Source organism: Burkholderia sp. ABCPW 11 (assembly GCF_001523445.1).
Lineage (GTDB): Bacteria > Pseudomonadota > Gammaproteobacteria > Burkholderiales > Burkholderiaceae > Burkholderia.
Map to the genome: position 1 here is coordinate 115,344 of NZ_LOVM01000027.1, position 57,671 is coordinate 173,014.

Genomic DNA, 57,671 nt, shown 5'->3' on the forward strand with positions numbered 1-57,671 from the left:
GCCTTGCCACAGACGCCGCAGCACCCGCAGGTATTCGGACGTGCGCTGGTAGCGCGCGTCGTGATCGAGAAAATCGCCGAGCGCGCGCTGCTCGTAGGCGCTCGAGCCGTTCACCGCGAACAGGCGCAGGCGCGCGCCGCTCATGTGCTGCAGGGTCGCGGCCTTGCGCGCGATCTGTTCGGGCTGCTCGAGCCCGGGCCGGAACGTGACGATCAACGCGATGCGCTGCGTCGCGCGCGCGAGCTGCGCGCTGACGAGCCAGGGATCCTCGAAGCCCGCGGCCATCGGCAGCAGTAGGCTGTCGAAGCCCGCAGCCTCGGCCGCGCGGGCGACGCCGCGCAGGTATTCGGGCGTCGCCGGCCGATAGTCCTGCATGAAGGTCGGCGGGCGCGGCAGCCCGCTGTTGGCCAGATGCGGCCCGTCGCCGTTGGTCGGCAGGAACCATGCGAAATCCACGCTCATGCATCCCCTCGTCGGCGGTTCGCCCGCTGCGCGGCGCGTGCGGGGCGCGCGGCGTCGAACCGGATCATGCGCCGGAGCGCGACGCCGGCCGGCGGCGGCGCGAGCCCGCGTGCGCGATACGCGTGTTCGACGGCCGCCGCGAGCGGCGGCGCGCTCGCGGGCACCAGCAGGCCGTCGCACCACGGCGCGGCGAACGCGATCTCGTGCCGCTCCGCGACCGACCAGTAGACGGGCGGCCGCTGCGCGGCGAGATCCGGCAGGCGCGCATGCTCAGCGCGGTAGTAGGTGCCGCGATACTGCAACGGCGACTCGGTCGCCCACAGCGCGCGCAGGATCGACAGGAATTCGGCGCTGCGCGCGAGCCGCTGGTCGCGGTTCAGGTGCATCGCGCGGTCGGTCGCGTCGACGTCCCGCGCATCGGCTTCGAGTGCCAGACATGCACGGCCGCGGCTCAGCGACTGCAGGCTCTGTGCGAGATGCGCGGCGGCGATGGGCAGCATCGCGCCCGCCTGCAGCGTCACCATCACGCGCAGCGCCGGCAGCGCGTCGACGAGCGCGGCGGCCGCCATCCACGGATCGGGGCCGGTGCGCTGCACGGGCAGCAGGATCGCATCGCAGCCGGCCGACACGCCGGCCTCGGCGATTGCGATCCAGTCGGCGACCAGGTCGCGCCGCGTGGTGTTGCAGCCGGTGTCGCTACCGATGTCGTAGCCGGTATCGAGCCGCAGCAGCAGACGCGGCGCGCTCATGCAGCGGCCTGCGCCGGCTGCCAGCCGAGCGCCGGCGCAATCGTTTCCGCGAGCGTGCGCAGCCGGGCCAGCGCATCGTCGAGCGATGAGCTTTCCGATTGCACGACCGGCAGGAAATAGTCGGCGAACGGGAACAGTGCCGGGTCGCCGCGCAAGCTTTCGATCACGTCGTCCGGATGCCCGTAATGGACGTTCAGCAGCCGCACGATCTGCTCGGGCTCGGTCACGTCGGGACGGCCGCTCGCCGCGAGCCACGGGATATGCCGCACGACGTCGGGGGCCAGCGCGGCGAGCGCAGTGCGACGGTCCCGCGCGGGAAACACTGCGCGCACCACGCCGATGCGCGGCCGCGCTGCGTCGGCGTTCGCGCGTTCGCGCCATGCGTCGAGATACGCGTGCGCGAGCGGCAACTGCACGGTGCGCGGATCGTGCACGGCGGTGCCGAGCAGCAGGCCGTTGCCGTGCCGCGCGGCGAACCGCGCGCCGTCGGGCGATGCGTGCGAATGCCACAGGCGTTCGCGCACGCCCGGCGCCGCGGGCTGCAGCACGAGCGGCGGCGCATCATCGGCGGCGCCGCGCGTGACCGGCTGGCCGGCGAGCGCATCCTGCAGGCGTTCGAGCGCGGCCGCGAAGCGCGCCTGGCGCGTGTCGACGTCGAAGCCGAACGCGGCGAACGCGTCGAGGTTCGCGCCGCCGCTGCCGAGCCCGAGTTGCAGCCGGCCGCCCGCCAGCGCATCGAGTACCGCCGCATCCTCGGCGAGCCGCAGCGGATCCTCGAGCGACAGCGTGACGATGCCGGTGCCGAGTTCGATCCGGCGCGTGCGTTGCGCGACGGCGGCCAGCAGCACGAGCGGCGACGGCAGCCGGCCGTACTCCGCGCGGAAATGATGCTGTGCGACGAAGCAGCCGTCGAAGCCGAGCTGTTCCGCCGCGACGAACAGCGTCTCGAGATCCGCGTACACGCGGCGCGCGTCGCCGGCGCCGTGCACGTGCGTGAGAAAGCCGAGCTTGAACGGCCGGCGCGCGGCCGGTGCGGGGGAGGACGAATGGGTCATGTCGGGATCGGATCGGAGGTGAGCGAAGCGGCTTCAGGCCCGGCGGCGGCCGGCGTCCAGCCAAGCGCCGGTGCGATCGCTGTTGCGACGGCTTCGAGCCGTCGCAGCGCGTCGCGGTGCGAGGTGCTCGCGGTCTGCACCTGCACGACGAGTTCGGTCGTGCCGGGCAGCGCGGGATCGGCATGCAAGGCCGCCACGATGTCGGCGGGCGTGCCGCGCAGCACGCCGAAGCGGTCCAGCAACGCGGGGACGTCGGCCGGCGCGGGCGCCGATACGCCGCCGGCCCGCGCGAGCCGTTCGGCGTAACGCAGGATGTCGGGGCCGAGCGTGGTTTCGACGCTCGCCGCATCGTCGCCGGGCACGACTGCTCGTACGAGTGCGACGCGCGGGACGTGCGGATGCGTCCACGCGCGGCGATAGCGCGCCACGAGTGCCGCTTCGCCGTCCTGATCCGGGCGCGTGCGCGCGACGATCAGCCCGTGACCGTTGCGTGCGACCGCTTCGGCATCGCCGGTCGCTTGCCAGACACGTGCGGCCAACGTGGGCGCGGGCGGTTGCAGCGTCGCCCCGGCCGGGGTGACCGGCGCACCGTCCAGCGCGCGCCGCAACGACGCGAGCGCCTCGGCTTGCAGCGCAGCGCGCGCAGCGAAATCGCGGCCGAACGCGGCGAACACGTCCGGCTCGAAGCCGGCGCCGACGCCGAGCTGCAGCCGGCCGTCGGCCAACGCGTCGAGCACGGCCGCATCCTCGGCGACTCGCAGCACCGACTCGAGCGGCAGCACGATCACGCCGGTGCCGAGCGCGATGCGCCGCGTGCGGCGCGCGGCCGCCGCCAGCAGCACGAGCGGCGACGGCAGGCGACCGGTTTCGCTGCCGAAATGGTGCTGCGCGACCCACGCGCTGTCGAAGCCGAGCGCTTCCGCCGCGTCGATCAGTGCGAGCGTGTCGTGCAGCACGTGCGGCGACGGGTCGGGCGCGTACACGCGCGTGAGCACGCCGAGACGAAACGGGCGCATCATGCGGCACCTCCGCCGACGGGCGCGACCGTATCGCCGCGCAGCGACGACGGGCGACGGAAGAACGGCGGCCGCGGCAGCCCGAGCTGATCGCGCAGCGTGGGGCCTTCGTACTCGGTGCGGAACAGCCCGCGGCGCTGCAGTTCGGGCACGACGAGGTCGACGAAATCGTCGAGGCCGCCGGGCACCCATGCGAACGCGACGTTGAACCCGTCGGCGCCGTACGACTGGAACCATTCCTCGAAGCGATCGGCGATGGTCTTCGGCGTGCCGGTCACGACGCCCGCGCTGGCAAAGCGCTCGTAGAGCTGGCGGATCGTCAGGTTCTCGCGGCGCGCGAGATCGACGATCAGTTGCTGGCGGCTCTTGCTGCGATTGCTCGGCGGCAGCACGGGCAGCGGGCCGTCGAGCGGATAGCCGGACAAGTCGAAATCGCCCGCGTTGTCGGCGAGCAGCCGCAGCCCGAGCACCGGGTCGATCAGGTCCTGCAGCGCGCGCAGCTTGTCGCGCGCGTCGGCCTCGGTCGCGCCGATGATCGGCATCACGCCGGGCAGGATCTTCAGGTGTTCGGGGCGGCGGCCGTATTGCGCGAGGCGGCCCTTGACGTCCGCATAGAACGCCTGCGCGTCGTCGAGCCGGTGCTGCGCGGTGAAGATCACTTCCGCGCAGCGCGCCGCGAGCTCGCGGCCCGCGTCCGACGAGCCGGCCTGCACGAGCACCGGATGCCCCTGCGGCGCGCGCGCGACGTTCAGCGGGCCGCGCACGCTGAAATGCGGCCCGTGATGATCGAGCACGTGCAGCTTGCGATGATCGAAATGCAGGCCGGCCGCCTTGTCCTCGATGAATGCGTCGTCTTCCCAGCTGTCCCAGAGCCCGGCCACGACGCGCTGGAACTCGTCGGCGCGCGCGTAGCGATCGGCGTGCGCGAGGTGCGGCGCCGCGCCGAAATTCGCCGCTTCGTCGGGCACCACCGACGTCACGAGATTCCACCCGGCGCGACCGCCGCTCAGGTGATCGAGCGACGCGAACTTGCGGGCGATGTGGTACGGCGCGTTGTAGGTCGTCGTCGCGGTCGCGATCAGCCCGATGCGGTGCGTGACGGCCGCGAGCGCGGCGAGCAGCGTGAGCGGCTCGAACGTATCGGCGCGCGCGCTGCGGCGTAGCGAATCGATGTGGCTGCCCTGCGTGGCGACCACGTCCGCGACGAACAGCGCATCGAGCTTGCCGCGCTCGGCCGTCTGCGCCATCCGGCGGAAATGCGCGAAGTCGCGGTTGCCGTTCGGTTGCGCGAGCGGATGACGCCAGCCGACCACGTGGCTGCCGCCGCCGTTCAGCATCGCATTGAGTTTCAGTGTATCGGTGCGGCGCGTCATTCGGCTGGACTCCTCAATACGTGTAGGTCACGCGCACGCCGACGGTGCGCGGCTCGCCGGCCGCGGCGACGTTGGTGCCGGGCAGGAAGAAGTTCTTCGTCAGGTCGTACTGGCGGTTGAACAGGTTGCGCGCCCACAGCGCGACGTCCCAGTGCCGGTCGGGCGACGTGACGGTCAGGCTCGCGTTGACGAGCCAGTAGCTGTCGACCGTGTAGTTCGGGCCGAGCAGCAGCAATTGCGAATACGCGTCGCGGTAGCTGTAGTTGGTCTCCGCGCGCAGCCGGTAGCCGCCGGCGAGCCAGCTGTACGCAACTTGTCCGCCGTAGCTCAGGCGCGGGAAGCTGAGCGCACTACCGTTGTAGTCGGTGAACACGTTGTGGCCGCTGGCCGCCGACGCCTGCGTGTTGTACGTGACGAACGGCGACGTGTACTTGCCGCTCTTGTAGCCGACGTACTGCGAGATTTCCAGCCCGCGCACCGGCTGCCATTTCAGGTCGGTCTCGAAGCCGTCGATGCGCGATTTCGGCGCGTTGACGAACGTGCCGATCAGCGATTGCGAGTTCGGGTCGAAGGTGGCCGACAGTACTTGCTGATCGCGATAGTCGTAATGGAACGCCGACGCGTTCCAGCGCAGCGTGCGCGTGAGGTCGGCCTTGAAGCCCACTTCGTACGCGGTCAGCGATTCCGGCTTGAACGGCGCGAGCGCGTTCGAATTGCCGGTGTTGTGCGCGGTGAAGCCGCCCGACTTGTAGCCGCGGCTGACGGTCGCATAAAGCATCGTCGCCGGTGCGAGATCGAATTCGAGGCCGACCTTGCCCGACGTGCCGTTCGACGTCAGCGACTGGTTCGCGTCGCCGCCCTGGAAGCCCGCGAACGGCACGAACGACGGCGTCAGCATGCCGGACGCGAAGCCGCGCAGTTCGCGTTTCTCGTGTTCCTGGCGCACGCCGACGATGCCGCGCAGGCGCCTGGTGATGTCGTAGGTCGCCTGGCCGTAGACGCCGAGCGTATCGACCGACTGACGGTAGCGCGTGAGCGCGATGAAGCCGAGCCGGTCGCTGAAGTCGGAATAGAACTTCTCGTCGAGATCGTCGTGCGAGTAGAACAGGCCGGTGACCCAGCGCAATCGCGTGTCGCCGCGCGACGACGCGCGCAGCTCCTGCGTGACTTCGTTGACGGTGTCGTCGAAGTATTCGTCGGAATCGTGGTATCGCGTCGCGTCCCAGTCCGAATACTCGCGGCGGTGCAGGTAGTTGTACGCGGTGATGCTCTTCAGCTCGACCGGGCCGAGGTTCCACGTCGCGGTCAGGTCGACGCCGCCATTCACGTTGTCGCGCCCCGGCTTCGCGTCGGTCGACAGGCCCGTCACGCGCGAAAACGCGGGACTCACGCCCCAGCCCGTCTTCGTGTGATCGGTATCGGCAGGGATCACCTCGCCGGTCTTGGCCGACGTGTACGGCGTAAACAGGTAGAGCCCCGTGTTGTCGGACTTGTCGAAGCCGCCGTGCGCGCCGAAGTGCAGCTTGAAATCGCGGGCGACGTCCCAGTCGAGCTGCGCGCGCGCGGCGGCGCTGTCGTGGTTGCCCAGCGTCTGGTTGGTCGCGCGATTGTTCTGCCATGCGCCGAAATCCTGCGTCGTGAACGCGAACCGGCCGCGCACGCGGTCGCTCAGCGGCCCGGACACGTAGCCTTCGGTCGTCAGCAGGTTGTGCGTGCCGTATTCGACGCTCGTGCCGGCTTCGAAATCGCGGGTCGGCTGGTTCGTGATGAAGTTCACCGTGCCGCCCGTCGTGTTGCGGCCGTACAGCGTGCCCTGCGGGCCGCGCAGCACCTCGACGCGCGCGATGTCGAACAGTTGCCCCTGGGTCTGGATCGGCAGCGCGTACGCGACGTCGTCGACGTTGATGCCGACCGTCGACGCGTTGTTCGACGTGTAGTCGTTGAAGCCGACGCCGCGAATCCGGAACTGCGGCTGGCCGCCGCCGAACGCGGGCTCGACTTCGACGCTCGCGGTCGCGTGCTGCAGGTCGTTGACGGTCTCGACGTTCAGCGTCTTCAGGTCGCTGCCCGACAGGACCGACATCGACGTGCCGACCCGCTGCGCCGATTGCTGCCGCCGCTGCGCGGTGACGATCACGTCCTTCAGCTGGGCCTCCGCGACCGGCGCGCTGCCGTTCGCATGCGCCGCGCCGGAGGCCGCCGCCGGGTTGCCCGATGCAGCCGATGCACCCGGTGTGATCGGTGTTGCCGCGGCCGCCGACGCGGCGATCGGCGCCGCGGTCGCGGCCGGCTGCTGCTGCGCATGCAGCGCCGGCGCGGCGGCCAGCAGTGCCGATGCGCCGAGTGAAGCGCTCAACATCGTGTATTTCATCCGTCTATCCCCAAATCGAAGCGTTGTTATGCGTGTGGTCCGGCGCGGCGCGCATCGGATCGGCGGCGGCGCGGCTCGGCAGTGCGTGAGCGGGGCTTTGCAACTGGCGTGCCAATGGGCGCTCGGGCGCGCCCCATAACGGCCTGGCGCCGAAAGCACAGGCCGGATGCCGCCGCATGCGCACCTGCGTTCCAGTCGTTTTGCTGGATTTCCAGCAGCGCCGCCGCGCCGCGCGCGGCGTGCTGCATTTGCGGCATCTCGCTGGAAATCCAGCGCGCCGCACGCGGTGCGATGACCGCACAGGCCGACAGGCCGGTATTGGCATGGTGCTTGCTGTCGACGGAAGCCATGCACCCGTCCACGAGGATCTTCATGAACGCTTTCACGTCCGCCGACACGCCGGCCCGCGCGTCGTCCCCGCTGTCCTCCCGCCCGCCCGCGAGCCGCATCGCCGACGACGCGCATGCGCTCGAAACCGCGCGCCGGCTCGCCGACGAACTGTCGCGCGACGCGGCGCTGCGCGACCGCGAGCGGCGCCTGCCGTTCGCGGAGCTCGACCTGTTCTCGGGCAGCGGGCTGTGGGGCATCACGGTGCCGCGCGCGTTCGGCGGCGCGGACGTGTCGCTCGCGACGCTCGGCGAAGTCGTGCGGACCATCGCGCAGGCGGACCCGTCGATCGGCCAGTTGCCGAAGAATCATTTCCACGCGCTCGACGTGATCAGGCTGACGGGCGACGATGCGCAGCGCCGCAAGTTCTTCGGCCTCGTGCTCGACGGCGCGCGGATCGGCCATGCGGCGTCCGAGCGCGGCACGAAGAACGCGCTCGAGATCGGCACGCGGCTGTCCCGGCGCGGCGGGCGGCTCGTGCTCGACGGCCAGAAGTTCTATTCGACGGGCGCGCTGTTCGCCGACTGGATCGCGGTGCTCGCGCTCGACGACGACGGCCGCTACGTGCAGGCGCTGGTCGAGCGCGACCGGCCGGGGCTCGACATCGTCGACGACTGGAGCGGCTTCGGGCAGCGCACGACGGCGAGCGGCACGCTGACGTTGTCGGGCGTGGAGGTCGACGAGCAGGACGTGGTGTCGATCCAGGCCGCGTTCGAGCGCCCGACGCTCGCGGGCCCGGTATCGCAGTACCTGCACGCGAACATCGACGTCGGCATCGCGCGCGCGGCGCTGGCCGACACGCTCGACTTCGTGCGCACGCGCAGCCGGCCGTGGGCCGACAGCGGGATCGCGCGCGCGTCCGACGATCCGTACGTGATCCGCGACGTCGCGGACGTGCAGGTTCGCCTGCTCGCGACCGAAGCGCTGCTCGACCGTGCGGCCGCGGCGCTCGACGCGTTGCCGGCCGAACTCGACGACGCGCAGGTCGCGCATGCGTCGGTGCAGGTCGCGGCCGCGAAGGTGCTGAGCACCGAGCTTGCGATCCTCGCGACAAACAAGCTGTTCGAACTGTCGGGCACGCGCTCGGTGCTGAGCGAATACAACCTCGACCGTCATTGGCGCAATGCGCGCACGCATACGCTGCACGATCCGGTGCGCTGGAAATACCATGCGATCGGCAACTACGTGCTCAACCACGTCAACCCGCCGCGCCACGGCTACCTGTGATGACCGACACGCTCACGACTCCATCGCCGTTCGCGCCGAAGGACCCGGCGCGGCGCCGCTATGCGCTCGCCGCCGCGTGGGCCGCGGCCGGGCTCGGCGGCGCGGCCCGCGTGTTCGCGGCCGACGCCGCGGCCGTGCCGGTGCGCGGCGGCACGCTGTCGCTGTTCGCGCAGCCGGAGCCGCCGTCGCTCGTCAACGCGCTGACGCCGCACGTCGCGTCGCAATACGTCGGCGGCAAGATCTTCCAGGCGCTGCTCGGCTTCGACCCGCAACTGCGCGCGGTGCCGGTGCTCGCGCGCAGCTGGCGCGCGTCGGCCGACGCGCTGACGTACACGTTCGAGCTGCAGCCGGGCGTGCGCTGGCACGACGGGCAGCCGTTCGGCGCGCAGGACGTGGTGGTCACGCTGAAGGAAATCGTACCGCAGGCGCTGCCGCGCACGAAGGTGACGTTCGACAAGTACGTCGCGTCGATCGATGCGAGCGGCCCGCTGCAGGTGACGATCCGCCTGAAGAAGCCGTATGCGGGGCTGATCAACCTGCTCGGCAGCGGGCTGCTGCCGATCCTGCCGGCACACCTGTACCAGGGCAAGGACCCGCGCAGCAATCCCGCAAACCAGCATCCGGTCGGCACCGGGCCGTTCGTGTTCCGCGAATGGAAGCGCGGCGCGTACATCCGTGTCGCGCGCAACCCGGATTACTGGAAGAAGGGGCTGCCGTATCTCGACGGGATCGTGTTCAACGTCGTGCCCGACGCGGCCGCGCGCTCGATCGCGTTCGAACGCGGGCAGATCCATGCGCTGCGCGCGGGCGACGTCGACTACGCGGACATCGCGCGGCTCGCGAAGCTGCCGGGCGTCGAGATCACGACGCAGGGCTGGGAGCTGTTCACCGGGATGGCCTTTCTCGAACTGAACCAGCGCAAGCCGCCGTTCGACAACGTGCTCGTGCGTCAGGCGGTGCTGCATGCGCTCGATAGGCAGTTCATCGTCGACCGGATCTTCTTCGGCTACGGGAAGGTGGCGAACGGGCCGTTCGTGTCGTCGTCGCCGTTCTACGATCCGAACGTGCCGCGCTTCGCATACGACCCGGAGCGGGCGCGCGCGCTGATCCGGCAGTCGGGCGTCGACGTCGGCAAGTTTCCGCTCGTGCTGATCAATGGCGAGAAGGGCGGCGCGTGGGAGCGGGTGGCCGAATACACGCAGCAGGCGCTCGGCCAGGCCGGCTTCCGGCTGCGCGTGCAGACGACCGATGCAGCCGGCTGGTACGCACGCGTCGCGAACTGGGATTTCGACCTGAGCTACAACTTCCTGTTCCAGAACGCGGACCCGGATTTCGGCGTCGCGCCGCTGTACCGGATCGACGGCATCTCGAAGGGCTCGCCGTTCGGCAACGTCGAGGGCTACCGCAATCCGCAGGCCGATGCGCTGTGGGACGCGGCCGCGCTGGACACCGATCCGGCCGCACGCCGCGCGCGCTACGCGCAGCTCCAGACCACGCTCGCGAACGACGCGGCGATCGCGAACATCTTCGAGATGGTGAACCCGACGGTGTATCGGCGCAACGTCCACAACCTGCTGCGCACGGCCACCAGCGTGAACGACAGCCTCGAGGACACGTGGATCGGATGACACGATGAACACGGCGCTGCGCTTGACGTCGACGGTGCTCCGGGGCCTTGCGGTCGTGCTCGGCGTGCTGGTCGTGAACTTCTTCCTGATCCGGCTCGCGCCGGGCGACCCCGCGCTGATGCTCGCCGGCGACGCGGGCTCGGGCGACGCCGCGTACGTCGAACGGTTGCGTGCGCAACTCGGGCTGAGCCGGCCGCTCGTCGAGCAGTTCGTGCTGTATCTGCGCGATCTCGCCCACGTCGACTTCGGCTTCTCGTACCGCAACCAGCTGCCGGTCTTGCAGCTCGTCCTGGACCGCCTGCCCGCGACGCTGCTGCTGATGGCGGCCGCGTTCGCCGTGTCGGTCGTCGCGGGCGTGACGGCGGGTGCGATCGCCGCGTATGGCGAGGCGCGCGGCGGCCCAGGGATGCGCCGTATCGCCCGTGCGATCGGCGCGCTCGCGGTGATCGTCTATGCGACGCCGCTGTTCTGGCTGTCGCTGATGAGCGTGATCGCGTTCTCGGTGGTGCTCGGCTGGCTGCCGTCGTTCGGGATGGAAAGCGTCGGCGCCGGCTATACGGGGTGGCGGCGCGCGCTCGACGTGGCCGCGCATCTGGTGCTGCCGGCCACGACGCTCGGGCTCGTGTACGGCGCGATCTACGTGCAGCTCACGCGCGCCGCGATGCTCGAGGTGATCGAACGCGAATTCGTGCGCACCGCGCGTGCGAAGGGCGCGTCCGAGCCGCGCGTGATGATCCGCCACGTGCTGCGCAACGCGCTGTTGCCGGTCGTCACGCTCGGCGGGCTGCAGCTCGGCCAGCTCGCGGGCGGCGCGCTCGTGACCGAGATCGTGTTCGCATGGCCGGGGCTTGGCGGACTGATGTACGACGCGCTGCTGCAGCGCGACTATCCGGTGCTGCTCGGGCTGCTCGCCGTGGTCGCCGCGCTCGTGGTGCTGTTCAATGCGCTGACCGACCTGCTGTACGGGATCGTCGATCCGCGCATCGACTGGCGGGGGGCGCGATGACGCGCGGCTTCCTGCGCCGTTTCATACGCGCGCGCGGCGCGGCGGCCGGCATGCTGTTTCTGGCCGTCGTCGCGCTCGTCGCGCTGAGCGCGCCGCTGTGGCTGCCGTCGCCGTGGCGCATGGCCGGCGAGCCGTTGCTGCGGCCGCTTCAGGCCGGCCATCCGCTCGGCACCGACATGCTCGGGCGCGACGTGCTGGTGGCGCTGCTGTGGAGTGCGCGCGTGTCGCTGTTCGTCGGGCTCGCGGCGACGGTTGCGACCTTTGCGCTCGGTGCGTCGATCGGCGCGCTCGCGGGCTGGTGCGGCGGCTGGATCGACCGGGCGCTGATGGCGGTCACGACGCTGTTCCAGACCGTGCCGCAGTTCGCGGTCGCGGTCACGATCGCGGCCGTGCTCGGCGCGTCGCTCGAATCGACGATCGTCGCGATCGCCGCCGTGTCGTGGCCGGCCATCGCGCGGCTCGTGCGCGGCGAATTCATCGGGCTCGCGCAACGGGAATTCGTGCTCGCGGCGCGGCTCGCCGGCGAGTCGCCGGCCACGCTCGTACGGCGCCAGATCCTGCCGCACGTCTGGCCGCCGCTCGCGGTGCTGGCCGCGCTGATGGTTGCGACCGCGATCCTCACCGAATCGGCGCTGTCGTTTCTCGGGCTCGGCGATCCGTCGCAGATGAGCTGGGGCTTCATGATCGGCGCGGCGCGCAACGTGGTGCGCGACGCGTGGTGGCTGAGCATCTGGCCGGGGCTCGCGATCGTCGCGACCGCGCTGGCGATCAACCGGGTCGGCGAAGGGTTGCGGCACGCATCGGCGCTTGCGGAGCACGGGCGATGAGCGGCGCGCCGCTGTTGTCGATCGAGCGGCTCACGCTCGCGTTGCCGGCCGGCGCGGAACGCCGCGACGCGGTGCGCGACGTGTCGCTGACGCTCGCGCCCGGCGAGGTGCTGTGCGTGGTCGGCGCGTCCGGGTCGGGCAAGTCGCTGCTCGCGGCCGCGATCGCCGGCCTGCTGCCGCGCGGCGTGCGGCACGCGGGCGGGCGCATCGCATTGCGTGGCCGCGACCTCGCGCAGTGCAGCGACGCCGAATGGCGCGCGATTCGCGGCCGCGACGTGTCGATGGTTTTCCAGGAACCGCTCGCCGCGCTGAATCCGCTGATGACGGTCGGCGCGCAGGTCGACGAGGTGCTGCGCGTCCATCGCGTGCTGAGCGGCCGCGGCGACGGTGCGGCGCGCGCCGCGCGCGTGACGGCGCTGTTGCGCGACGTGGGCCTGCCGGAGCCCGAGCGGCTGCGGCACGCGTATCCCGATGCGCTGTCGGGCGGCCAGCGCCAGCGCGTGCTGATCGCGATGGCGCTCGCGCTCGAACCGGCGCTGCTGATCGCGGACGAACCGACCACCGCGCTCGACGTCACCACGCAGGCGCGCATCCTGGCACTGATCGAGCATGCGGCGCGCACGCGGCGAACCGGCGTGCTGCTGATCACGCACGACTTCGGCGTGGTCGCGCGCGTCGCCGATCGCGTCGTGGTGTTGTGCGACGGCGAACCGGTCGAGAGCGGCCGCGCGGCCGACCTGCTGCGCGCGCCGCGCCATCCCTATACGCGTGCGTTGCTCGATGCGGTGCCGCACGGCCGCGTCGAGCCGCGCACCGTCGTTCGCAGCGGCGTGCCGGTGCTGGACGTGCACGGCTTGCGCAAGCGCCATGCGCCGCGTCGCGCATTGCCGTTCCTGCCGGCGCGAGGGCGACGCGGCGTCGATGCGCTGATCGACGTCGGCTTCACGCTGCATGCCGGCGAGACGCTCGGCATCGTCGGCGAATCGGGTTCGGGGAAATCGACGCTCGCGCGTGCGCTGGTGCGGCTCGCGCGGGTGGATGCGGGGCGCATCGTCCTGCGCGGCGAGCACGATCTCGCGCGCCTGCCGGAACGGGCGTTGCGGTCGCTGCGCCGCGACATCCAGATGGTGTTTCAGGACCCGTACGCATCGCTGAACACGCGTCAGACGATCGCGCAGATCGTCGCGACCGGCCCGCTCGCGCATGGTGTCAGCCGCCGCGACGCGTATCGGCGGGCGGCCGAGCTGCTCGCGCAGGTCGGCTTGCCGCCGGACGCGCTCGACCGGTATCCACACGAATTTTCCGGCGGGCAGCGGCAACGGATCAGCCTTGCACGTGCGCTGGCGCTCGAGCCGTCGATCCTCGTAGCCGACGAAATGGTCTCGGGGCTCGACGTGTCGGTGCAGGCGCAGGTGCTCGACCTGCTCGCGTCGGTGCAGCGAAGCCGCGCGATGGCGATCGTGTTCGTCACGCACGACCTGCGCGTCGCCGCGCAGATCTGCGACCGGATCGCGGTGATGCAGGCGGGGCGGATCGTCGAGCTGGGCGACACCGCGCAAGTCTTCGGCGCTGCGCGCCACCCGTACACGCGCGCGTTGCTCGACGCGATGCCGGTATTGCCGGCGCGCGTGGTCGCGAACGGTGCGGCGGAGCCAGCCACGCGTGCTCATCGCATCAACGAGGAACAATCATGACCTCCGTTTCGAACGTCGCGGCCGATGCTTCGGTCGTCGTGGCCGGCGTGCCGGTCGAGGTGCGCGCCGGGCGCACGCTGAGTGTCGCGCATCGCGCCGCGCCGCACGGCTCGCCGCATGCGGGCACGGTGCTGTTCTTCGCGCACGGCGGCGGCGGCAACAAGAACCAGTGGCGTGCGCAGTGGCGCGCGTTCGCCGATGCGGGCTACGAACTCGTCGCATGGGATTTTCTCGGCCATGGCGACAGCCCGCACCCGCCCGCGCGAAACGGCGCGTACCACGGCGACGCAGCGCTGCTCGACTATCTCGCGCTGTTCGACCGCTACAAGGGCACGCACAACGTGCTGGTCGCGCATTCGCTCGGCACCGGCAGCACGCTCGCGTTGCTCGATCGTCTGGCGACGCTCGGGCGGCTGCACGAAGCGAGCGGCGCGCTGCTGCTCGGCACGCAGCTCGCGCGCCCGGTGACACGGCCATCGGCATTGCCGGGCTGGTTGCTCGAATGGATCAAGCCCGTGTTCGCGCGGCGGTTCCGGCGGCTCGCCTGGCATCCGCAGGCCGATCCGGTGCTCGTCGCGTACGAGTCGCGCGTGGCGCGCCGCAACCGGATGACGACGTTCCAGGCCGTATTGCGCGATGCGCCGTGGCCCGATGCGGCGCGGCTCGCGGCGCTCGACCTGCCGGTCGCCGTGCTGGCCGGCGATGCCGACGGCCTGACGCCGCCGGCCGGCGGGCGTGCGCTGGCCGATGCGTTGCCGAATGCGACGTTCGACGTGCTGGCCGCCTGCGGGCATCAGTTGATGCTCGAGCGGCCCGATGAGGTCGGCGCCGCATTGCGTGCGCTGCTCGAGCGCGCGGTTCAGCCGGCGCCGTCGGCGTGAGCGTCGAGGTGTGCGTTGGCGGATGGATCATGACAAACCGGCCCGCGGTTCGGGCAACGGTGGATGAGGAGGCGTTTGATGTCTGAAGTCGAAGTTTCGTTGGATCGGCAGGACCGGCTCGTCTATGTGTCGGCCCGGGACCCGCTCACGCAGCCGCTGTTCGACGAGCTGGCGTACGAGTACAGCAGCCGTTACGCGGCTTATATCTCCGAGGACGAACTCGCGAAGGAGCTCGTGCGCTACCCGGTCGAAGCTTTCGCGCCGCCTCATGGCGCGTTCCTGCTGCTGTTGCGGGAAGGGCGCGCCATCGCGGGCGGTGCGTTCATGCGCCATCACACGCCGGCCACCGCGGAGTTCAAGCGCATCTGGGTCAGTCGCGCGCATCGCCGTCAGGGGCTGGCGCGGCGCGTGTTGGCGGAACTGGAGGCGCAGGCCGCGCGGCAAGGCTACACGCGCATTCACCTCGGCACCGGGCCGCGCCAACCGGAGGCGGTCGGCCTTTACCGGACCTCCGGCTATACGCTGCTGTCGTCGCACGATTTCGGCGAGGACGCGCCGCCCGGCGTGCTGTTCGAGAAATATCTGCTGCCGGTTCAGCCGGTGCATGCCGGCAACGTGGAATGAATTGATGACGCCGGACGAGCCGCACGCTTCCGTGCACACCGAGCTTGCCGACGCCGTTGCCCCGGCGCGACCGTCCGGGCGGTTCGGCTCACCTGCGCGACGGCTCGATGCGCGCGGGGCTTCGCACGATGCAAGCGCCAGCGCCGACATCGTGCTGGGCATCTGCGTCGCGATGGGCTTCACTACGCTGCTCGATCAGGCGATCTTCACGCTCGCGGTGCCGGCGCTCAGGAGCGGGCTGCGCGCGTCGACAGCCGAAATCCAGCTGATCACGTCGGTCTATTCGATCGCGTTCGGCATCGCGCTCGTCCCCGCCGGCCGGCTCGGCGACGCGTTCGGGCGCCGCCTGCCGTTTCTGGTCGGGCTTGCGATGTTCACCGGTTTCAGCGTACTGGGCGGCTTGGCGGACGATGCACGAACGGTAATCGCCGCACGCGTGCTGCAAGGGCTCGGCGCGGGGATGATCAATACGCAGATATTCGGCTTGATCCAGGACCTGTTCACCGGCACGGCGCAAGCCCGGGCACTCGGACGATACGCGATGGCCGGCGGCCTGTCGGGGCTCGTCGGCCCGATTCTCGGCGGGCTGGTGCTTGCATCGGTTCCGACGGACATCGGCTGGCGGCTGCTGTTCCTCGTCAATGCCCCGTTCGGGATTGCCGTGTTCTGTCTGGCGCTTCGGCATTTGCCGCGCCGCCGGTTGTCGGATCGCCGGTTTTCGATCGACCTGGTCGGGTTGATTCTTCTGTCCGCGATCACGCTCGCGCTCATGCTCGCCACGCTGGTCGGGAGTGCCGCGATGCCGTCGCGGCGCGTGTGCGTCGCGGTCGCGCTGGCCGGGCTGCCGTTGTTTCTCGCGTGGGAAGCCGCGTATCAGCGCCGCGGCGGCACGCCGATCCTGTCGCGCAGCCTGATCGGGTCGCGCGGCTATGTGCTCGGCACGATCGTCGCGATGTGCCAGTTTGCAGCGGGTGTCACGCTCGGGATGGTCAGCGCGTTGTTCTTTCTCGACGGCTTGCATCTCGACCCGCTGCTGTACGCCGCGCTGTCGATTCCTGCCGCGCTCGCATCGACCGCATCGGCGATGTGGAGCTGGCGTTTCGTCCGGCGCTTCGGCCGGGGCGGGACCGTGTTCGCGATAGCGTGCCATGCGCTTGCGGTCGCCGCGCAAGGTTGGGCGGCCGAATACCTCGAGGTTCGCTGGATCGTACTCACGTACCCCGCGATCGTGTTGCTGCAGGGCGTCGCCGGCGGCCTGATTCATGCGCCGAATCAGGCGATGACGCTGGCAGAAATCGGCCAGGATGAAGGACGTGGGCTGGCTGCGGGGTTTCTGCAGTTGTCGCAGCGCCTTGCGTGCTCGATCGGCATGTCGTGGGGAACCGGTGTGTTCCTGGTGCAGGCATCGTCTTCGGCCGGTTTAACGGCATACCGTGCTGCGTTCGTCGAAGTGCTGATGCCGATATTGCTGCTGGTCGCCGGTGCGTTCGTGGCGGCATGCGCGGACTGGACGAGCAGGCGAGCGCAGCGTCCGACGGCGTGACCGGCAGGACGGGCCGCATTCCTTTGATGCATTACGATCTCTACGTTACGTCATCCTGATTATGTGTATCTGTGTGCATAACGATTTCAAAAATGCTTGGTTTGCGCGTGAATGGTTAACGCGCACTATTGGGCCACGCGACGCAGGAAATTAACCGTGTCGAACAAATCGATCCAATCCGGCAAATCAGAGGCAGATGGCTTGAAGCATCTGGCGTATCAGTGACAGACGAAGTAATCGACACCTCCCCGCTCGACCCGCTCGCGCTGCCCATGTTCGACGAATTGTCGGTCGAGTATTCCACGCGCTACCAGGACTTTCGCGCCGTGCCCGCGGAAGTCGTGCGCGATGAGCTCCTGACGTACCCGGCCGAACTGTTTGCACCGCCCGACGGCGCGTTCGTGCTGATCCGCCGAGGCGACGAAGTCGTGGGCGGCGGCGCATTTCAGCGCTACGACGAAACGACCGCCGAGCTCAAGCGCATCTGGGCGCATTCCGGCGTGCGTCGTCAGGGCATTGCACGTCGCGTGGTGGCCGAGCTGGAAGCCCGCGCGTTGCAGCAGGGGTACCGGCGCGTTTATCTGACGACCGGATTTCGTCAGCCGGAGGCGTCGGCGCTCTATGCCGGCACCGGCTATGCACCGCTATACGATCCGGCGATCGCACTGGAAGTGCATTGGCGGCTGCCTTTTGCAAAGGATCTGCTCGAGCCGGGCCGTACCGATCGCTTGCAGGATTTGAAGCCGGACAGGCCGTTGGGCCGGCCGTTCGGCGCATGACGGATGAATACTTCCATGGGATATCGAAAAATGAATCGTCGTCGCGGAATCGGTCTCGCATTGTCCGGCGCGTTTGCCCTCTTGTTCATCGGAGCGGCTGGCATCGCACAGTCGGCGCCATCGTTGAACCTGAGCCCCGATCAGCATGATCGCCCGCGCGTCACGCCGGATGCGGCCGCCATCAAGCTGATTCCGGAGAATTTCCGCTTCGTCGAGAAGGGCGTGCTGACCGTCGGGATCGCGGTGGGCGTTCCGCCGATCAGTGTGTACGCAACGGATGCGAAAACGATCGTCGGGGCCGATCCGGACCTCGCGCAACTGGTGGCGGACGAACTCGGCCTGAAGCTCAAGCTCGTGCCGCTCGCATGGGCGGACTGGCCGCTCGCCGTCGCGTCGGGCAAAGTCGACGCGGTGCTGTCGAACGTGACCGTGACCGAGGCGCGCAAGCAGAAGTTCGACTTCTCGACCTATCGTCGCGACGTGCTGGGTTTCTACGTCGAACAGAACAGCGCGATCAAGCAGATTCGCGAGCCGAAGGATATCGCGGGGTTGCGCGTCATCGGCGACTCGGGCACCAACCAGGAAAAAATCCTGCTGGCGTGGGACAAGGAAAATGTCGCGCACGGATTGAAGCCGATTCACGTGCTGTATTACGACGACCCGTCCGTCCGCACGCTGGCGCTGGCATCGGGACGTGCCGATGCGATTTTCAGCGTCAACGCGGTGTTGGCTTACCAGGTGAGCCAGGGTGTGAAGATCAGGCAGGTGGGCACGGTCAGTGGCGGATGGCCTCACACGGCCGAGGTGGCCGTCACGACCCGCAAGGACGGCGGGCTCGCGGCGCCCATCACCTATGCGATCAACGACCTGATTCAGAACGGCAAGTATCGCCAGGTACTGAGCCGCTGGAATCTCGATAGCGAGGCGATCACGAAGGCCTCGACGAATCCGCCCGGGCTTCCCGATCTCTGATTGGGCTTGAGTGGATGAAGACCGCCAGCCGGAATGGCGTTTGACTAATCATACGCACTACTACTAAAAGGCATCGCGTAGCGAGCCTTCGATCGACAACGAGCGGAGAAATCATGCGGCACACACGGGGCGAAGGGGTTTCGCCGAAGACGCGCAGGACAGTGATATCGATGGCGGTGGCGGCAGGCGTTTTTCATGGCGCGGCTTGGGCGCAGGAAGCGGGAACGGCGGACGCAGCGGCAGCGGCGCCGGCCAGTAGTGCGGTTGCACCGGCATCGTCGGCTTCAGCCGCGCCTGACGGCAAGGTACAGGTGCAGGACCGCGTCGTGATCACGGGTTCGCGCACCGAGACGCGGGCGAGCAAGAGCCTGACGCCGATCGACGTGATCGGCGGCGATCAGTTGCGCGCGACCGGGCAGACCAACCTGCGCGACGCGCTGGTGAAACTGTCGCCGTCGATCACGAAGACCTCGTACTCGGGCGATACCGGCGTGCTGACCGACACGCTGTCGTTGCATGGCCTGACGCCCGACCACGTGCTCGTGCTGGTGAATGGCAAGCGCCGTCATACGACCGCGAACATCACGCTGGACCCGGGCCTGAACCAGGGCTCGACCGGCGTGGATATCGATACGATCCCGGTGGGCCTGATCGACCATATCGAGGTGCTGCGTGACGGTGCATCCGCACAGTATGGTTCCGATGCGATCGCGGGCGTGATCAACATCATCCTGAAGCGCAACACGCACGGCGGCGAACTGGCGACGACCAACGGACAGACGTATTCGGGCGACGGCTTCAAGACCAGCGAATCCGCGACGATCGGCCTGAACATCGCCGACAAGGGCTTTCTCGACCTGAGCGCCGGATTCGACCGGCAGAACCATACGATCCGCACGGGGCCCGACGACTATTTCGGGCGGTTTCCGCAAGGGCAGGGCTATTACAACCCGATTCTCGGCGACCCCTCCAGTTCGCGCGAAACGGTCGGCTTCAACGCCGGCTACTACCTCGGCGACGACGTCGAGCTGTACGGGTTCGGCACCTACGCGCACCGGAACGGCGACGCGTACCAGAACTATCGTCCGCCGTCGGTCCTGCCGCAGGTCTACCCGAACGGGTTCGTGCCGGTCGAAACGATCAACGAGAACGATTACTCGGTGACGGCCGGTGTGAAGGGCAAGAACCTGTTCGGCTGGGCATGGGATCTGAGCACGACCTATGGCGGCGACTACAGCGTGTTCGGGATGCGCAATTCCGCCAACACGGGGTTGTACGCGGCATCGGGATTTACGCCGACCACCTTCCATCTGTCGACGGTCAGCAACACCCAGCTGACGAACAACCTCGATCTGTCGCGGGCATTCAATGTCCCGCTGCTGCCCGCCCCGCTGAACGTCGCGGTGGGCGTCGAGCAGCGTCGCGAAACCTACACGATCCGCAATGGCGAGCAGGCGTCGTGGATCGACGGCGGCTCGGCCGCGTTGCCGGGCCTCGCGCCGGTCAGTGCGAGCGACATCTCGCGCAACGTGATCGGCACGTACGTCGATCTGTCGACCTACCTGACGCCGAAATGGCAGGTGAACCTGGCGGGCCGTTACGAGCACTACAACGACGTCGGCGACACGACCAACGGCAAGGTTTCGACCCGCTACCAGTTCTCACCGGCGATCGCGGTTCGCGGCAGCGTGAGTTCCGGTTTTCGTGCGCCGTCGCTGGCCCAGGAGTCCTACACCAGCGTGACCACGTCGCCCGCGTCCGTGGGCGGCATCCTGGCGACGACATCGCCCGGCGCGCGCCTGATCGGTGCGCAGGCGCTGAAACCCGAGCAGTCGACCAGCTACAACTTCGGATTGGTGCTCAATCCCGTTCGCAACCTGCAGCTGACGATCGATGCGTACCAGATCAATATCCGCAACCGGATCGTCCTCGGCGGCACCGCGTCGGGCGCCGCGGCGATCGCCGCGCTGGAAGGCGCGGGCCTGAGCGTGCCGGGCTCGGTGCCGGCATCGGCGGTCAGCGCGAGTTACTTCACCAACGGCGCGAACACGCGCACACGCGGGATCGACCTCGCAGGCACCTATCACACCGGGTTCGGCCGCTACGGCCAGGTGGACTGGGATTTCGGCGTGAACCTGAATACGACGTCGGTCACGCACGTGGCGGACGGATCGAACGGGAAGCCGTCGCTGAACGGACAACAGATCGCATCGCTGTCCACGACGACACCGAAGAACAAGATCATCATTGGCGGCACCTGGCGTCTCGACAAGTGGGCGGTCACGCTGCATGAAACGCGCTACGGGAAGACCTCGGGCGAGGGGACCTACTTCGTCGGACCGAACGCGTTCTCGACGTCGCAGTTCGTTCACTACGAGGAAGCCGCGCGGTATGTGACCGACCTCGAAGTGCGCTATGACGTGACCAAGCAGTTCCAGATCGCGGCAGGCGCGCAAAACCTGTTCGACGTTCGCCCGAGCAAGCTGCCTTTCGAGACGCAACTGGAAGGTATCCAGTACAGCGGCGGCAGCACGATCGGCGTCAACGGCGGATTTTATTATCTGCGCGCGCGCTATCTGTTCTGATCGAACGACCATATCCATAGCAGAAATGACCGTAACGGGAAGGTGATCCGTTATCCATAATGAATGACCTGTCCGGCATGTTCCGCTGTATCGGCATGCGCCGGACGCCGCTTCGTTCCGGCGGGTCAGCCGTTCTACAAGGTTGAGCTTCATGTCTTATTCCCTCTCGATTCTCGACAAAAGCCCGATTGCAGAAGGGGCGAGCGCGCATGACGCACTGAGTTTCACGATCGCGCTCGCGAAGCGTGCCGAAGCACTCGGCTACAAGCGCTACTGGATTGCGGAACACCACGGCGCGCCGGGTCTCGCGAGTTCGGCGCCTGAAATCGTCGTGTCGCATTTGCTCGCGCATACGTCGCGGATTCGCGTCGGGTCGGGCGGCGTGATGCTTCAGCATTACAGCCCTTACAAGGTGGCCGAATCGTTTCGCGTGCTGGCTTCGATTGCACCCGGCCGCGTCGACCTCGGCGTGGGCAAGGCGCCCGGCGGGCTGCCGCTCTCCACGCGCGCATTGCAGTGGTTTCACGACAAGTCGAAGAAGCCGGATTTCGCCGGCCAACTCGCCGAGCTCGATGCGTTTCTCGGCGACGGCGTCGCGCCGGACCATCCGCTCGCCGGCGCGATCGCACTACCCGCCCCGGCGGAGCCGCCGCAGCGGATCCTGCTGGGCGGCAGTCCGGAAAGCGCCGAACTGGCCGCGCGGCATGGCTGGCAGTTCTGCTATGCAGGCCACTTCAACGGCGACGTGGCCAATATCGAGCGCTCGATCGACGTCTATCGCAATGCGACGGGCCACGTGCCGCTGCTCGCCTTGTTCGCGGTTGCCGCGGAGTCGTCCGAGGATGCGAAACGCCAGGTCGGCGCGCTGAGGATCTTCAAGCTGCGTTTCGGGAACGGGCAGAGCGTCAACCTGCCGAGCGCGGAGGCCGCGGCCGATTTTGCGCGCCAGATCGGTGTGACCGATTTCCGGATCGACGAACTGCATCCGCAGGTGCTGGCCGGCACCGCGCAAGAAGTGCACCGGGAACTGGACGCGCTGCATGAGCGGTTCGGGATCGACGAGTTCGTGATCGACAACCCGGTGACGGACCCGACCAGACGTCTCGCATCGCTCGAAGCGCTGGCACGCGTCGAGCAGCCGGTCGGCGTTTGATGGCGAGCGTTCCTTTTCCCTCTTTCGCATGCTGATCTGACCATGACCCAACGTAACCTGACATTCGGACTGATCCTTCACGGCGCCGGCGGCCACATGAATTCGTGGAAGCATCCGGCCGGCCCGGCCGACGCGAGCGTCAATATCGATTTCGTCACAGGCATCGCGCAGAAGGCCGAAGCCAACGGCGTGGCGTTCGTGTTCGTCGCGGACGGCCTCTACATCAACGAGAAATCGATTCCGCATTTCCTGAACCGCTTCGAGCCGATCTCGATCCTGTCCGCGCTCGCGACGGCGACGTCGAAGATCGGGCTCGCCGGCACGCTGTCCACGTCGTACAGCCACCCGTTCACGGTGGCGCGCCAGTTCGCATCGCTGGACCTGATCAGTGGCGGGCGTGCCGGCTGGAACGTCGTGACGTCGCCGCTCGAAGGGTCCGCGAAGAACTACGGCGGCGAACATCCGGATCATGCGCTGCGTTACGAGATCGCCGACGAATATCTGGAAACGGTGCAAGGCCTGTGGGACAGCTGGGACGACGACGCGTTCGTGCGCGACCGCGCAACCGGCCGCTTCTTCGACCGCGACAAGCTGCACACGCTGAACCACAAGGGTCGCTTTTTCAACGTGGCGGGGCCGCTGAACATCCAGCGCTCGCCGCAAGGGCAGCCGGTGATTTTCCAGGCCGGATCGTCGGATGCCGGCATCGCGCTGGCCGGCAAGTATGCCGATGCGGTGTTTACCCATGCGCCGTCGCTCGACGAGACGCGCGAATTCGCCGAACGCGTGCGCGACAGCGCGGTGGCGCACGGTCGCGCACGAACCGACGTGAAGATCTTCCCGGGCATCGGGCCGATCGTCGGCGCGACGCGTGAAGAAGCTGACGAGAAGTACCGCGCGATTCGCGACCTGCTCACGATCGACGAAGCGTTGGCCTACCTCGGCCGCTTCTTCGAGCATCACGATTTTTCGCAGTATCCGCTCGACGCGCCGTTTCCGGAGTTGGGCGAACTCGGCAGGAACAGTTTCCGTTCCACGACCGATCGCATCAAGGAAGAGGCCAGGAAAAACGGTTCGACGCTCAGGGAAGTGGCGCTTGAAGTGGCAACGCCGAAACCAGGGTTCATCGGTACCGGCGAGGAAGTCGCGGACGAACTGATCCGCTGGTTCGATGCAGGCGCGGCTGACGGCTTCATCCTTGGCTTCCAGGTGCAGACCGAAGGGCTCGACGATTTCGTCCGTTACGTGATTCCTGCACTCGAAGCGCGAGGTCGCTACGACCGTGCGTTACCGGGTGCCACGCTGCGCGACCATCTCGGCTTGCCGCGTCGCGTGAGCCGCTACGCAACCGCAGAGACTGCGTGATGAACGACCTCTCCCGGATTGCCGGCCACGCACCGTTCGTGCCCGATACCGCCGCACCGGCGGGCCCCGACTACGCGGATTACCGCGTCGTTCCCGCTCGCTATCCGGCCAGGGCGGCCGGCACCGTCGCGGCGATCGTGCTGATCGCGGCCGTTCTCTATTCGGTGCTCGGCAACCCGCGCTGGGGCTGGAACGTCTTTGCTCACTGGTTTTTCTCGGAGGCCGTGCTCGCGGGCCTCGGGCAGACGCTGCTGTTGACGGCGCTCGGTGCGGTGCTCGGCTTCGCGCTGGCCATTCCGCTCGCGCTCGCGCGGCTCTCGCGTTCGCCGCTGTTGTCGTCGTGCTCATGGGCGTACATCTGGCTGTTCCGCTCGATTCCGACCATCGTTTTGCTGCTGTTGCTGAACAATCTCGGCTATCTGTACGACACGGTCAGGCTGGGTGTGCCGTTCACGGACATCGTGTTCCTGCGCGGCCCGACCACGGACCTGATCACGCCGTTCATGGCGGCCATTCTCGGGCTCACGCTGACCCAGGCCGCGTTTGCGGCGGAGGCGATCCGCGGCGGCATCCTGTCCGTCGATCACGGGCAACGCGAAGCCGCGGCCGCGCTCGGGCTGCCGCGCGCGCGGCAGACCTGGCGCATCGTGTTGCCTCAGGCGATGCGTGCGATCCTGCCCGCCGCGTTCAATGACGTGATCGGCCTCGCGAAGGGCACGGCGGTCGTCTATATCCTCGCGATGCCGGATCTGTTCTACACGGTGCAGATCATTTACCACCGCAACCTCGAAGTGATCCCGATGCTGATGGTCGCGACCGTCTGGTATCTGGTGATCCTGACCGTGTTGTCGGCGATCCAGGTGCATATCGAGCGGCACTATGCGCGCGGTGCGACGCGCGACGCGGTCGCCGTGCCGGGCCGCTTCGCAGTCCTGCGCAGAGGTCGGCTTGCGCTCGACGCACTGCTGTTCCGTGGCTCGGCGACTGACGCCAGGCCGGCCGCCGCCGCCGCGCCGGACACGGAGACGGCCGGCTGGGCGAAGCAGCGCGTCGGCGCGGCCGTCGGCATTCACCGCGTATCGAAGAGCTTCGGATCGCTGAAGGTGCTCGACAACGTGTCGCTGGCGATCCCGTCCGGGAGCGTGACGGTCGTGCTCGGGCAGTCGGGATCGGGCAAGTCGACGCTGTTGCGCACCATCAACCATCTGGAGCGCGTGGACGAAGGGTTCATCGACATCGACGGCGAACTGGTCGGCTATCGCCGCGACGGGCGCACGCTTTACGAGCTCAAGGAAAAGGACATCCTGCGCCGCCGCGCCGAAGTCGGCATGGTGTTCCAGAGCTTCAACCTGTTCCCGCATTTGACCGTGCTCGAGAACCTCGTCGAGGCGCCGGTCGCGGCCGGCCTGTCGCGTGCGCAGGCGGAAGCGGAAGCACGCACGCTGCTCGCCCGGGTGGGCCTCGCCGGCAAGGCCGACGCGTGGCCGCGCCAGTTGTCCGGCGGGCAGCAGCAGCGCGTCGCGATCGCGCGCGCGCTTGCGCTGAAGCCGAAGGTGTTGCTGTTCGACGAGCCGACTTCCGCGCTCGATCCGGAACTCGTGAACGAAGTGCTCGACGTGATACGTCAGCTTGCCCGTTCCGGGACCACGCTGATCGTCGTCACGCACGAAATCGGTTTTGCGCGGGAAGTGGCGGACACGATCGTTTTCATGGACGGCGGGCGCGTCGTGGAGTCGGGGCCGCCGTCGGCGGTGCTGACGGCCCCCGCGCATCCGCGTACGCGCGAGTTCCTGTCCAAGGTGCTGTCGTAGTGGTGCCGTGGCCATGCACCGGCACCGCGGCAAATGACGAAGGATGAGAAAGGTGAGCAACGTACGCATTGATCATATTGCCTTCCTGACGCCGGGAAATTATCCCGACGAAGACGCGGGCGCGGGCTTCGAGCGGACGCTCGAACTGTTCCGCGTGGGCGAGGCGCTCGGTTACGACAGCGCGTGGGTGCGGCAGCGCCATCTCGAGCGCGCCGTGTCGTCGGCCGCCACGTTTCTCGCGGCGGCGAGCCAGCGCACGACGCGGATCGGGCTCGGTGCGGCGGTGATCCAGATGGGCTACGAGAATCCGTTCCGGCTGGCCGAGGATCTGGCGACCGTCGACGTGCTGTCGCACGGGCGGCTCAACGTCGGACTCAGCGCGGGCGCACCGAATCACGGCGCGCTGCTCGGCGAGCGGCTGTTCGACACCGATCCGGATCTCGTCGACTTCTCGCACGCGCGGGTGGCGCGCCTGCGCCGCAATCTCGCCGGCGACTGGCTCGGCGACGACGACACGTTCGTGGAGTCGGCCGCGGGGCGCGTGCGGCCGCGCGTGGGTCCTTATGCGCCCGGATTGACGGGCCGGCTCTGGTATGGAGGCGGGTCGAGGCGCTCGATCGAGTGGGCCGCCCGAAACGGCTTCAACCTGCTGATCGGCAATCTGACCACGGGCGAGGGGACGGACAGCTACGTTGATGCCCAGCTCCGGCAGCTCGAGCTGTACCGCGCGTACTGGAGCGAAGCCACCGCGCCGCGTATCGCGCTGGGGCGCGTGATCGTGCCGACCGACGGCGCGAATGCACGCGAGCGCGAACGCTATCGCGCGTTTGCCGACGGCCGCCATGCGCGCACGCTCGCGCCGCAGGGCGAGCGGCGCACGCTGTTCGCGCCGGATCTCGTCGGCGCCTCGGACGAGATCGTGGAGCGGTTGCTGGCCGACCCGGTGGTCGGACAGGTGCGGGAGCTGCGCCTCGAATTGCCTTACGACCTGCCGTTCGAGAATTATCGGCAGATCCTCGAGGACTTCATCACGCGTATCGCCCCGGCACTCGGCTGGCAGCCGGTTGGCCGGCGAGAGCCCGCCGCGGCCTGATGCGATCGACATGACATTCCATCGAACGCAGCACGTGATCGAAGTCGACGATGGACCGGATGCCGCCGGGCACGCCGCATCTTCGACCTCGTTGCAACCGGACCGAACATGACAACCGCTTCTCAATCGCAGCTCGCGGCAATCGGCCGCCCGCGCCGCTTCGGCAACAAGCAGACTCATCCGGTACGCCGCTTCGGCGGCATCGCGATTGCCATCGTCCTGCATCTCGTGCTGGTCTGGGCGCTCGTGAATGGGCTCGCCACCCGGGTCGTCCAGATCGTCCAGCAACCGATCGAAACCCGGATCATCGTGCCGGTGAAGCCGCCTCCGCCGCCCCCACCGCCGAAGCCGGTCGAGAAGGTCGTGTCCAAGCCGCGGGTGGCGCCACCGCCGCCGCCGTTCGTGCCGCCACCCGAGGTGCGCGTGCAGGCGCCGCCGCAGCCGACCATCACGCACCAGGACGTGCCGGCGCCGAGCGCGCCCGTGCACGAGGCGCCGCCCGCGCCTGCGCCGGTGCCGGTCGCGAAGCCGGTGAACCGCGAGATCGGCGTGGTCTGCCCGAATTCGGACGAAGTCCGGTCGTCGATCGTCTATCCGACGGAGGCGCAGGACAACAACATCACGGGCGATGTCACGATCGAATTCACGGTGGACCCGGACGGCCGCGTCGCGAACCTGCGGGTCGCGCAGCCGGCCGACCCGGTGCTCAATCGTGCGGCGCTCAACGCGGTCAAGCGGTTTCACTGCATTGCGCAGGGGGAGCCCGTGCGCGTGCGCGTCCCGTTTTCGTTCAACCTGAATTGATGCAGGCCACGGCAAGCCGTTCGTCCGGGCCGTTTTTTCGAATCGACACATGACGCATACGGAGTCCTTATGAACAAGCGCTTTCGCGCCGCGATCGCGGCAAGTCTGATGATCACGGCCGGCATCGGCGGCACGCTGGCTGCACCGCAAGCCGTGCTTGCCCAGCAAGCGGCGGCATCCGCGCCGAGCCAGGCGGCCTCCGGCGGTGCGCCGACCTCTGCGGCGCCGGCTGCCGCAACCGCGGCCGATCATGCGGTGCCGCCGCCCGAGCCCGCGACGTCGGCAACGGTCGAGAATCCGTACGGGCTGGGCGCGCTGTGGGCAAACGGCGACTTCGTCGCCCGCTTCGTGCTCGGGCTGCTGGTGGTCATGTCGCTCGGCAGCTGGTACATCATGATCACCAAGTTCGTCGAACAGGCGCGGGCGAACGGTCGCGCGAAATCGGCCGACGAGCAGGTCTGGAATGCGCCGACGCTGGCCGAGGGCGCGGCCCAGCTCGACGATGCGTCGCCGTTTCGCTTCATCGCCGAGAACGCGATCGAGGCGGGCGAACACCACGACACCGCGCTGCTCGATTCGGTCGACCGCAATACCTGGATCGACCTGAACATCGAGCGTTCGATCACGAGCGTGTCGAATCGATTACAGGACGGCCTCGCGTTTCTCGGCACGGTGGGTTCCACCGCGCCGTTCGTCGGCCTCTTCGGCACCGTATGGGGCATCTATCACGCGCTGACCGCCATCGGCATCGCGGGCCAGGCGTCGATCGACAAGGTTGCCGGCCCGGTGGGCGAGGCGCTGATCATGACCGCGATCGGCCTCGCCGTGGCCGTGCCGGCCGTGCTCGGCTACAACTTCCTCGTGCGCCGCAACAAGTCCGTGATGGAGCGCGTGCGCGATTTCGGCGCGCAACTGCATACCGTATTGCTCGCGGGCGGCCGGCGCGCGGCGGGCGGCATCGCGACGCCCGCCGCGCAGTCGCCGCAGGCGCTGGCGGTTCAGTCGTAAGCGGAGCGCGTCATGGCAATCAGTGTCGGCAGTGACGACAACGACGAGGTCATCTCGGCGATCAACACGACGCCGCTCGTGGACGTGATGCTGGTGTTGCTGATCATCTTCCTGATCACGATCCCGGTGGTGACCCATACGGTCCAGGTGCAGTTGCCGGCGGAGCGCGTCCAGCCGCTGCAGACGCAGCCGAAAAGCATCGAGATCGCGGTGAACCGGCAGGGCGACGTCTTCTGGGGCACCGAGCATGTGGACCTGCCGACGCTGGTGACGCGGCTGAAAGACGTGTCGGCGCAGGCGCCGCAGCCGGACGTGCACGTGCGCGGCGACCAGACCACGCCGTATCAGTACATCGGCAAGGTCGTGACCGCGTGCGAGCGGGCTGGGATCGGCAAGGTCGCCTTCATCACGCAACCGCCCGCACGCGGCGGTTAAGGAGTTCGAACGATGGGTATGAACGCAGGCGCCGGCGCAGGCCGGGACGAGCCCGAAGTGATGGTCGACATCAATACCACGCCGCTGATCGACGTGATGCTGGTGCTGCTGATCATGTTGATCATCACCATTCCGATCCAGATGCATTCGGTGAAGATGAACCTGCCGGTGGGGAATCCGCCGGTGCCGCCGCATCCACCCCAGGTGGTGCAGATCGACATCGGCGCGGACGGCACGGTCAACTGGAACGGCGCGGCCGTGGGCGCCGGCGCCGCGCTGGACGCGAAATTCCGCGCGGTGGCGGCCGAGGCCGACCAGGACGAGATCCGTTTGCGTCCGGACAAGTCCGCCCCTTACAAGGCGGTGGCCGAAGTGCTGGCGTCCGCCCAGCGACAAGGTGCGACGAAGATCGGGCTGATCGGCAGCGAGCAGTTCTCGCAATGAGTCATTCGAACGCGTCGGCGATCGGTCGAGCTTCGGCGCTCGACGACTGATCGCCGTACATCGGGCAGTCGCTGTTTCCGCAATCTCGGCACCGATGAAGCCGGGGGGCAGAGGAAGCGTCTTTACATTTATATCAGTAGAACAAACGAATACCAATCATGAGCGAAACGCAGGCAGTGCGGCAGAACGGGCGTTCCAGGCAAATCCATCTTGGCGCGACGATCCATGGTCCCGGTGGACACTACGCCGGGTGGCGCCATCCCGACGCGGTGATCGACGCGAGCATCAATCCCGATTTCGCGAAGCGCGTGGCCCGCCAGGCCGAGGCCGCGAAGTTCGATTTCGTGTTCGTCGCGGACGGCCTGCATATCAATGCGAAATCGATCCCGCACTTCCTGAATCGTTTCGAGCCGCTCACGCTGCTGTCGGCACTGTCGGCCGTCACCGAGCGGGTGGGGCTGGTGGGAACGCTGTCCACGTCGTACAGCGAGCCGTTCACGGTTGCCCGGCAGTTCGCGAGCCTGGATCACCTGAGCCGCGGGCGCGCGGGCTGGAACGTCGTGACGTCGCCGCTCGAAGGTTCCGCGCGGAATTTTTCGCGCACCGAGCATCCCGAACATGACGAACGTTACCGGATCGCCGACGAATATCTCGAGGTGACGAAGGGGCTCTGGGATTCATGGGAGGAAGACGCGTTCGTGCGCGACCGTGCGAGCGGGGTGTTCTTCGATCCGGCCAAGCTCCATACGCTCAATCACAAGGGCAAGTATTTCTCGGTCGAGGGGCCGCTGAACGTCGGGCGTACGCCGCAGGCTCGGCCCATCCTGTTCCAGGCCGGCGCGTCCGACGCCGGCAAGCAGCTCGCGGCCACGCATGCGGATGCCGTCTTCACTCATCACGATACGCTGACCCAGGCACACGAATTCTATGTGGATCTCAAGCGGCAGGTGATCGAACAGGGGCGTCAGCCCGACGAGCTGAAGATTTTCCAGGGGATCGGCGTAATCGTGGGGCGGACGGCCGAGGACACGGAGCAACAGTACCAGGAGAGCCTGAAGCTGATCACGGTCGGGAGCGCACTCGACCATCTCGGGCGATTTTTCGAACATCACGACTTCGGCCAATATCCGCTTGACGCGCCATTTCCGGAGCTCGGCGACCTCGGCAGCAACAGTTTCCGCAGCGGGACCGACGAGATCAAACGCAACGCGCGCGAGCGCGGGCTGACGCTGCGCCAGGTCGCGCTCGAAGCGGCTGCACCGCGGCCGCGCTTCATCGGTACGCCCGAGCACATCGCGGACGGCTTGCAGGAATGGTTCGAAGCCGACGCCGCGGACGGTTTCATCGTCGGTGGCGGGACGCCTTCGGCATTCACCGATTTCGTCGAACAGGTGGTACCGATTCTCCGACAGCGCGGGCTGTTCCGTGCCGAGTATCAGGGAGAGACCTTGCGCGACCATCTCGGCGTGGGTTATCCGCGCAATCGCTACACGACGGCATAAATTCATCTGGAACACGCCGACGGTCGCGCGGTGACGGCCCGGCGGTTCGTACCGGCACTCGCTGCGCGGGCAGGCACGGTAAGGCGGTGCCGCTCTGGTGCTCGTCTCGACACCTGTCCGGCAAATGCGAGCGATAGTGTGGCCGCGAGCGTATCGGCGGGCCTGTTGGCGCGAATATGGATGGATTGCTCAATCGGGCTGCATCAAAAATGCCCCGGGCTTTAAAGCGACGAATGACAAAAATGAATGATTGTCCGTGACGTGACGGACGAGTCACGTTCGATCGGAAAAACTGCTCTATGCATCGACTTCGGGCATCAAAGCGACGAAGTTCTCCACGATGGAATCGGGCACTGCGTCCCGCCACGTCAGTCCGACATCCCAGCGTGCATCGGCATCGTGGATAGGCAGGCACACGACCTTGTCGCCCGGCGAGTGCAGCGCCGATTCGCGCATGATCGACACCCCATCCCAACGCTCGTGTAGCCACGTTGCTGAACAATGCCGCCGAGCTATCAATTCGCAACGGCGACGAATTTATCGACATTACGCATCTCGAGCATGTCTGCCGAGTCGAGCAGTAACGTCGTTTCATGGCCGATTGCCCCCAGGCCCTTCTACGAGGAGGCCTTTGGTGGCTGGTTAGGCCGTGTCGCGACGCGATATCAGGTGAGCGTTGCGATGCTGTGGCAGATGAGCTCGAGCGAGGCGCTGCCCTCGCTTGGGACTGCTGGATGGATTCTTTTTCCACCGATTTCTCAGCCAGCGCTTCAACGATTCTCAACGCTCGCACGCCTTGATGAAGACAGATTGAGGCACATCCAGACGCCATCGTCCTGGCTCTTCAACTGGAGCTGCGTGCCGTACTGCTTCAGATGCCTCGTGCTGAACGACGCGGACGTTTCAGTGCCTCGCTGGAAACGTGAGTGGCTCGATCCGACAGCCGAATTCTGTAGCGTGCATCACACGGTTTTGGAAACAGTCCCCGCCTCTGTATTTCGGCTGTCGGGTCACTTTGCTGCCGCGCTGCGCGCGATTAGCCGTTATCGCGAGAAACAAGCGTTCAAGGACCGCAGACGGCTGCGGTAGCAGAATTAACGGACACGATTAGCGTTGCAGCGGACGCCATTAGCACAAACTTCGAACTTCAACAGCTGCACCTGTTGCTGTTCGCAGTTTCTGCTAACAGTGACCACAGATACTGCTAATGGGTAGACTCGTGGTAGCGCTGTCAGCAAAGGCTGAGAGCGATGTTCCTTTCGTGTCCGCACGCGTTGCCGGAATGCAACAAAGGGGGGATGTATGTGCGAAGATTTTGCAAATGCACCTTCAAGAGCTTGCAATGTCGGATGCGGCTCACGAGCGGTGCAATGAGGAAAGTCGCTCGTGACGAGAGCATGGCGTGCAGGTAACCGATGATCAACAACTTGGGTGCATGCGCAACAATATGCCTCTCGTCAAAAGGACGGGGGTGCGACTTTAATGCCAGTTTTCCAGGGTGGGGGAGGCTGTCGACATTGAGCCGTGGTGCACGCCCATGTAGCGCTTCAACTCCATCGTTTGGAATTCAGCGCACGTCGACGAAATACCTCGCCAGCGACCTGCCGCTGCTCACTTCCTCAGCTTGACGCTCGCCGCCCCGCATTAGCGGAATCATTGGACACGATTAGCGCTCGAACGGACACCATTAGCAGAATCTACGAACTTCAACAGCAATCGCCAGACGCTGACAACTCGGCGTGCGAGAATCGTTGGGTTAGCGGTCGCGTGTCGCGACTGCCACTATGCACAGGGGGAGCCAGCCGTCATGCGGCCGAATGACTATTACAACCTGATCGTGTCCGGAGAGGACGGCCAATGGGACCGGGGCGAGGGCGCAACGCCGAAGGGGCGTTTCCACTACCGATCGGTAGAGACTGTCGCGGCACGATTCCCGATGAACGATGCGGTCGAAATGAGCCTCAAGTTGTTTCCGGCGGTGTTCGCCTGCGAAGGGAAGGGGGACTCGACGATTCCTGCGATCGTCGGACGTATCACGAAGGTCGAGCACCGAAGCGACAACTACTACCTGCATTTCGAGGCGGATCCGAACGTTCCGCCGATTCCGCAGAAGACGTTGCTCGAGCTTGCCGACGCGTTGGACATCAGTACGCGCGGTTTTGGGGATCTCGGCTGCACCCATTGGTCCGTCAAACACGTCGACCTGTACAGCGTGTTGGAACGTAACCATCTGATCGTTCGCCAGCCCGATGTGTGCGCTGTACGTCCTGCGAGTGGCTTTTCCACCTCTTTGGGCCGGGAGCTCACGCGAGCGGTGGCCGGCGTCGAAGCGGCACGTGTGGCAAGGGCGGCAACTGCATCTCGTCAAATTGGCGCTGATTTGTCGACTGCGTTCGCCGGCGCGGCGCAGGCGGCCGCCCCATCCCGAGTGTTCATCGTGCACGGTCACGATCAAGCGGCGAAATTCGAAGTGCAGGCGCTTCTTGCCAAGCTCGGTCTCGAAGGCATTATTCTCGACGAGCAGGCCGGGCGTGGCGCCACGATCATCGAGAAGTTTGAGCGGGAGGCTGGCACGGCCATGTTCGCCGTGGTGCTGCTCACTCCCGACGACAAGGGCGGTGTGTCAGCAGCAGCCGTGGACGACCTCAAGCCCCGCGCGCGACAGAATGTGATCCTCGAACTCGGCTATTTCGCGGCAAAGCTCGGACGAGGGCGCGTCTGTGCATTGCGTCGCGGGAACGTTGAAATCCCGTCCGATTTCAGTGGCGTGCAGTATCTGGACTACGACGCCGGCGGAGCCTGGAAAACCTCGCTCGCAAAGGAAATGCGCGCGGCGGGCCTGCCAGTTGACTCGAATCGGCTGTAATAGTGAATCTTGCCGGACTGGAAAGCGCGGCGCGACGCGAGGGAATGGCGTGCTCCTTTTTCGTGAAATGAGCGCTGGAGGCGATCTGAGGCGGCCAACGTGCATATTCAACTGACACATCGCAATGCGCGCGGAGGGGCTCGACGGAAGAGTGGCCCTTACCACCGCAGCGATGGGGAGTTGCTATGCCATACCGTCCCGTGGAAGTCGACGGTAAGCGAGTTGTCTAGGACGGGGTAGACGGCCTGCCCGTCACCCCCGAAGATGTGGGCCCGCTGGGAGGCGGCGGAGCGAGGAGTGGAACGCCGCGGAGATTCGATGGCGCGAGTGAGCCGGCGAGTATCCCGTATAATTTTTAGGGTCGTATGGACGACTCAAATGCCAATGAAACCGCAAAGAAAAAGCCCCGCACTCGGCGGGGCTTTTAAGAACTGGGGGCTTGAGCCGCTTAGATTAAGCCATCAGAGATGACCGGCACCAATTGGGTCGCGCCCCACTAGACTGTAGACCAGCACTGCTGCTGACCGAACACATACCTTAGGCGAAATGTTCAACCTTGTCAATGACCCAGAAAGCATCGCCTTGGCGAGGCTCATCGAATTTTTCTCCGATCGAAAGCACTGGTACCGCTCGCTGTGGGGCATCGGCACCACGTTGTCGATGGACGAGCTATTCGAGGCATGCACCGTAATGCGGCACGGCCATTTGAGTGAGGGCTCCGTTAAGCGCATCGCGTCATCGCTACAGAAACGCGTGGGTATGCACCCCGCTTTCACTGCTGACGAGAAGCAGTTCTTGCGCGAGCAGGTTCAACAGGTCCCGCGTGCAGAAGGCGTCGCCCACTTCGCGATACGTGAACTGGCACAGCGCGTGTCGGGTGACTATCTGGCTCGATGGGCTGGCGCGGTCGCGCGGGGCGACTTTCGTGCAGAGCATTTCGCCCGCCATGTGGCTGCCCACCTACTCGATACGGGTTTCTCCGCGCAATATCTCCGCACCGTTATCGCCGACAAGGAGGCTGCCTCGGAAGCGGTAACCTTAGCCGAGCTGTGTGAGGAGTTGCAGGGGATCGTGCGCACAAATGTCCCGCGCGAGTTCGACGTCTTGCTCGCATTCAAAAGTGCGCCGCGGGTGCGTCGGGGACTACCCGACGTCTGGCTGACCGGCGCCGCAATCACCGAGTGGTTGTCGGAAAATGGGTTTGAAACTACCGGTGTACGTGCCGCCGCAGCCATGGTGATTACCGTGCGGGCGCGCGACACAATTGGTGCAGCGCAGGCGGCTCGCAATGAAGCCGATCGCTATTCGGCCCGCGCGATGCTCGCGACGGGCCAAGCGTTGGACTACCTGCCGAACTTGTGGGTCCGGGGCAGTGTCGAGCCAGCGCCGCTGACCGCCAGCGCGCGCGGCGTCGCGGTCCGAGAGTTGTTTCGCGAGGATCGCGTCTTTGCCACGGATGTCAGCCAGGACGTGGACGCCGCCTTGGAATTGCTAGCTCATCTGGAAGGCAGTTCGCCGCCAGCTGCCGTGGCGGGCGGTTGGGGCGCAATCGAGGGCTTGCTCGCGGATCCCAATGATCGCGCCTCGGCGGCCGACAACCTTGCTACGCTGGTTACGTGCTCGTTCCCGCGTGCCGAATTGACGGCACTGTCGCATCGGATTGAGCGGATCATGCCCGGCGACTTTTCCGCGCTCGTAGGGGTCGACGTCAATCGCGAGCGATGTCGCATCTTGGCCACGATGATCCTCGAGGAGCGCATTCCAGTGCTACCGAGCGTAGCGGATCGGGCCGCCGTTGCTCGGATGAAGAAGTTGCTCGCTAATCCGCGTGTGGAACTCCAGACGATCAAGGACATGATCAGTGAGTCATTCCACCGCCTGTATCGTCAGCGTAATTTGATTTTGCATGGTGGGCGCCTGGACAGCGTCGCACTCACCGCGAGCCTACGTACCGTAGCGAAGCTTGCCGGCGCCGGCATGGACCGGATTACTCATGGCCACTACGTCCAACGTCTCCGCCCGCTTGAACTCGTCGCGAAAGCAAACTTGGCCCTAGCAACGGTCAGTCGGGACGTTCCATTGGGATGCGTCGATCTACTCGAAGCGAACTGAGAGCCGCGCAATACAAAGACCCGTCAAAGTGTGGGCAGCTGCTGATGACCCACGGTTGCGACGAATATTGTGGAGATCCAAACAAAAGCCATACGACCGTGCGACGCTCGCGAGGCGCGGGCGTGGCCCGGGGCGCGCTGACGCGCCCCTGACGTGTACGCAGGTTGACCCGACATGACGCTACCCCCGCTTGACTACACCGTACCCGCCAATGTGAAGCACGAGTTGCTCGATTCCGACCAGACCGTGCGGGACCACTACGCGCGCGACCTCGACCCGGAAGTCGATCTGTTGGCCGAGGCACTGGCCACTGCCTTTGACGGCTATCCCGCCATCCTCAATGCCGCTGCGCGGACGCAGGTGCCGCGAACCGAATTGGTCGCCGGCTTTGCGTTCGGCGTGATCGACGACATCGTGGTGTCGACGAAGCTGCTGCTGGCCGGCAAGGGGCCGGCGTCTGGCAACACCATGCGGCAGGCGATCGAGGGCGTGGCGATGGCCGTGCTGTGCTCCACCGACACGCCGTTGGTTCTCAAAAAGGCCGGCAAGTCACCGCCGTGCATCGCGTGCTACTGGAAGAAGCTCGACCAGGGTGACCCCTGCACGCAAGGGCACCATGCGCTCAAGCAACTGGACTGGAACGCCCAGACGCTGCAGGTCAGCGGCGAGGCAATTCAGTCGCTGCGAGCCGCGCAACAGCACTATCACCAGTTCAGCCATTGCGGGCCGGTGACCCTTGGTTTGCGCCACATGCTGAACGGTGCTGCCATGACCTGGTTGGGCGGCCAGTTCGATCCCGCGAAGCTCGATTGGTATCGCACCGAGATGCGCGAGCGCATCGCCCTCGCGCGGGTGTTGCCCGAAATCTTCAGCTATCTACTTAAGCGCGTAGCGCCGACTTGTCGTGTCTAGTCAGGAGCGTGTGATGGATACCCGCATTGTCGAATTGATTACCGCGAACCAGCTAGGCGCGATCGCACTCGATACCTCAGTGTTTGATGCGCAACAGCGCAATCTCGAGGGCGGCTTGCTGCGCCGTGTCGAGCAGTTCCATCGCAGTGACCGCGTCCGGGTGCTGATCCCGGACGTGGTGCGACGTGAATTGCTGGCGCACCTCGCGCGCGACGCGAAGGAAGCGCAGGGTGGACTGGCGCGAGCGGTGCGGAAGGCGGCTAGGGCGCAGTTGCTGTCCCGTGCCGCGCTCGACCGACTTCGGATTATTGAGGACGAGATCGTGGCGCCGACATTTGCTGCCGAGGCAAGGCTGGCCAGCTGGTTGGCGCGCACGGGCGCCGACGTGCTCGACGTCGCTGCACGGGTCGACATTCGGACCCTGTTCGACCGTTACTTCGCGGCACAGGCGCCTTTCGCCGAGGTGGGCGAGAAAAAGCATGAGTTCCCCGATGCTGCCGCGCTGCTGGCGCTTGAGCACTGGGCCGACGAGCACGAAACTGCCGTGCTGGTGGTGTCGACCGATTCCGACTGGCAGCGATTCTGCGCGGCGCATCCGCGGTTGATTTGGACGCCCAATCTGAGCGGCGCCCTTGGTGCGTTTCAGGACGAAAGTGCGCAGTTCGCCGCACGGCGGCTCGCCGAATCACTGGTCGACGGCACGGCCCCGGCGATCACGGAGGCGTTGCTTGCGGCGGGCCGGAATTTCGTGCCCCAGGTCACGTTGCTTGTGGACGCTCACTCGTCGGCATTCGACCTCACGTGGAGCCATCTCGCGCAACTCGACGATATCCGTTGGCACACGACGAATGGTGTGCTCGACGACTTCGAGGCGATCGATCACCGCGACGGCAAGGTGGTGGTGCGGATCGAGGGCACGCTGCTGACGAAGGTCGTGATGACGTTCACGTTTTCCGCTGGCACGGGCACCGGCGACGCGACCATCCCGATCGGCGACCGAACGATGGTGCTCGATATCGAGATACCGTGCGCGATCCTGGTCACGCTCGACGCTGACACATCCCGGCATATCGTGTTCCACGACATTGAATTTTTGCCGACGGCCCATTCGATCCTCTTCGGCGAGATCGAGCCGGACTGGGATGCGTCGCGCGACGTGAGGGGATGGCATGACCCCATGGTGTGACATCGCAGCGGCCGGAGACCCGTGATGTTCGGACGACATCCGCCCGTTCCCTGCTGCATTTGACGCCCGCCCACTTCGCGCTGTACCGCGCGTATTTGGAGGGGATCGAAAAGGCGACCTTGAATGCGGACTACGGCGCGCCGGGAACCGACGTGCGCGTCACGCGCCGCACGCTCGCGACGCTGCGCGACACGCTGACGATCGCCGCGGGGCGCGCGGCACATCGACGCCGCGCATCTTGTGCGGCTGACGCCCGGCGGCTTGCCGCGCGACGCACGCCCGTGCCAACGGATTCGGTATCCTAGAGGCGTTCCAGCGATACGCGGTGCCGGCGAAGGAGATCGCGAAGTGACACACCCGATGACCGCCGTCCAGCAGATGTTCATTGAATGGTGCATCGGCTACATGAAGTTCCGGATCGCCGACGCGATGTCGGTCGGCCTGATGTCCCTCGAGGCCGAGCGCTACGATGCGCTGTGGACCACGCTGCAAAAGGGGCGATACGGCTTCCTCGATGACGACATGATCGAGACCGGCCGGCGCCTGTTTCCGGACGCGCCGAACGCACCGGAGGGTTCCGGGCTCGACGCGGCCTACGAGCACGTGTGTACGGCGCTCGACGACTGGTTGCCGAGCTTCGTCATCCCGCCAGGCCAGGTGTCGTTCCTGCCCGACCCCGAACTGCCGGACGGTGAGCCCGCTACGTGAGCGGCCGCCACGATAGAAGCCACCGTGTGAACCGAGAGGATCTCAACAACGCATCTGACAGCCTTGCAGCTCAAGGAAAGCGGGTGGGGCGGAGGCGCAGCGGCCGGCGTGGCGCTGATCGCGCTGGCGTGCGTCGACCACGGGCTCTCGGTCGTGTGGCCAGCGAGCTAAGGGCTGGTTCACCCGCTGGCGGCGATCGCCGCGGCGAACCTGCCGCTGCTGGCCGTGTACCTGATCATGCGATCCTGAGCGACGGGCGAACCCGGCTGCGGCCGGGTTTTTGTGGCACACGGTAAATGTTGATAACTCCTCTTATCGGCATCGCGTTTAATGCCATAGGATCCCGCAAGCGCGGTTTAACGCTGCGTTAGCGGGGTAGGAAATTAGGGTAAATACCTAGATGAATTGATGCGAGATGGGGTCAGCGACGTCCTATACCCTACGTCGCGCACAGCGCAGGTTTGAACGCCTTACGCGATACCTTGAACTGAATAGGAGTCGCGCATGCGAACAAAAATCCGGCGCTGGGCCATCCGGCTCGTGGTGGTCGTGGTGCTCTGCCTGCTGGCGAGCCCCCCAGCTTATTGAACCGCCACCCGCCCCGCAAAGGGGCGGGTGAACCCACCGGGCGCGAGGGCGGCCCGCTATCGATCGATACGACAATAACCCGACGACCACCATGACCGCCACGCTTTACCAGCTGACCGCCACCGCCGCGCAGATGTGCCTGCCGGTGCCGGCTACCGCGCCAAACGGCTTACTTGACCTGCTCGACCACTGGCAGACCCTGATCGGCGCGACCACCGGCGGTCTGCTCGGCGTGGCCGGCGCATGGATCGTCGCCGTGTCCGCCCGCAGTCGCGAGCGCCGCATCGCGGCCAGTATGGTGCTGCCGGACCTGATGCAGGTGGTCGCGGCCGGCCAGAGCCTGGAAAGGGAGCTCGACGGCATTCCGAAGATCGAAGGCTTTGATCGGGAGCAACAGGCCGACGCGCGCGCGACGATCGGTACCAAGACGCTGGACGCGAGGCGCCCCCGCCTGTTCACGCTGCATACGTCGGCGATCGGCCAGCTGTCGGACATCGATGCGCGCTTATACGCGCACCTGTTCCAGTGCCGGATGATCCACCAGGCGTTCGAGGACGGCATGGAGGCACGCCGGGCCAGGCACCACGCGCTGATGACCCGGAGTTTCGACCCACGCACAAGGAGTGCGATTCCGCCGGAAGGACCGCCCGATCGCCAGCTGTATGCGGACTGGCGCCTGTGCGTCGAGCACGCGACACTGGCCAACTATTTCCTCGATCAGCTGGTGTTTGCCCGCTGGCCGCGCTGGTGCCACCGCGTGCGAATGAAGCTGCGCCCGAACGAACTCGATCAGCGCTCCGCCGCACTGCTGAAATCCGGCACGCTGCCGGCTGCGCTCCCGAGCCCCGACGCGGCGCCGGCGGGCCTCGATTGAGCGCGTTTCACTTTGTCGGCTCACGCCAAGCTTGACACGAAAAAATGTCGTGTTACGATTTCAAGCACGACATTTCTTCGTCCTTGGAGGTGGTCCTGATGTCCGATATCTTTCCGCCCCTTGGCTCCGAGCGGCCGACCGCCGAGATGCTGCGCAAACTGCGCGAGCGCAGCAACCGCACGCAGAGCCAGATGGCTACCTTACTGAATCTGACCGAACGGCAGTATCAACGGTTCGAAGCCGGCGATAGCGACATGCCGCTCGCGACCTGGGAACTGCTGCTGCGCGTGTGGGGCGCACGGCATCCGATCGACTTCATGCAGGTCGTGGATGGCCCGACGCGGGGTTGGGACACGCTGCGCGACGCCGAGCGTGACACGATCCAGCCCGGCGACGTGGTCACGCTGCAGCCGATGGTTGGACCGTTGGTTCGGGCGACCGTGACTCCGGATCTTGGCCGCGAGCGCCACCCCGACCCCGACATCTACGGGGCGCAGATTGCCGAGTTCGTCGGTGCCGACGACGTCGGCGACCGCTATCAGGGTTTCCGGATCGGTGAGCATGTCACCTTCGTGCTCGCGAACGTGATCCATGTCGAGCAGCGCGTGCCGCACGACCGCGACAACGTCGGGCTGCAGCTGCGCATCGATGACGCGCGTGCGGTCGGGCTGCGCAGCGCCGGCGAACTGCAGTTCGAGAAACTTACGAGCCTCAAGGATCCTGTCGTCGGATTCATCTTGCGGGCCGAGAAATGGCTGGTCATCAAGCAGCAACTCGACGCGGCGCAGATCCCCCACGTGTGGCGTCGCCTGGCGCGCTGCAATACCGAAGTACGCGCGCACGGCGCCGACTGGCCTACGCCGTAGTGCGCCTGCGCGCTGATCCGGATACGAAGACTAGATGTCCCACCCGAACTTCACCCTTTGCCTCGTCGCCGCGCGGATTGACCAAACGCGTCGCGGCGGCGCTCGCAACCGCAACGGAGCCCTCTGATGCGCAAGGAATACGAACTGCAGACCGACGTGCTCGCGACGATCGTTGCCGCCGTGCCGGTTACGCCGAAGCATGCCGAGTTGCTGACCGAGTTCGCAACACGCACCGACTATCGCGGCGCACGCTACGCGGTGACACGCGACGAGTTCTCCGAACGGCCGGCGCGCGTGATCGATGCGGAGGGCCGCGAAATCGCGGCCGACTATCACGCGTGGATCGACGCGGAGCTCGACGCCCACGGCGGCTCGGTGCAGGACGTGTTGCTTGCGCACCGGGATGCCGGTTATCAGCTGGTCGAGGTCCAGCCGCTGTTGCACTACTTCGTGTACGACCGCGGCGGCGACCAGGACAATTTCGTGCAGATCGAGGTGTGGGAAGAACAGGAGTTCGTCGAGCGCGAAGTGTTTCCGCGCACCCCGCCGTGGCGCCTGCCGGATACGCGGGACTTGCGCTCGGGGTGGCACGACATGCCCGTCGAACGGTTCGAGCGGCGCACGCTCGGCGCGCCGCGCTATCGCCTGGAGGTCGTGATCGACATGAAGCACTTTTCGGCACTGGCCGAGGCGACCTATAACGAGCGTCGGCAGCGCGACGGCGATCGGCAATTGGTCGAGCGCAACGTCGACACGTGCGAATCGCGCGTGATCAGCGTGCGCGAACTCACGCCCGGCTACGACAATCAACAATGGCGGGGCCGCCGATTCTTCGACGATTGGGCCGCGTCGAGCGCCGGCCGCGCTGGCGAGCGCGTGTGTCAGCGGTGGGTGTTCTCCACCGAGGACTATTTCGACCCGCGCACTGGCCGCGACATGAACTTCGTGCCGCGCTGGACCCATACGCGCAAGATCGCGGCACTGAAGAACACCGCGAAGCTCGACGTGTACAGCCTCGCCGGCAAGCTGACGCAATTCGACGAGCGGATCGGCCACCGGTTCGCCTGGTACTTCTACGGCCTGCACGGCAACCTGATCCTGAGTGGACAGATGGAGCGCATGCTGGAGGCCGCCGAGGCGGGCCTGATCGTATTGCCCGAACACGACTACCAGGTGCTGCGGCGCTGGGGCGACGATCAATACGGATTTTGACGGGAATCCCCGAGGAGTACAGCGATGAAGGAAACAACGACCGTCAATCTGCGGGGTACCTACTTCTGGCCGATCGACGAAGTCCCCGCCAAGCAAATCCAGTGGACCGGTATCGACCTGTCCGACGTACTCGATGGGCCCCTGCCAGGTCTCTGCGCGTATTACGGGCACTCCGCGCGTCACGCGGTCAGCGTCGACCACCAGCGCGTTTTCCAGAACGGGGGGAGCGGCCGAGCGAAGGGCGAACGCCCGACCCGCGCAATCGCGACGCTCGAGCTGGACGTCGCGCTGACCAATCCGGTGCCGGGCAGTACGAACCCGATTGACCGGTGGAAGCGTGTGGACACGCCAGTGCTCGATCTCCGCCAGGACCGCTATCCTCGCGACTTGCTGCCGCTGCTCGAGGCCAAGTATGGAGCGAAGCGCCGCCGCGGGGTATGCGCAGCGCTGAGCGCGGCGCCGACCCGAGCGCGGGAGCTCCTCTTCGACCTCCCGCATCTCGAAGCGGTCGTGATGCCACTTCACTGCAAGGACGATACGCACCGCATAGTAATGTGGGTGGTCGATCCGGCAAAGACCGTTACGCGGATCGCCTCGCCGCTGTCAGGGATCACGTTCTCACTGCCCACGCGGCAAGATTTGTAATGCTCAATCACGGTGAAGGGTTGGTTGAAGTAATGCAGCAGAACACGGCTTACCGCATGCGTCCGGATGCTGTTCGTGTGCTCGATCATTATCTGACGGAGGAGCGCCGACACGCTGACAGCCAAGCGCTGCAGCGAAAGGTGATGATCCTCGGTGGAGTGGCCGCTTTTGCGACCTTGGTGCAAGCCGCTGCGAACGTCAAGCAGGCATGGTTCGAAAAGCCGGTTAGCGAGGCTCCGGCCGTCCATTCACCACGCGACGGCGCGGCCGCCGCGGCGCGATCATCCTCTGTCGCGGCTGCACAAATACGAGGTGCTCAATGAAGGGGCGCAGCCCGCTCGGCGTCTGTAGACGCCGAGCTGGTCGCTTGAATGAGGCGTCGTGCGGCACTGATCTGCGCGACGTTGCGCGACACGCTGCTGATCGCCGCAAGCGAACGCGCGACATCGATTCACATGCGAAAGTGTATTCGCATGTTGCTAGGTGGTTACCAAAATTCGACACCCCGAGCACCAGCTCGCTTGTAAGCCGCCTGGTGGAAATCCTGCAGGTCGAAAGCACGGCGACGCGTGTCCAACGCGCAGATGGCTGCGGCCTCGACTACAAATCGAGCAGGCGCGAATCGATCTACATCGATCGCATTGCGGCGCACCCAGCCGGTTTTTCCCCACGCCTCAATTAACTCCATATTCCCGAGCAGTCGGTCGAACGCATCGACCCGTTCGAGGAAGCAGGCCCGCGTGTTTTCGTCCGAGAACACGTCGGTTGCGACGGTCGCGAGAGCAAGCTCGTAAGGGCCAGGATCCGCACCGTAGAACGAAATCAGCATCCCGCGAATTTTCGAAACCCGGCGAGCATCGACCAACACCTCGCCATCGTAGATTGCGCCGGCCAACTCGAAGGCGGTACAGAACAAGCGTGGTATCAACAAAGGGACGATCACGATGGCCTCCGGTGCTGTAGCGAGTACGGTATAGGCGAACGCGGCTGTTACCGCAAGCAGTCCCGATTTATTGTCCGTTCGCGTAATCCCGACTCGTTCCAGAGGGCGTTGCACCGAGCGTCCAGCATAGTCGATCGTAGTGAAATTTGCGTTATCCTGCTGCGGTGATCGTGTGACCAAACAACTCTTCATGCTGATTCGCAAACAAGGACGGATAGTCAGGTTGGTGCGCATTGAACGTAAGCGGTCGAGTATCGACGTCTACCCGAAAGTGCTCTGAGCAAGGAGTATAGGTGTCCACCTATTCGGAAGGTGGACACTTATGGCTGACAAAGACTCAGAGTTAAGAGTAGTTCGTCACAGCAGCGATGGCCGTCGCCGCTATGACGAGAAAGGCAAACGGGCCCTCGTTGAGGCAGCGCTTCAACCCGGTGTCTCCGTTGCCCGTCTCGCGCAGGAGCATGGGATCAATGCCAACCTGCTGCGCAAGTGGATCACGAAATACCTGATGGAGCGCGAGAAAGGCATCTCGTCAACGTCGCAGAACAATGGCAGCGACGAGCGCGATCTGCCGAGGCCGGATGAAATTGACGGCGTCGCCATCGATCTCCCCGGTTCGCGTAAAGCGGCCGCGGTCACGGTAGTTCCATCCGCGTTCGTTCCGGTTGTGTCAGTACCGCAGGTGCCGGCGCCCACATCTCCATCACCATCGATGACACTCGCGCTACAGGTGCGGCTGGCGAACGGCGTCGAACTCGAACTTGGCAAGGCAATCGCGACCATCGACGAGTTGACAACCCTGGTTCAGATTCTGGGGAGGATGCCGTGTTCCGGTTCGACGACGATCTGAAAGTCTACCTGCATCGCGATCCCGTCGACTTCCGCTATAGCATGAACAGCCTGTCGATCCTCGTCGAGCAGTCGATGCGTCTGAACCCGATGGATGCTTCTCTCTACGTGTTTGGCAATCGACGTCGTGATCGGATCAAGATCCTCGGTTGGGATGGGAACGGGTTCTGGCTGCTGATGAAGCGCCTCGAGGCTGACCGTTTCACCTGGCCCGACAAAAAGACCGAAGTCGTGACGATGACGACCGCCCTTCTGCATGCGCTGCTCGATGGTGATGACATTACCACGATCCAACGGCATCCGAAGCGAGAATATCGTCGCGTCAGTTGAACGTGCGATCGGCATGCCAGTCAAAGCAGCATGCCGCTCCAGGTCACCATCACCGCCGACGAACTTGCTGCGCTGCTCGCGATACGCGAGGCGTACGATTCGCTGCAGCGCGAACATGAAGAGGCTCGCAGTGCGCTGCGTCTGGTGACTGCTGAACGCGATCTCGCCGAAGAACGGCTGCGAGCCTACCGAAACGAATTGTTCGGTGCGAAGAGCGAATCACGGACCTCGGATCAACTCGGTCTGTTCAATGAAGCGGAGGCAATCGGCGCGAACGCGACGCCCGCGCAGGAAGATATCCCGGACACCACGGTTGCTGCACATACGCGCAAGAAGCGTGGCCATCGCAAGCCGCTTGATCCCAACTTGCCGCGCGAGGTCGTGCGGCACGAACTACCCGAAGCTGAGCGCTTCTGCGCCCACGACGGACACGCGCTCGTCGAGTTCGGCGTGGAGATCAGCGAACAGCTCGATGTGATTCCGGAGCAGCTTCGCGTGATTCAGCACCAGCGCGTCAAGTATGCGTGCCCATGTTGCGATCTCGGCATCAAGGTTACACCGGCGCCGGCGCGTATCATCCCTCGCGGACTGTTGAGCGAGTCGGCGCTCGCGTGGATCGCCACTGGCAAGTATCAGTTCGGCATGCCTTTGTATCGCCAGGCTGGCCTACTGCGCCGCTTCGGCGGCGACATCTCGTCGAACACGATCGCCGCCAGCGTGGTCCGCGTCGGCCTCGCGGCGCAGCCCGTGATCAACCTGATGCGCGACGCACTGCTCGAGGCCGAACTGATCTACTGCGACGAGACGACGTTCCAGGTCCTGAAGGAGAAAGGTCGCCGGCCCCAAACGAAGAGTTATCTCTGGCTGCAGATGAGCGGTTCGGGAACGCCAATCCACTGCTTCACCTATACGCCCGGGCGAGGCGCCAAGCTGGCCGACAAGCTGTTCGCCGGCATCCGCAAGGGCGCGGTCCTGATGACGGATGGCTACGAGCCCTATAACGACATCGCACGGCGTTACGAGCTCGAACACCTCGGATGTTGGGTGCACCTGAGGCGCTACTTCGTCAAGGCCGAAGACAGTGTGCCGAAAGCCGCACGCACACCAGATCTACTTGCGACGCGCTTCATCAAGCTGATCGGCAAGCTGTTCGCTGCGGAAGCGCGTACCGAAACGTGGCAGGCCGAGCGTCGACAGCGTTTACGACGACGATACAGTGCCCGCGTACTCGACACTATCCAAGCACTGGCGCTCGAGCAGTCGCCGGGTGTCGTGCCGAAGAGCTTGCTCGGCAAGGGCCTCACCTATCTGCGTGAGCAGTGGCCGAAGTTGATCCGTTACATCGAAAACGGCAACTGGCCGGTTAGCAATAATCCCTGTGAAAACTCGATTCGCCCGTTCTGCGTAGGTCGCCGCTCGTGGTTGTTTGCTGACACCGTGAACGGCGCGACGGCGAGTGCGAACCTCTACTCGTTGATCGAGACGTGTCGCGCGAATCGTATCGATCCCTACCGCTACCTCACTTGGCTGTTCCAGCGTCTGCCGTTGGCGAAAACCGCCGACGACTACGACGCGCTGCTTCCCTGGAAGCTGCCGGCCGACCTCCGCTGACATACGTTCCTACTACACCTCACGTGCTCCGCCATCTCGCTCTGAGGGGCGTCGCTAATGGATCGCATACCATTGAACCGTCGAAAGGGGCCGACACGGGCGGGCGATCGCGCGACTGCCGTCAAGGTGTTCGTCGTGTTGTCGGTGCGTTTCACATCGACGAACCAGTGCCACCGACGTTGCTGAACGCGTTGAGTCGCAACGAACGCCGGACGCTTTCGTGTTGGATGGCTGTCTATCGCGAAGAGCAGGCCCGTGCACGAGCCGTGCCGGTTCTCGCCACGGTCGCCCAGCAATTCGACACAATCGTTGCAGCATTAGATGCTGCTGCCGATACTCTGCCGGTCGCGGACGCCGAGCACCTGTGGGCGCAATTGCAGGCTATCTCTCGCGCGCTGAAGCGGGCAGGGCATGCGCGACCGCGAGCTGCACGTCGGCCGGCTCGACCGGCACCTGGTCAACGAGATTTCTTTTGTGAAACCGACGAACTTGTGCAGCCTGCCCGACAGTAAGTGATCGTCGGCATCGTGACCTTGTCAAGTCTCAATCCGCGGCCGGTGCCTCTGATGGGTATTTCCGCTGCTAGTCGTAGCGCTTGATGAAGCGATCGAACACGGAAGGCGGGTTCAATACCTTGGCCGATTTGTTCTCTAGATCCACGGACCCGTCGTCATCACTGATCGTGACGAACAGCGTGATTTTCTCGCGCTCCGCACCGGTTCCGAACAGTCCTTCCTGATCGAGAAGTCGCAGCGCCTCGATCATGTCGCTCTGGAGATCTTCAAAAAAGACGTGAAACTTCGCTTCCGGAAAGTTCGGTCCAAGTACCGTGTCGGCCAACCTTTTGCATAAGGGATTGAACGAGTCCGACTCGGCTGCTTCATACGCCCATTCGCCGGTCGCCCACGTGAACTCCGGAGCATCTTCGTCGTCACCGATTTCCATCTGTTCGCGGACCCGCTTCAACCCCTCCTCAGTATTGGCGGCCGGCACGACGGTCATCGCGCCACTGTCGGTGTAGAGAGCAAAAGCATAAAAATGTTCGTCGGGATGTGCCGCAAGAAGGGCGCGGTAAGTCACTCGCGCCGCGTCGGCAATCTCCCGCGCGAAATCAGGAAACACGCTCATATTGACCCTCGCTGTATGACCTAGTCGTTGTTACCTAGAAAAACTTCTCGACCGATTCGTTGTAGTTCGGCCCGCATTGCTGCTTGTCCTTCAGCGCGCGGCAGATCCATCGCGCTGATTCTAGCATCGGACTTTTCCCACGCATCGGCTACCGCCTTCGCGTTAACTGCGGAGTGGCCCTCGTTGGGTGCCCACATCAAGGCGTCCTTGTCGTATACCGGATCAATATCCCATTTCTTCGCGACTGCACGGCTTCTCTCAAGCTGCTTCAAGATGGACGGGCGCGTCTTGAAATCCCCCTTGAAGATGATGTGGTGGGCGTGCGGCTTGATCATTCCCTCCGGCGCCTTCGTGCCGGATATCTTCTCGAAGTACCTCCCCCAGCAGTCCTGTAACCCCAGCGGGTCCATGAACTCTATAGGATTGTGCACGTAAGATTGTGTTCGGTATCCGCCTTCGAGTCCGATCGGATCGCTGCTCAGGTATTGTCCAGAGTCGGGGTCATAGTATCGATGGAGGTTGTAGCTCAGGCCAGTCTCGTCGTCTGCCCACTGACCCGGGAATCGATGCGACGAGTCGACAATGGTGCTTATCGGTTCGTTCGCCGCTGCTCGGGGCGGTAACTTTTTTCCCCAGAGCGAATAGGAGCCGGTCCAAACAGCCTTCCCGGTCGAATCAAACACGGCCCTCGGCAGCCCAATCTGATCCGTCACGATCGGGTAAAGGCCGTCGTCGGTCTCTTGCGCGAGGGGCAGATACGTGTTGGGTTCGATGTGCCAGGTGACACATTGGCCGGTGGTGCCGTCTCGCATCTCGACCCATTGCTCTGCGAGCGTGGCGCCGTCCCAAAGGAACCGTGTAGCTTGCCTGTCTCCGACGTGTCGCTTCTCGATGCGTCGGTCGAACGCATCGTAGCCATAGGACCAGACTCCTCGTTCGGGCGTTACGACCTTCACCAGACGATTCAGGCCGTCCCAGGTGTACAGCCACGTCTGGGCTCGGAATCCCGGGCGGGCGACGGTCTTTTCGATTGTCCGCCCCCGCTTGTCATAGCGGTACCTGATGTACCCGACTTGCTCTGGCAGTCCGCCTGGCCGATACATGTGAGCATCCACGGCGTCTTGGTGGCCATGCGCCGCAACGTTCATCGCCGCGTCGTAGCGGAAATGCTCGGACGGGTGAAAGAGGCTCGTCGCGGACACGACCTGCCCACGTGCGTCGTACTTGACCTCGAGCGAATCGGTGTTCGTTTGCAGACGCTCCAGTTGGCCCGCTTGATCGTATTCATAGACTTGGCGGGTCAATTGCTCGATCGCGCGAACAGAATCGGTTTGCAGAGCTTCGAACGCGGCACGCGGCCCGGCAACTTGGCGCTGAAGCCGTCCCACGGGATCGTAGTCCTGCCGCGAGAGGAAGTCGCCGAATTGTCCGCCGGTCATTCGCCCAAGGCCATCTCGATGGATCGCTAGACCGGCAACCTTCGAGCAAGCTCCCAGGGCGTCGTACGCATATGCAGTTTCACGTCGCGGCGTCGTACGCACGAGACGCCTTCCCTCCGCATCGTACATGTGACGTAGGAGTTCGCCGTTCTGGTCTTCGGCAATAAGCCGGCCGCCACAGTCATACGCGAAATTCGTGATATGCGTCGCTTCGCCGTTCACCGAGGTGGCCGATGCGAGATGACCACTTGCGTCGTAGCGGTAGAGGAGCTTGGCGTCGCCGGCGTCGATTTCGACGACTCGGTCGTACAGATCGTAGGCGTAGCGCCATTGACCTCCATCGGGAAGCGTCTTTGCAAGGAGCTTGCCAGTCGCATCGCGCGCGTAGCGCGTCTCGCGCCCACCCCAGTCGATTTCGCCGACGAGACGGCCGGTGGCGTCGTATTGATAGGTGTAAGTTTCGCCGAGCTGATTGACAACGCGTGTCAGGCGGGTCGCATGATCGTATTCGAATTGGATCATGTGGCCTGTCGCGTCGATCGTCGAAGTTAAGAGATCGAAGGGGCCGTAGGTTCTTTTCGTCGTTCGTCCGAGCGGATCGATCCACTCGACGGGCAAGCCCTCGCTGTTATAGCGCACACGCAACACCGAACCGTCTGGACGTGTGAGAGCGGTCAACTGTCCGCGGGGATTGTCGGGCCCGTCGACGTAGCTGAAGCGGGTCGTTGCGCCGTCCGGCATGGTCTCTTCTAGCACGCGGCCAAGCAGATCGACCTTGCGCAGCAACTTTGCGCCAGAGGGCAGCTCAACAGAGCGAGGACGATGGTGCTCGTCGTAACTAAGCTTCGTTTCGCGCTCGCCCTGAACGATTCGCAAGAGCTCGCCCCGGGCGCCATACCGATAGCTCGTTCGCACGCCGTCGGCGTCGGTGCGTGCGATGATGCGGCGCAGATGGTCGTACTCCCACTGAATCTTGCTTCCGTTCGGTTGAATTGCGGAAAGCAAAAGCTGCGAATCGTCGTATTCGAACTGCAACGCGCGGCCACCGTGGTCCTCAACCTCGACCAACAAACCGACGTCGTTATAGCGGAACGTGGTCCGCCTGCCGAGCGCATCGGTCCTGGCAGTGAGATGGCCGAACATCCACTCATTCCGGACACATGCACCGGTTGGATCGGTCTCCGCGATCACCATGCCGTCGTCGTCGTACTCGAACACACGCTGTCCGTCTGCGTCGATCACCCGAGTCAGGCGGCTTTCGTATATGAAACGACCAGTGTGGTAGCCCTCGGCGGTGCCGGTCTCGATCACTCGTCCGTCAGAATCATAGAGATACCGAACATCGGTCTGGTCACTGTCGCGCCAGCGGACCATCCACCCATCGGCGTCGTACTCGTAGTGAAACTGCCCGAACTGATAGCTCGTGACGTCGGCGAGCGTACCGCCGCGATAACGGTACTCGACGAGAGTGCGCGGCGTACTGTCGTTCTCGTGAAGAACTATGCGATCCGGATTCGCATCGCGTGCGTGATAGTGCACGTCAACGGTGTATCCGTCTGTATGTTCGAGGCGAGAAAGTCGATTTGAGCCATCGTAGGAGAGGGTGATTGCGTTGCCGTCGAGATCTTCAATGCGCTCAAGTCGAGACTCACGCCCGTCCATCAATGGCGCAAAAATAAGGAGTACGCGGGAATCTCTGTCCACGATGCGTGGTTCTTCGCGGCTTCCGACGAGTCGATATCGCGGCGCAGTGACATTGATGGAATTGAGCGCCATCTCTGGTGCATCGAATCCGATCGCGAGGCCTGCACCGTTGTGGAAGTACACGAATCGTCCGTCGATGATCGATAGCCGTTGCGACCACGAATCGGACCAGCGTGGGCCCAACATTCCTCTGTCATCCGAACGTGTCCGGTAACGACGAGTCAGCTCGAGCGGGAGCACGCCAGGGATCGATAGGTCGGTTCGAATTTCGAGCAGCTCACCGGACACCGGGTCGACCGGGTCTTTACATAGGGAGCGGGTTGCGTCGTCGATGCCCAGACGCTTTGCGGACACCCGTGCGATCGCGCCCCCGGCGATCCCGCCGATCAGGCCAGCAATGAATTCCTGCGTTGCCGATAGTTCAGGGTTCTTCGGCCCGTATTGCCCAGTTGTCTTGTCGATGAAGATGCTTTTGCGGCCGGAGTTGATCTTGCCGCTGCAATGAGTCTCGTGCCCGATTCGGACGAGCGGCAGACCGTTGACGAATACGGTTTTGCTACCTTGAACCAGCGGCTGCGGACCGGAATGGTGATCGCACTGCACGATGTCCGTTACGCGGGCAACCTTCTTTCCTTCGAAGAAGACGTTGCTCGAGCCAGTCTTGATCTGCCCGCAATCACTTCCCATGCTCTGGCTTGCGGAGGCGAGGGCACTGCCAAGGCTGAGGCCGGCGCCCAGTGCCGCGCCGGCTAAAACCACTCCGAGCACGCCTCCAGTGGCGATCGTTGCAGCCAGTAGGGCGCCAACGGCGACGCCGACGGCGATGCCGGCGACAATGCCCCAGAAGCCGGAGGAGTGGGCAACTGCATCGCCGACACAAGCCGGATGGGGCGCGCCGCGGCCGATCGTCAAACCCAGCGCGTCACCTGCGCCGACAAATCGATCAGCCATCCATCCGGTGAACCCAACCTCATCGAGGCCCCACGCGACACCGGCGGCTATGACCGCGGGGGCGGCGGCCAACGCGCCGGCTCCTAACGCAGCGGCGCCGGTCGCGCCAGCCCCTATCGCGGCGGCGCCGGCGGCGTACCCCGCATAGCCGACGCCGGCGCCAAGCATCGCGTAATTAGCGCCGGCGACATACTTCATCTGCTGCTGCTTAACGAGGTCGCCGTCTTCCAGTTTTTGGAGATTCGCAAGGCGCTCGTCGGCGCTACCGGTCGGTTCCTCGAAGTTCTGGTTCTCGGCCATAGGACATTCCGGTTCAGGCAGGCGCGCGGAGCTGCAGGCTCTGTAAGACGCCCCGAATCTGCTCGCGCTGGGATTCGCTTATCGTCCCGGGGGATGTGAACGTGAGCATTAGGACGATGTGGCCGTACTCCACCATGGTCATTTGTTGGTGGATCGGTGCACCATTGTTCGTCCACTTGAACTCGTGGGTTTGGGCCTGTCGATCCGAAACGGAATTCGGGGACGTTTCGATTGCGTTGTAGTCTGGGACAGTGCGCGCGAGTTTGGAGATTTCGTTCGCCGCGTACTCGTCGAACTCCATGCCCCACGGGAGCGGCTCGCGCGAGATGACGAAACTAACGCCCTCGGTCCCTGTAGCGGCCGAGACGAACACGTTCATTGATTTGTCCAACCACTCCGCAGGGATCGCGAGTTCGCCCTCTTGCATTCGGTACGCCATGGTCCGTCCTATTCTGTCAGCCGTTCTTCGGGTTAATGTGCGTAGTGGGCGCCTGCGCAATGATCATGCTTTCGTTGATCCGAATGATGGAACCGCCCTTGTAGATTTCGATAGAGTCGCCGGTCATGTGGATCTTTGTGCCATCGTCACCGCCGACCTTGATCCAGAGTTCCTTCGTTTCAATCGTATGGACGCCTTGGGGCGTTTGATGAAGCGTGTTGCCCTGTGCCACTACGTCCGTTTGATTGCCGACAGATACGGTGGTCGTGTGGTTACCTTCGGCCACATGAATTGTGCGATCGCCCTTTAAAACCTTCGTCGACTGCGCGTCCTGGACGACCGTGTGCATGTCCTTTTGGGCGTGCATATACAGCAGCTGCGCACCGTTGACGTCGCTCATAAGCAACTCGTTCCCACCTTCGCCTTTGTGGGTTTGGCTCTTGATACCCATTGTTTGGCCGGCCGCGCCGTGGTAAGGATTCCCTTGCTCACCATTGAACACGCGGCCCACGACGACGGGATTATCGGGGTCCCCTTGATTGAACGACACGATCACTTCTTGGCCGATTCTGGGGATTGCTGCCGCACCCCAACCGGCGCCGGCCCATGGCTGCGAGACGCGTATCCACATCGAATCGGATCCGTCCATCTTGCCGCGGCGGTCCCACAAAAAGTGGAGCTTCACGCAGCTGCCGTTCGTGTGAATCTGTTCGCCCTTCGGGCCGACGACGATGGCGGACTGTGTGCCGTTGACGACAGGCTTCGGCGTCGTCCGCTGCGGCCGGAAGGGGATTTTTATGGGCAGTAGAGAGAAGCTGTTGCGATAGGGCAGCTTCGAAGCGTGCTGTGTGTAGTCGTTCACCGCTTCGTGTCGAACGTGAAGGACTGCGTAGTCTTGGTTATTCGCGAGGACGGGGTGTCCTGTCACGCTCACCCGGCCGGCCGTTGTCATCCGCCAGGCGAAGCCGCGGCCAACGAATCGGTGCGCCTGGGCCTCTTCGGCTTCCATCGCGTATCGTGCGTAGCGATTTCCGTCGTCGCTGTGGTCATACAGTGACTGGTGCTCGTATCGCTCTGTCGTTCCGAGGCGCGCGTGATCGAGGTTTTGCGGCCCGGCCTCGACGAGCATCAACGGCGACGACGGCTGCTGGTGGTTGAAGTCCCGATACGTTACCTTTCCGACACCGAACCGGCGCCCTTCGTGGAGCTGGTCAATTCCGTTGAACTCGCTCGATTGGCTATCCGCAAATGGGACCGAGGCGAGCCCTTCGATGGGCTTAAACGCGAGGTTGCTGTCACCGATCGCAAGGATATGCTTGTCCTTCTCGTAGCGATGCGTCCAGATCAACCCTTCCTGCTCCATCAGCCGCGCGCAGAAATTGAAATAGGACTCCTGGTACATCACGACGTACTCGATGGGTTTCTGGGTCGAATGAATCTCGAATGCGAAGTCGGCGAACCCGTGTTCCTGGAAAATCTCGCGCAGGATGTCCTGGGCGGTCTTGTTCTGGAAAATCCGGCAGTCGGTAGAGCGCGTCAGGAACCAGAACCAGGGAACGACCGTCATGTGATATTGGGTGACCCGGCCGGGATTGCCGGCACGGTCGAAGGACGAGACATAGCCGTCAAAGTATCGGAAGTCGTCGCCCCCGCCGGTCGCAACGATCCGGTCAAGGGTAGAAAGGCTGGCTTGGTGATCGAGCTTGAGCTTCACCTGTTGCCCGATCAGCTTGTCGGGCGTCAAGTCGTGTGCGTGGGATAGCAGGTCGAGATGAATCTCAGGCAGCCGGTTCACATACTCATCGACGATCGCTGCGCTGACCAGCAGGACGTCCGGCCCCAGTGGTGTCTCGAGCGTTACGTAGCGGTTGAGTTGCGTGAGCTTCGCGACGCCGCCAGTCGCGGTGTTAATCGCGTCGGCAATCGACGATGGCGTCTTCTCCATCAGCGAGAAACCGGTCTGCGCTAGCTGCATGGCGCGCTGAACGGTGTCGAGATGGCCGGCGACTCCAGCAAGGGGGCCTATATTGCCGGCGACAGTAGATGCGACCGGACCAGCGAGCCCGCCGAGAGCGCTCAGCGAGCCGAACGGGCTGCCGCCCATACCGCCGGGAGGGCCGCCATTTGGCGCAAAACTCATTGTTCTTCCTTCGTCTCAGGTTCCGCCGGCCAGGCCGGACGGCCTGAGGCATCGCTAATTTAGGGGAAAACGAGAGGTTACGGAAGTCTCGCACAAACGTTTTACAGATTCTGACAATTTCACGCCGGACGGGGCAGAATCTGCGCCGGCTGTGTTTCGGCTTCGGCTGGCGGGAGCCACCCGAGGGGACAGAGGCGAGGGAGGAGAATCCAGCGCGCAAGTGGCCTGAAGCGAAGGCGCGGCGCGGCCAGATAGGCCTGGACGGCCGCGCAGGTACCGTACATGCGGAAGCGGTCCGACTGCATGAAATGGTCCGACCCTATGGTGATCCGCAGGTCTTCGTAGGCAGATCAGGTGGGACTACTTTCGAGGCGATCGACCAGAAGGGACGGAGGCGGGCGAGAGTGTCGGCCCGGACTCGTTAGAGCAGAGACATCTGGATTGAATCGCTCTCTAGAACGGCGTGAGCGACATCACTTTTGGGGCGCTCGCGCCGCTCGGATCGTTGTTCATTCTCGGGTAGAGGGTCACCGCCGGCGCTCGGCCCGAACTTGCGTACCCACTCGACACCGAGTACGTCGGAGGAGAAAGCAACGCCCGGCGCGACCCGTACAAGCTGGCTCATCCGACGATCCTCTTAGAGAGAATGAATATCGAAGTGTGAAGCTGCGTATCGTGCGCTGCAGTTCCAAACTTCGACGTCGTCACGGGTAAAGGTAGTCCATCCATCCGTGACGATCATCTCCGCGCACGGAAATACGTCGCGATGTCCGTTTGCTGTTGCTGCGACGATCGTACGCTCACGACACGTCGCCCAGTACTTTCCATCGGACAGAGGTGGGGCATCGTGATCAACTGTCAACTCGGCTCACTGTTCGATCAGAAAACGATCGCGATTCTTGGCTTTCGCAATCCACTGCGGTGCTTTACCGCGGCCGCTCCACGTCGCGCCGCTCTTCGGATCGCGATATTTCGGCGCAATCGGAGCGCGGGGGCTCGCTGCAACGGCGCGCCGTCTACCGAAAATCTGTTCGGGTGTGATGTCGTATTCGGCAACCTGTTCACGGATCGAGGTGATGATAGCGTCGAGTTCGGCAAGTCGAGCCTCTTCCGCTTGCTGTGCCAGTGCGTCTGCCTGCGCTTTAAGTTCGAGATAAGTAGACATATTTGGAGCAGGATTCCGTTGTTGGAAAGTGGTGCGGGAAGCAATGCGCACAGCTTCGACGCATTGTTGCGGCTTGTCAAATCGCCTCTACGGCACAGGCGGAAATACGGCTGGACGGCATCATTGGCCAATGAGCACTGCAAGCGCTTGGAGGCATACCGGGAAGCCAAACAGTACAGTGGGGATCGCAATGAACACGGCAATGACTATCGTGAGCGGATCTGATTTTTTGACCCCGATCGCGCCTGTGATCAGGAAAACGTTAGTCGCGACGACTGTGACGACAACCTTGATAATGAGTGATGTCATTCTTTCAACCCGGATTGGCTTGTCTTAAAAAAGCAGATGACGGTGTCGCGGGCCATCTGCAAAAAATCAGTTAGGAGTACGTTTGACATAATTGTATTCATCGGGAGCGCGTATAGCAGTTCGCGCGATCCCGTGCGTGACCCGGCGGTATCGATGACGGTATCTCTAAAGAGGCCGTCACCGAGATGTGCGGTCTTCGTGAATTTTCAACGAAAACATGCCTCGATTTTCCGGTGTGGTCCCTCCAGTACCGGCAACAGCCAGCCGGATTCTTCGGTATCTTTGACGGTATCGTCGCTACGCGACCGCGTGGAAGCGGCGCCTCCGCAAGGGTTCAGCCCATCGGTTGACAATCGAGTGGGGATGCTACTTCGCAGGATGAGCTACGCGTGCGGTAGGTGAGCTGAGAGTGACAAAAGCCACGCGCCTTTTGCAAGATTACTCACGTAGCCGCCAGTCGCGCCTCACGATTCCGATCAGGCTGGAGTGTCTCAAAAGTGGTACAAGCGGATGTAGCAATGACCTGCGTGGAGGCCGGTCTGGGCATGTCGCTGGGAAGTATGGGTAGGATGATGGGTACGCGGTAATCGGGAAGAGTGGAAGTCAAACCTGGCGGGGCATTACAGGCGATAGTTGTAGTTTGCTGCCTCCGCCACCTTCACTCGCCCGCCCTTACATGCCGTTGAAAACTTTGCAGCGGCCCGAACGCGCCGTCCGGTGCCATATCGCGCGGCGTGCGCACGGCACGGACACCGCTCGCACGCCGCCGATTGGCACGATCCCTGCGTGCTCGTCACGTCGCCGGCGCGCGCTTCGCGTCGGCTGCCGATGCGGCGCCGGTGTCGCGTCGCGCGTAGCCGCCAACGGGGAAACGAGCATGCTGACCGCCCATGAATTTGCCGCGCTGTTCCTTGTGCACCACGCGCCGGAACAGATCCAAATCGACCGCGACGACGTCGTCGCACTCGTCGAGCAACAACTGATCGTGCTGCAGCGCGACGACGCATCGGGCGCACGCCGGCCCGCATTGACGGCCGACGGACTGTCGGTGCTGCGGTGCGTGCAGCGTCACGACGCCGACGAATCCCGTGCGATCGACGTCGGCGATGCGTGACGCACCGGGCGCGCGCGGCGGCACTCACCGCGCGATCGCGACGGACGCATTGACCTGCACGACCGGCGGCTGGCCTTCGAACGGCGGCGCGTGCAGAAAGCGGTCGATCACGCCGGGCTCGAACAGCAGGCAGTAGGTCGAGCCGCCGAACTGGAAGTAGCCGATCTCGTCGCCCTTGTCGACGCGCTGGCCCGGCACGACCTCGATCACGCACGACGACACGTCGCCCATCCCGACGAACACGGCCGCCACGGTGCCGATGCCGGGATCGTCGCTCGCGATCGCGACCACCGCGCGCGCGGCGACGGCCGTCATGTAGCCCTGCGAGTCGTTGAGCCCGGCCGGGTCCGGGCCTTCCGCTTCGGCGACCGAGTAATACGTGCCGTCCACCCGATACGCGTGCGTGACGACGCCGCGCACCGGCGCATGCCAGCGGTGGTAGTTGTACGCACTGAGGTAGGCCTGGTAGACGTCGCCGCCGACGAA

General features: G+C 65.0%; 52 protein-coding genes (2 of these 52 cut by a window edge). 36 read left to right on the plus strand and 16 right to left on the minus strand.

Annotated features, from left to right (window positions below; all coding sequences use genetic code 11):
* The 7 genes in view from WS61_RS10685 to WS61_RS35190 are tightly spaced (at most 26 nt apart) and all read right to left on the minus strand, a layout consistent with a single transcriptional unit that may run on beyond the window.
* On the minus strand, positions 1–462 hold the 5' portion of the coding sequence (locus WS61_RS10685; RefSeq protein WP_059500453.1) for an LLM class flavin-dependent oxidoreductase. 648 nt of this gene lie to the left of the window's left edge; 462 of the gene's 1,110 nt are visible here — the first part of the coding sequence; it begins with the start codon at positions 460–462; its stop codon lies off the left edge, out of view.
* Entirely contained in the window at positions 459–1,211 is a 753-nt protein-coding gene (locus WS61_RS10690; protein WP_059500454.1) for an LLM class flavin-dependent oxidoreductase, read from the minus strand. The genes WS61_RS10685 and WS61_RS10690 overlap by 4 nt, the downstream gene beginning before the upstream one ends.
* A complete protein-coding gene (locus tag WS61_RS10695) occupies positions 1,208–2,266 on the minus strand; it encodes an LLM class flavin-dependent oxidoreductase (protein WP_059500455.1) in 1,059 nt (352 codons plus the stop codon). Before WS61_RS10695 ends, WS61_RS10690 begins: the two co-directional genes overlap by 4 nt.
* Positions 2,263–3,285 (minus strand): LLM class flavin-dependent oxidoreductase, encoded by a 1,023-nt coding sequence (locus WS61_RS10700; RefSeq protein WP_059500456.1) that lies wholly within the window; start codon positions 3,283–3,285, stop codon positions 2,263–2,265. Before WS61_RS10700 ends, WS61_RS10695 begins: the two co-directional genes overlap by 4 nt.
* Positions 3,282–4,655 carry an LLM class flavin-dependent oxidoreductase gene (locus WS61_RS10705; RefSeq protein ID WP_059500457.1) on the minus strand — a complete coding sequence of 458 codons (1,374 nt, stop codon included), beginning with the start codon at positions 4,653–4,655 and terminating at the stop codon, positions 3,282–3,284. The genes WS61_RS10700 and WS61_RS10705 overlap by 4 nt, the downstream gene beginning before the upstream one ends.
* A 13-nt stretch (positions 4,656–4,668) precedes the next feature.
* Positions 4,669–7,026 carry a TonB-dependent receptor gene (locus WS61_RS10710; protein WP_059500458.1) on the minus strand — a complete coding sequence of 786 codons (2,358 nt, stop codon included), beginning with the start codon at positions 7,024–7,026 and terminating at the stop codon, positions 4,669–4,671.
* Between the two features lie 26 nt (positions 7,027–7,052).
* A complete protein-coding gene (locus tag WS61_RS35190; protein WP_124503998.1) occupies positions 7,053–7,400 on the minus strand; it encodes a hypothetical protein in 348 nt (115 codons plus the stop codon).
* On the opposite strand from WS61_RS35190, the gene WS61_RS10715 reads away from it, so the two are divergent.
* The 20 genes from WS61_RS10715 (at position 7,399) to WS61_RS10815 (ending at position 30,794) form a co-directional block, all read left to right on the plus strand.
* Positions 7,399–8,640: an SfnB family sulfur acquisition oxidoreductase gene (locus WS61_RS10715; protein WP_059500516.1), complete on the plus strand. Its 1,242-nt coding sequence runs from the start codon at positions 7,399–7,401 to the stop codon at positions 8,638–8,640. The two genes, WS61_RS35190 and WS61_RS10715, sit on opposite strands and share 2 nt — an antisense overlap.
* Positions 8,640–10,268 (plus strand): ABC transporter substrate-binding protein, encoded by a 1,629-nt coding sequence (locus WS61_RS10720; protein ID WP_257127241.1) that lies wholly within the window; start codon positions 8,640–8,642, stop codon positions 10,266–10,268. The genes WS61_RS10715 and WS61_RS10720 overlap by 1 nt, the downstream gene beginning before the upstream one ends.
* 4 nt (positions 10,269–10,272) lie before the next feature.
* Positions 10,273–11,274 carry an ABC transporter permease gene (locus tag WS61_RS10725; RefSeq protein ID WP_006481085.1) on the plus strand — a complete coding sequence of 334 codons (1,002 nt, stop codon included), beginning with the start codon at positions 10,273–10,275 and terminating at the stop codon, positions 11,272–11,274.
* On the plus strand, positions 11,271–12,101 hold the full coding sequence (locus WS61_RS10730) for an ABC transporter permease (protein ID WP_059500459.1): 831 nt from the start codon (positions 11,271–11,273) through the stop codon (positions 12,099–12,101). The genes WS61_RS10725 and WS61_RS10730 overlap by 4 nt, the downstream gene beginning before the upstream one ends.
* Positions 12,098–13,795, plus strand: coding sequence for an ABC transporter ATP-binding protein (locus tag WS61_RS10735; protein WP_059500460.1), 1,698 nt, complete (start codon positions 12,098–12,100; stop codon positions 13,793–13,795). The genes WS61_RS10730 and WS61_RS10735 overlap by 4 nt, the downstream gene beginning before the upstream one ends.
* The gene (locus tag WS61_RS10740; protein ID WP_059500461.1) at positions 13,792–14,676 is read left to right on the plus strand and encodes an alpha/beta fold hydrolase; all 885 of its coding nucleotides are present in this window, start codon (positions 13,792–13,794) and stop codon (positions 14,674–14,676) included. The genes WS61_RS10735 and WS61_RS10740 overlap by 4 nt, the downstream gene beginning before the upstream one ends.
* 78 nt (positions 14,677–14,754) lie before the next feature.
* A complete protein-coding gene (locus tag WS61_RS10745; protein WP_050766535.1) occupies positions 14,755–15,300 on the plus strand; it encodes a GNAT family N-acetyltransferase in 546 nt (181 codons plus the stop codon).
* Between the two features lie 4 nt (positions 15,301–15,304).
* On the plus strand, positions 15,305–16,843 hold the full coding sequence (locus tag WS61_RS10750) for an MFS transporter (RefSeq protein WP_059500518.1): 1,539 nt from the start codon (positions 15,305–15,307) through the stop codon (positions 16,841–16,843).
* Between the two features lie 221 nt (positions 16,844–17,064).
* Positions 17,065–17,622 (plus strand): GNAT family N-acetyltransferase, encoded by a 558-nt coding sequence (locus WS61_RS10755; protein WP_006481090.1) that lies wholly within the window; start codon positions 17,065–17,067, stop codon positions 17,620–17,622.
* Positions 17,623–17,652: 30 nt separating this feature from the next.
* Entirely contained in the window at positions 17,653–18,594 is a 942-nt protein-coding gene (locus WS61_RS10760; protein WP_059500462.1) for an ABC transporter substrate-binding protein, read from the plus strand.
* Between the two features lie 113 nt (positions 18,595–18,707).
* Positions 18,708–21,179 carry a TonB-dependent siderophore receptor gene (locus tag WS61_RS10765; protein WP_059500463.1) on the plus strand — a complete coding sequence of 824 codons (2,472 nt, stop codon included), beginning with the start codon at positions 18,708–18,710 and terminating at the stop codon, positions 21,177–21,179.
* Positions 21,180–21,330: 151 nt separating this feature from the next.
* Positions 21,331–22,332 carry an LLM class flavin-dependent oxidoreductase gene (locus tag WS61_RS10770; RefSeq protein ID WP_059500519.1) on the plus strand — a complete coding sequence of 334 codons (1,002 nt, stop codon included), beginning with the start codon at positions 21,331–21,333 and terminating at the stop codon, positions 22,330–22,332.
* Positions 22,333–22,374: 42 nt separating this feature from the next.
* Positions 22,375–23,697, plus strand: coding sequence for an LLM class flavin-dependent oxidoreductase (locus WS61_RS10775; RefSeq protein ID WP_059500464.1), 1,323 nt, complete (start codon positions 22,375–22,377; stop codon positions 23,695–23,697).
* Positions 23,697–25,508 carry an amino acid ABC transporter permease/ATP-binding protein gene (locus WS61_RS35940; RefSeq protein WP_095211674.1) on the plus strand — a complete coding sequence of 604 codons (1,812 nt, stop codon included), beginning with the start codon at positions 23,697–23,699 and terminating at the stop codon, positions 25,506–25,508. Before WS61_RS10775 ends, WS61_RS35940 begins: the two co-directional genes overlap by 1 nt.
* A gap of 43 nt (positions 25,509–25,551) precedes the next feature.
* Positions 25,552–26,601: an LLM class flavin-dependent oxidoreductase gene (locus WS61_RS10790; RefSeq protein ID WP_373557115.1), complete on the plus strand. Its 1,050-nt coding sequence runs from the start codon at positions 25,552–25,554 to the stop codon at positions 26,599–26,601.
* 108 nt (positions 26,602–26,709) lie between these two features.
* Complete coding sequence (locus WS61_RS10795) at positions 26,710–27,405, plus strand: energy transducer TonB (RefSeq protein ID WP_006481097.1); 696 nt, start codon at positions 26,710–26,712, stop codon at positions 27,403–27,405.
* A 69-nt stretch (positions 27,406–27,474) separates the two neighbouring features.
* Entirely contained in the window at positions 27,475–28,413 is a 939-nt protein-coding gene (locus tag WS61_RS10800) for a MotA/TolQ/ExbB proton channel family protein (protein WP_059500466.1), read from the plus strand.
* Positions 28,414–28,425: 12 nt separating this feature from the next.
* Positions 28,426–28,848: a biopolymer transporter ExbD gene (locus tag WS61_RS10805; RefSeq protein WP_059500467.1), complete on the plus strand. Its 423-nt coding sequence runs from the start codon at positions 28,426–28,428 to the stop codon at positions 28,846–28,848.
* Positions 28,849–28,860: 12 nt separating this feature from the next.
* A complete protein-coding gene (locus tag WS61_RS10810; protein ID WP_006481100.1) occupies positions 28,861–29,292 on the plus strand; it encodes a biopolymer transporter ExbD in 432 nt (143 codons plus the stop codon).
* A 158-nt stretch (positions 29,293–29,450) separates the two neighbouring features.
* Positions 29,451–30,794, plus strand: a complete 1,344-nt coding sequence (locus tag WS61_RS10815; RefSeq protein WP_059500468.1) for an LLM class flavin-dependent oxidoreductase — start codon at positions 29,451–29,453, stop codon at positions 30,792–30,794.
* Between the two features lie 297 nt (positions 30,795–31,091).
* On the opposite strand, the gene WS61_RS34825 is transcribed toward WS61_RS10815, so the two are convergent.
* Entirely contained in the window at positions 31,092–31,259 is a 168-nt protein-coding gene (locus WS61_RS34825) for a hypothetical protein (RefSeq protein ID WP_157692722.1), read from the minus strand.
* Positions 31,260–31,355: 96 nt separating this feature from the next.
* On the opposite strand from WS61_RS34825, the gene WS61_RS33065 reads away from it, so the two are divergent.
* The 12 genes from WS61_RS33065 to WS61_RS33070 all read left to right on the plus strand — a co-directional run bounded on the left by WS61_RS33065 (position 31,356) and on the right by WS61_RS33070 (position 43,086).
* Positions 31,356–31,883, plus strand: coding sequence for a TniQ family protein (locus WS61_RS33065; RefSeq protein WP_095211675.1), 528 nt, complete (start codon positions 31,356–31,358; stop codon positions 31,881–31,883).
* 718 nt (positions 31,884–32,601) lie between these two features.
* Entirely contained in the window at positions 32,602–33,660 is a 1,059-nt protein-coding gene (locus WS61_RS10820; protein ID WP_059500469.1) for a TIR domain-containing protein, read from the plus strand.
* Between the two features lie 546 nt (positions 33,661–34,206).
* Complete coding sequence (locus WS61_RS10825; RefSeq protein WP_059500470.1) at positions 34,207–35,772, plus strand: hypothetical protein; 1,566 nt, start codon at positions 34,207–34,209, stop codon at positions 35,770–35,772.
* Positions 35,773–35,946: 174 nt separating this feature from the next.
* Positions 35,947–36,684, plus strand: coding sequence for a hypothetical protein (locus WS61_RS10830; RefSeq protein WP_059500471.1), 738 nt, complete (start codon positions 35,947–35,949; stop codon positions 36,682–36,684).
* Positions 36,685–36,697: 13 nt separating this feature from the next.
* A complete protein-coding gene (locus WS61_RS10835) occupies positions 36,698–37,870 on the plus strand; it encodes a PIN domain-containing protein (protein ID WP_059500472.1) in 1,173 nt (390 codons plus the stop codon).
* Positions 37,867–38,175, plus strand: a complete 309-nt coding sequence (locus WS61_RS10840; RefSeq protein ID WP_257127242.1) for a hypothetical protein — start codon at positions 37,867–37,869, stop codon at positions 38,173–38,175. The genes WS61_RS10835 and WS61_RS10840 overlap by 4 nt, the downstream gene beginning before the upstream one ends.
* A 43-nt stretch (positions 38,176–38,218) precedes the next feature.
* Complete coding sequence (locus tag WS61_RS10845) at positions 38,219–38,578, plus strand: hypothetical protein (RefSeq protein WP_257127243.1); 360 nt, start codon at positions 38,219–38,221, stop codon at positions 38,576–38,578.
* Between the two features lie 679 nt (positions 38,579–39,257).
* Positions 39,258–40,040 (plus strand): hypothetical protein, encoded by a 783-nt coding sequence (locus WS61_RS10850; protein ID WP_059500475.1) that lies wholly within the window; start codon positions 39,258–39,260, stop codon positions 40,038–40,040.
* Between the two features lie 98 nt (positions 40,041–40,138).
* Positions 40,139–40,906, plus strand: a complete 768-nt coding sequence (locus tag WS61_RS10855) for a helix-turn-helix transcriptional regulator (protein WP_218921205.1) — start codon at positions 40,139–40,141, stop codon at positions 40,904–40,906.
* Positions 40,907–41,032: 126 nt separating this feature from the next.
* On the plus strand, positions 41,033–42,118 hold the full coding sequence (locus WS61_RS10860) for a hypothetical protein (protein WP_059500477.1): 1,086 nt from the start codon (positions 41,033–41,035) through the stop codon (positions 42,116–42,118).
* Positions 42,119–42,142: 24 nt separating this feature from the next.
* Complete coding sequence (locus WS61_RS10865) at positions 42,143–42,763, plus strand: hypothetical protein (RefSeq protein ID WP_059500478.1); 621 nt, start codon at positions 42,143–42,145, stop codon at positions 42,761–42,763.
* The gene (locus tag WS61_RS33070; RefSeq protein WP_257127244.1) at positions 42,763–43,086 is read left to right on the plus strand and encodes a hypothetical protein; all 324 of its coding nucleotides are present in this window, start codon (positions 42,763–42,765) and stop codon (positions 43,084–43,086) included. The genes WS61_RS10865 and WS61_RS33070 overlap by 1 nt, the downstream gene beginning before the upstream one ends.
* Positions 43,087–43,250: 164 nt before the next feature.
* On the opposite strand, the gene WS61_RS10870 is transcribed toward WS61_RS33070, so the two are convergent.
* Positions 43,251–43,940 carry a hypothetical protein gene (locus tag WS61_RS10870; protein ID WP_257127245.1) on the minus strand — a complete coding sequence of 230 codons (690 nt, stop codon included), beginning with the start codon at positions 43,938–43,940 and terminating at the stop codon, positions 43,251–43,253.
* An 88-nt stretch (positions 43,941–44,028) separates the two neighbouring features.
* Between WS61_RS10870 and WS61_RS33075 the strand changes: the two genes are divergently transcribed.
* Genes WS61_RS33075 through WS61_RS10880 form a run of 3 tightly spaced genes read left to right on the plus strand, consistent with a single transcriptional unit; the run spans position 44,029 to position 46,496 of the window.
* Positions 44,029–44,556, plus strand: a complete 528-nt coding sequence (locus WS61_RS33075; RefSeq protein ID WP_095211676.1) for a transposase — start codon at positions 44,029–44,031, stop codon at positions 44,554–44,556.
* Positions 44,532–44,885, plus strand: coding sequence for an IS66 family insertion sequence element accessory protein TnpB (gene tnpB, locus WS61_RS10875; protein ID WP_059500480.1), 354 nt, complete (start codon positions 44,532–44,534; stop codon positions 44,883–44,885). The genes WS61_RS33075 and tnpB overlap by 25 nt, the downstream gene beginning before the upstream one ends.
* Positions 44,886–44,915: 30 nt before the next feature.
* Positions 44,916–46,496, plus strand: coding sequence for an IS66 family transposase (locus WS61_RS10880; RefSeq protein WP_059500481.1), 1,581 nt, complete (start codon positions 44,916–44,918; stop codon positions 46,494–46,496).
* A 582-nt stretch (positions 46,497–47,078) separates the two neighbouring features.
* On the opposite strand, the gene WS61_RS10885 is transcribed toward WS61_RS10880, so the two are convergent.
* From WS61_RS10885 to WS61_RS10905, 6 genes are all read right to left on the minus strand, one after another.
* Positions 47,079–47,624: a DUF4303 domain-containing protein gene (locus tag WS61_RS10885; protein WP_059500482.1), complete on the minus strand. Its 546-nt coding sequence runs from the start codon at positions 47,622–47,624 to the stop codon at positions 47,079–47,081.
* A gap of 20 nt (positions 47,625–47,644) precedes the next feature.
* Entirely contained in the window at positions 47,645–52,018 is a 4,374-nt protein-coding gene (locus WS61_RS10890) for an RHS repeat-associated core domain-containing protein (protein WP_059500483.1), read from the minus strand.
* A 13-nt stretch (positions 52,019–52,031) separates the two neighbouring features.
* Complete coding sequence (locus WS61_RS10895; protein ID WP_059500484.1) at positions 52,032–52,457, minus strand: DUF1795 domain-containing protein; 426 nt, start codon at positions 52,455–52,457, stop codon at positions 52,032–52,034.
* Between the two features lie 16 nt (positions 52,458–52,473).
* Positions 52,474–54,597: a type VI secretion system Vgr family protein gene (locus tag WS61_RS10900; RefSeq protein ID WP_059500485.1), complete on the minus strand. Its 2,124-nt coding sequence runs from the start codon at positions 54,595–54,597 to the stop codon at positions 52,474–52,476.
* A gap of 868 nt (positions 54,598–55,465) precedes the next feature.
* Positions 55,466–55,762 carry an H-NS family nucleoid-associated regulatory protein gene (locus WS61_RS33095; RefSeq protein ID WP_095211679.1) on the minus strand — a complete coding sequence of 99 codons (297 nt, stop codon included), beginning with the start codon at positions 55,760–55,762 and terminating at the stop codon, positions 55,466–55,468.
* A 120-nt stretch (positions 55,763–55,882) separates the two neighbouring features.
* Positions 55,883–56,071 carry a hypothetical protein gene (locus WS61_RS10905; RefSeq protein WP_059500486.1) on the minus strand — a complete coding sequence of 63 codons (189 nt, stop codon included), beginning with the start codon at positions 56,069–56,071 and terminating at the stop codon, positions 55,883–55,885.
* Positions 56,072–56,948: 877 nt separating this feature from the next.
* On the opposite strand from WS61_RS10905, the gene WS61_RS10910 reads away from it, so the two are divergent.
* Complete coding sequence (locus tag WS61_RS10910) at positions 56,949–57,185, plus strand: hypothetical protein (protein WP_059500521.1); 237 nt, start codon at positions 56,949–56,951, stop codon at positions 57,183–57,185.
* Positions 57,186–57,209: 24 nt separating this feature from the next.
* On the opposite strand, the gene WS61_RS10915 is transcribed toward WS61_RS10910, so the two are convergent.
* On the minus strand, positions 57,210–57,671 hold the 3' portion of the coding sequence (locus WS61_RS10915) for a phosphatidylserine decarboxylase family protein (RefSeq protein ID WP_059500487.1). The gene runs 789 nt beyond the window's last position; only the last 462 of its 1,251 coding nucleotides appear in the window; the start codon falls outside the window, past its right edge; it ends in the stop codon at positions 57,210–57,212.

Coding starts and splice junctions, on each gene's coding strand:
- WS61_RS10690 (WP_059500454.1), bottom strand. CDS start 1,211: ATGAGCGCGCCGCGTCTGCTGCTGCGGCTCGATACCGGCTACGACATC.
- WS61_RS10695 (WP_059500455.1), bottom strand. CDS start 2,266: ATGACCCATTCGTCCTCCCCCGCACCGGCCGCGCGCCGGCCGTTCAAG.
- WS61_RS10700 (WP_059500456.1), bottom strand. CDS start 3,285: ATGATGCGCCCGTTTCGTCTCGGCGTGCTCACGCGCGTGTACGCGCCC.
- WS61_RS10705 (WP_059500457.1), bottom strand. CDS start 4,655: ATGACGCGCCGCACCGATACACTGAAACTCAATGCGATGCTGAACGGC.
- WS61_RS10710 (WP_059500458.1), bottom strand. CDS start 7,026: ATGAAATACACGATGTTGAGCGCTTCACTCGGCGCATCGGCACTGCTG.
- WS61_RS10715 (WP_059500516.1), top strand. CDS start 7,399: ATGAACGCTTTCACGTCCGCCGACACGCCGGCCCGCGCGTCGTCCCCG.
- WS61_RS35190 (WP_124503998.1), bottom strand. CDS start 7,400: ATGAAGATCCTCGTGGACGGGTGCATGGCTTCCGTCGACAGCAAGCAC.
- WS61_RS10720 (WP_257127241.1), top strand. CDS start 8,640: ATGACCGACACGCTCACGACTCCATCGCCGTTCGCGCCGAAGGACCCG.
- WS61_RS10725 (WP_006481085.1), top strand. CDS start 10,273: ATGAACACGGCGCTGCGCTTGACGTCGACGGTGCTCCGGGGCCTTGCG.
- WS61_RS10730 (WP_059500459.1), top strand. CDS start 11,271: ATGACGCGCGGCTTCCTGCGCCGTTTCATACGCGCGCGCGGCGCGGCG.
- WS61_RS10735 (WP_059500460.1), top strand. CDS start 12,098: ATGAGCGGCGCGCCGCTGTTGTCGATCGAGCGGCTCACGCTCGCGTTG.
- WS61_RS10740 (WP_059500461.1), top strand. CDS start 13,792: ATGACCTCCGTTTCGAACGTCGCGGCCGATGCTTCGGTCGTCGTGGCC.
- WS61_RS10745 (WP_050766535.1), top strand. CDS start 14,755: ATGTCTGAAGTCGAAGTTTCGTTGGATCGGCAGGACCGGCTCGTCTAT.
- WS61_RS10750 (WP_059500518.1), top strand. CDS start 15,305: ATGACGCCGGACGAGCCGCACGCTTCCGTGCACACCGAGCTTGCCGAC.
- WS61_RS10760 (WP_059500462.1), top strand. CDS start 17,653: ATGAATCGTCGTCGCGGAATCGGTCTCGCATTGTCCGGCGCGTTTGCC.
- WS61_RS10765 (WP_059500463.1), top strand. CDS start 18,708: ATGCGGCACACACGGGGCGAAGGGGTTTCGCCGAAGACGCGCAGGACA.
- WS61_RS10770 (WP_059500519.1), top strand. CDS start 21,331: ATGTCTTATTCCCTCTCGATTCTCGACAAAAGCCCGATTGCAGAAGGG.
- WS61_RS10775 (WP_059500464.1), top strand. CDS start 22,375: ATGACCCAACGTAACCTGACATTCGGACTGATCCTTCACGGCGCCGGC.
- WS61_RS35940 (WP_095211674.1), top strand. CDS start 23,697: ATGAACGACCTCTCCCGGATTGCCGGCCACGCACCGTTCGTGCCCGAT.
- WS61_RS10790 (WP_373557115.1), top strand. CDS start 25,552: ATGAGAAAGGTGAGCAACGTACGCATTGATCATATTGCCTTCCTGACG.
- WS61_RS10795 (WP_006481097.1), top strand. CDS start 26,710: ATGACAACCGCTTCTCAATCGCAGCTCGCGGCAATCGGCCGCCCGCGC.
- WS61_RS10800 (WP_059500466.1), top strand. CDS start 27,475: ATGAACAAGCGCTTTCGCGCCGCGATCGCGGCAAGTCTGATGATCACG.
- WS61_RS10805 (WP_059500467.1), top strand. CDS start 28,426: ATGGCAATCAGTGTCGGCAGTGACGACAACGACGAGGTCATCTCGGCG.
- WS61_RS10810 (WP_006481100.1), top strand. CDS start 28,861: ATGGGTATGAACGCAGGCGCCGGCGCAGGCCGGGACGAGCCCGAAGTG.
- WS61_RS10815 (WP_059500468.1), top strand. CDS start 29,451: ATGAGCGAAACGCAGGCAGTGCGGCAGAACGGGCGTTCCAGGCAAATC.
- WS61_RS33065 (WP_095211675.1), top strand. CDS start 31,356: ATGTCTGCCGAGTCGAGCAGTAACGTCGTTTCATGGCCGATTGCCCCC.
- WS61_RS10820 (WP_059500469.1), top strand. CDS start 32,602: ATGCGGCCGAATGACTATTACAACCTGATCGTGTCCGGAGAGGACGGC.
- WS61_RS10825 (WP_059500470.1), top strand. CDS start 34,207: ATGTTCAACCTTGTCAATGACCCAGAAAGCATCGCCTTGGCGAGGCTC.
- WS61_RS10830 (WP_059500471.1), top strand. CDS start 35,947: ATGACGCTACCCCCGCTTGACTACACCGTACCCGCCAATGTGAAGCAC.
- WS61_RS10835 (WP_059500472.1), top strand. CDS start 36,698: ATGGATACCCGCATTGTCGAATTGATTACCGCGAACCAGCTAGGCGCG.
- WS61_RS10850 (WP_059500475.1), top strand. CDS start 39,258: ATGACCGCCACGCTTTACCAGCTGACCGCCACCGCCGCGCAGATGTGC.
- WS61_RS10855 (WP_218921205.1), top strand. CDS start 40,139: ATGTCCGATATCTTTCCGCCCCTTGGCTCCGAGCGGCCGACCGCCGAG.
- WS61_RS10860 (WP_059500477.1), top strand. CDS start 41,033: ATGCGCAAGGAATACGAACTGCAGACCGACGTGCTCGCGACGATCGTT.
- WS61_RS10865 (WP_059500478.1), top strand. CDS start 42,143: ATGAAGGAAACAACGACCGTCAATCTGCGGGGTACCTACTTCTGGCCG.
- WS61_RS33070 (WP_257127244.1), top strand. CDS start 42,763: ATGCTCAATCACGGTGAAGGGTTGGTTGAAGTAATGCAGCAGAACACG.
- WS61_RS10870 (WP_257127245.1), bottom strand. CDS start 43,940: ATGCGCACCAACCTGACTATCCGTCCTTGTTTGCGAATCAGCATGAAG.
- WS61_RS33075 (WP_095211676.1), top strand. CDS start 44,029: ATGGCTGACAAAGACTCAGAGTTAAGAGTAGTTCGTCACAGCAGCGAT.
- WS61_RS10880 (WP_059500481.1), top strand. CDS start 44,916: ATGCCGCTCCAGGTCACCATCACCGCCGACGAACTTGCTGCGCTGCTC.
- WS61_RS10885 (WP_059500482.1), bottom strand. CDS start 47,624: ATGAGCGTGTTTCCTGATTTCGCGCGGGAGATTGCCGACGCGGCGCGA.
- WS61_RS10890 (WP_059500483.1), bottom strand. CDS start 52,018: ATGGCCGAGAACCAGAACTTCGAGGAACCGACCGGTAGCGCCGACGAG.
- WS61_RS10895 (WP_059500484.1), bottom strand. CDS start 52,457: ATGGCGTACCGAATGCAAGAGGGCGAACTCGCGATCCCTGCGGAGTGG.
- WS61_RS10900 (WP_059500485.1), bottom strand. CDS start 54,597: ATGAGTTTTGCGCCAAATGGCGGCCCTCCCGGCGGTATGGGCGGCAGC.
- WS61_RS33095 (WP_095211679.1), bottom strand. CDS start 55,762: ATGTCTACTTATCTCGAACTTAAAGCGCAGGCAGACGCACTGGCACAG.
- WS61_RS10905 (WP_059500486.1), bottom strand. CDS start 56,071: ATGACATCACTCATTATCAAGGTTGTCGTCACAGTCGTCGCGACTAAC.
- WS61_RS10910 (WP_059500521.1), top strand. CDS start 56,949: ATGCTGACCGCCCATGAATTTGCCGCGCTGTTCCTTGTGCACCACGCG.